The sequence below is a fragment of the Dietzia sp. NPDC055877 genome (assembly GCF_053615975.1).
Genome location: NZ_JBSHCV010000007.1, coordinates 57,672 through 113,783 on the forward strand (window position 1 = coordinate 57,672; position 56,112 = coordinate 113,783).

Below are 56,112 nucleotides of genomic sequence, written 5' to 3' on the forward strand. Positions count from 1 at the left end.
CACCACGGCGAAGTTCCACATCAGCAACATCCTGCGCAAGCTCAAGGTCTCACGCCGCGCCGAGGCCGTGTATGTCGCGAGCCGGCAGGGTTTGCTCTGACCAAGGGGGCCGATCGCAGGGCGCGGCGGGGGCCAGGTCGATCACGAGCCATCCGCCGTGGTGCTCGTCGGTACGTGTTCGGATCGCGGCGCCACCCCGGTCGAGCGCGCGGACCCGGTCTCCGAGGTGTTCCAGCGCGGCGAGGTCGAAAGTCCGGACATGTCCGTACTGGGCGACGGCGACCTCCTCGAACGGGACGGCGATGACCAGACGCCTCCGGGCGAGCCGGAGCGACTCGCGGATGACATCCCACCCCGAGGTTTCGTCCAGGTGTTCCAGGACGTGGACCAGGTAGACGGTATCCGCCATCCCGGGTGCGAGCGGCGTGCCGCGGGCGTCCAGGCAGACCGTGGCCGGGGGAGCGTCCCCGTCGGGTGCGCAGGTCCGGAGCAGGCGGAGCACGGAGGGGTCCAGATCGCACGATATGGTCCGCACCCCCTCACGGGCCAACCGCAGGGACAGGAATCCAAAGCAGCACCCGATCTCCAGGGCACTGTCCCCGGCCTGCTCGCCGACCGCCCGGTCGTGGACGGGGGAGAACGGGCACGCCCCGCGGGCCAGTGCCGCGATCGAGGAGCGGTAGTAGGCGGACCAGCACTCCTGCCACGACCCGCTCCGGGAGGTGACGAGCGCGGTCACGGCCCGGTGGAACTCCTCGACGGTGCGCAGGACGCCCGTGTGGAGCAGGTCGCGCGCCATCGTGGGGATCACCGCCTCGCTGAGCTCGTCGTTGTCGAAGTCGTGCCCCAGGCACACCCGGTCGGCGTCCGCGTGGACGAGGAACGCGCCGAGTCGCCGGGCGGCGACGCCCGGGCCGCCCCGCGCCACGGAGATCTCCCTGGGGGCCCGGGGCGTCAGCATGGTGTCCATGCCCGCGGACGCTAGGTCGGCGCGGGCCGCACGGCGGGTCGAATCGACTGTGTTCCGGCAGGTCGACCGGGTACGGACCTGGCCGTTCGGACGGTCCGGCACGGCGGTCCGCGGCGTCGGCGTCAGATGCAACGTGCGTGCAACGTCCGGGGGAATAGTGTCGTGGCTCACAGTCGCCGACCGCAGGGGTCGGCGTCCCGAAGAACGCGAGAGGTGTCGACATGCCCGTCTTCTCCCAGCCCGGTTCCGCCGACGCGGTGATGTCCTACGAGAGCCGCTACGACCACTACATCGGCGGCGAGTGGGTCGCGCCGGTCAAGGGCGAGTACTTCGAGAACGTCGCCCCGCAGACCGGGCAGGTCTTCTGCGAGGTCGGCCGCGGTACCGCGGAGGACATCGAGGCCGCGCTGGACGCGGCCTGGGCCGCTGCGCCGGCGTGGGGCGCGAGCTCCGCCACGGAGCGGTCGCTGGTCCTGCTCCGGATCGCCGATCGCATGGAGGAGAACCTCGAGAAGATCGCGCTCGCCGAGTCGTGGGACAACGGCAAGGCGATCCGCGAGTGCCTGGCGGCCGACATCCCGCTGGCGATCGACCACTTCCGCTACTTCGCCGGCGCGATCCGCGCCCAGGAGGGCGGCATCTCCGAGATCAACGGGGACACCGTCGCCTATCACTTCCAGGAGCCGCTCGGCGTGGTCGGCCAGATCATCCCGTGGAACTTCCCGATCCTCATGGCGGTCTGGAAGCTGGCCCCGGCCCTGGCCGCCGGCAACTGCGTGGTGCTCAAGCCGGCGGAGCAGACCCCGGCATCGATCCTGTTCCTGATGTCGGTCATCGGCGACCTGCTGCCGCCGGGCGTGATCAACGTGGTCAACGGCTTCGGCACCGAGGCCGGCAAGCCGCTCGCGTCCAACCCGCGCATCCGCAAGGTGGCCTTCACCGGCGAGACCACCACGGGCCGGCTGATCATGCAGTACGCGTCCGAGAACCTCATCCCGGTGACCCTCGAGCTCGGCGGCAAGAGCCCCAACATCTTCTTCGAGGACGTCATGGACGCCGACGACGACTTCCGTCAGTCCGCGCTCGAGGGCTTCGCGATGTTCGGCCTCAACCAGGGCGAGGTGTGTACGTGTCCCTCGCGCGCGCTGGTGCAGAAGTCGATCATCGATGACTTCACCGACCTCGCGATCGAGCGGGTCAGGCAGATCAAGACCGGAAATCCGCTCGACACCGAGACGATGATGGGCGCCCAGGCCTCGACCGACCAGCTCGAGAAGATCCTGTCCTACATCGACATCGGCAAGCAGGAGGGCGCCGACGTGCTCACCGGCGGCGGCCGCGCCGAGCTCGAGGGCGATCTCGCCGGCGGCTTCTACGTGGAGCCGACGGTCTTCCGCGGCCACAACAAGATGCGCCTGTTCCAGGAGGAGATCTTCGGCCCGGTGCTCTCCCTGAGCTCGTTCACCGACTTCGACGACGCCATGATGATCGCCAACGACACCCTCTACGGTCTCGGCGCCGGCGTGTGGTCGCGCAACGGCACCACCGCCTACCGGGCCGGCCGCACCATCCAGGCCGGCCGGGTGTGGACCAACACCTATCACCAGTACCCGGCCCACGCGGCGTTCGGCGGCTACAAGCAGTCCGGCATCGGGCGCGAGAACCACCGGATGATGCTCGACCACTACCAGCAGACCAAGTGCCTGCTCGTGGGCTACTCGGGCAAGCCCCAGGGCTTCTTCTGATCCAGCGCTTCTTCTGAGAGGAGACCGGTCATGGACGACGTCTGCGGATTGCCCTCGGGAGGGAGCGTGTCGATCGCGGCGCGGGCCCTCCCGCCCGAGGGGGCGCCGGCCGCGCTGCCGGCGCGCGTCGTGGTCACCGAGCCGGCCGCGCAGCTGATCCGCGAGCTGGTCGAGCGCCACGGGCCGGTGATGTTCCACCAGTCCGGCGGGTGCTGCGACGGTTCGGCGCCCATGTGCTACCCGGACGGGGAGTTCCGCGTGGGGCAGCGGGATGTCCTCGTGGGGGAGGTGGACCTGGCGCAGGGCGCCCGGGACGTACCGGCGGACGACGACGACGAGGCGCGCCTGAACTCGTCGTCGTCGTCGACCCGGGTGCGCGTCTGGATCTCGGGCCCACAGTTCGACACCTGGAAGCACACGCAACTGGTGTTGGACGCGGTCCCGGGCAGGGGCTCGGGGTTCAGTCTCGAGAACCCGACCGGCAAGCGGTTCCTGTCGCGGGCGCGCACGTTCGATGAGCGGGAGCTGGCACTGCTGGAGGAGTTCCCGCCGAAGCTGGGCGGCGAGCTGGAGGACTGAGAGCGCCGTGCCGTGGCCGCCGGGAGCGCACCGGCCCGGGCCGATCCGCCCAGGCCGGTCGGCTTCCGGCGGTAGAGTCCATTCATGGATACCGACCGAGTGAACGCTGCCGACCCGCTCGACGTCGATGTCGAGTTCCTCACCGCCGACCTGCGCTCCGACCTGCTGCGACGCTGGAACGACCCGCAGCGGCGCTACCACAACGAGACGCACCTGCGTGCTGTGCTCCGGGCGATCGACGCCCTCGAGGCGGACGGTGAATCCTTCGACGGGACCGCGGTCCGCCTGGCCGCGTGGTGCCACACCGCGGAGTTCGATCCCACGGAGTCGGAGAACAACGAGAAGTCGGCGGTGTGGGTCGAGCGGAAGCTCGATCCGGCCGCGCCCGTCGAGGAGGTCGCGCGGCTCGTCCGACTGATGGGCGGGCACCGCGTGGAGGCCGGGGATCCCAACGGCTCGGTCCTGTCGGATGCCGACCTGGTGGTGCTGGGGTCGGACCCGGAGACCTACGACGCCTACACCCACGACGTGCGGCACGAGTACGCGCACGTGCCGGGGGACCGGTTCGTCGCGGGGCGGATCGCCGCGCTGGAGGGCCTGCTCGAACGTAGGTCGGTGTACCTGACCCGGGCGGGACGCGACGCGTGGGAGCGCCAGGCGCACGCCAACCTCAATCGCGAGCTCGGGCTGCTGCGGGCGGGTCTCGGCGAGGACTGATCCCAGCCCGCGCATGGCTGCCGTCGAGAAGAGGGTTTCGTACACTCGCTTCTCGGGAAACGCGTGCGAAAGACTCTTCGAGACGAATGGCTGCCGGATCCCGGCCGCCGGTCAGACCCCGGGCGGCCGGGCTGCGTCGGTGTATTCGGCCACGCCGTTGGCGACCATGATCTCGGTGATGGCCTCCACGTCGGCCTCGCCGGGCAGGCCCCAGCCCGCCTCGTAGCCGTAGATCTCGGCCAGCGAGGTCGAATCGCGGGTGCCGCGGGCCAGTTCCACATCGGTCGGGCCGATCAGTGCCGGGTGCGGGACACCGACCGCGCCGGAGACCTTGATCAGCTCACGGCGCAGGGAACGGATGTAGTTGGCGCAGCGCTCGGCCATCGAGGTGGGATCGACGCCCCGGATGAGCCACGGGTTCTGGGTGGCCACGCCGGTCGGACAGCCGCCGGTGTGACACTGCTGGGCCTGGATGCACCCCACCGAGAGCATCGGCTCCCGGGCCACGTTGATCATGTCGACGCCGAGCGCGAACGCGACCACGGCATTCTCGGGAATGCCGAGCTTGCCCGAGCCCATGAACACCACGTCGTCGGTGAGCCCGGCCTCGGCGAAGATCGAGTAGACGCGGGGGAAGCCGAGCCGGAACGGCAGTGACACGGCGTCGGAGAACACGAGCGGGCCGGCACCGGTCCCGCCCTCGCCGCCGTCGATCGTGATGAAGTCGACGCCACGCTCGCGAGGGATCATCGCATCGGCCAGATCCTCCCAGAACCCTGTGTCGCCCACGGCGGACTTGATGCCCACCGGCAGCCCGGTGCGGTCGGCGATGTCCTCCACCAGATCGAGGAGTGAGTCCACGTCGTGGAAGGCGGTGTGGCGGGACGGGCTGGCGCAGTCCTCGCCCATGGGGATCCCGCGCAGCTGCGAGACTTCCTCGGTGATCTTCGCCGCCGGCAGCAGCCCGCCGAGACCCGGCTTGGCGCCCTGGCTGAGCTTGATCTCGATCGCCCGGATGGGATTCTTCTCGGTGACCGCGACGAGCTTGTCGATGTCGAAGCGCCCGTCGGCGTCCCGGCAGCCGAAGTAGGCGGTGCCGATCTGATAGATGAGGTCGGCGCCGTTCTGGTGGTACGGGCTCAGCCCGCCCTCCCCGGTGTTGTGCAGGGCTCCGGCGAGGGCTGCTCCGCGGTTGAGCGCCTCCACCGCGGGCGCGGAGAGGGCGCCGTAGCTCATGCCGGAGATGGTCACGAAGGAGTCGGGACGGAAGGCGCGGGCGCGGCCGCGGGCCCCGCCGAGGATCTTGGCGGGCGGGGTGGGCAGGAACTCGCCGGAGTGGATATGGGCGGACAGCGAGACGTCGCTGAAGGTCCGCTGCTTGACCAGGGGGTATCCCTCGAGGAACTCGACGTCGTTGTCCGTGCCGAATCCGAACGTGGTGGCCCGGCCCTCGGCGGACTCGTAGACCCAGTCCCGCTGGTTGCGGGTGAACGGGCGCTCCTCGTCGTTGCCCGCGACGATGTACTGCCGCAACTCCGGTCCGATCGAGGTCAGCGCCATGCGGGCGTGGCCCAGGATCGGGAAGGTCCGCAGGATCGGATACCGCGTCTGCCGCAGGTCTGCGGCCGCGACCGCGGCCAGCGCGGCCAGCGGTGCGCCGAGGAGCCACTTGCGCAAGGGAGCCTCCTGGAGGGGGTCCGGGAACGACGAGTCCTCATTCTGGCCCACTCGGAGGGGCCCTGTCCGGCGGCGCGCGGGACCGGCTCGCCGAGCGTCAGGGTAGGACGCGGGAGACGACCTCGGCGGAGACGGCATCGAGCAGCGGACCGGCGTTGGCTATGGAGCGCTTGATGTCCGGCTCCTTCTCGGTGAGCGCGGCGGCGGTGACGAACCCGGCGGCGGCCACACGGTCCGCCTCCAGGTCCAGGCGGCCACACACGGCCACCACGGGGACGCCGTGAGTGCGGCAGAGCGAGGCCACGCCCAGCGGGGTCTTGCCGTGCATGGTCTGGTCATCCAGTCGTCCCTCGCCGGTGACCACCAGGTCCGCGGCTGAGACCACGTCCTCCAACCCGGTCAGGGTGCCGAGTACCTCGAATCCGGGGTCGAGTGATGCCCCGAGCAGCTCGCGGGCGATGAACCCCACCCCGCCTGCGGCGCCGGAGCCGGGGGCGTCCGGGTCGACGTCCAGGCCCTGGTTCCGCAGGACCTCGACCAGCCGGGCGAGCCCGGCCTCCAGGCTGTCGACCTCCTCTGGGGAGGCGCCCTTCTGTGGCGCGTAGACGCGGGCGGCGCCCAGTGGGCCGAGCAGGGGATTGTCGACGTCGCAGGCCACGAGGACGCGGGCGGCCCGCACCGCGGGGTCGAGGCCGTCCAGGTCGACGGTCGCAAGCCGCCGGAGCGCGCCGCCGCCGTCGGGGAGCTCGTTTCCGTCTGAGTCGAGGAACCGCACGCCGAGGGCGGACAGCATGCCGGTGCCGCCGTCGGTGGAGGCGCTGCCACCGATGCCCAGGTGGATGTTGCCACGGCCGGAGCGCAGGGCCTCCAGCATGACCTCTCCGACGCCGCGGCTGGACGCCTCGAGTGGCCGGGGGACGCCTCCGGGCAGTCGGAGCAGCCCGCATGCGTCGGCCATCTCCACGAACGCGGTATCCGGGTCGATGGCGGCGAACGAGGTCTCGACCGGTTCGCCGGTGGGGCCGGAGGCGGTGACCGGCACCGGGCGTGCCCCACCGGCGACCATCACCTCGAGGCTCCCCCCGCCGCCGTCGGCGACCGGGCGTTCGACCACGTCCGTGTCGGGGTGCGCACGGCGGGCGCCCTCGGCCGCGTGATGGCAGGCCTCGATAGCGGTGAGTGAGCCCTTGAAGGCCCCGCAGGCCACGACGATCGTCACCCCTGCATCATCCCCCATGAGTGTCGGCGAACACACGACGGCCCGGGATCGTGACCGAAAGCGGTGGTCGCGATCCCGGGCCGTGCTGCACCGGGGGAGGTGCGGGTATGAGGTCGGCCGAACCGGCCGGTGGTCGTCTTAGACCGCGACCTCGTCGGCGCCGGAGCTCAGGCCGGCGAGCGAGCCGGTGTCGATCGAACCGGTCTCCTCCGCCTCGTCGTCGGTGGCCGTGGTGTCGTCCTCGGAGGACGCGGCGGAGCCGGTGTCCGTGTCGGTCTCGGCCGCGGCGGCCACGTCCTCATTCTCCTCGCTGCTGCCCGGCAGCGAGCCGGTGTCGAGCGAGCCGGTCTCCTCGGCGTCGTCGGTGGCGTCCTCGTCCGCGGAGCCCGAGCCGGTGCCACCGTCGACCAGGTCACTGCCGGTGTTCGGGGAGACGCCGAGGCTGCCGAGCTCGACCGAACCCGGGTTCGGGGTCTCGGCGTCGAGATTGACATTGAGGGCCAGGCTGCCCGCGTCGAGCGCCAGGTCCGTGCCGAGGGCGCCCTCGAGGCTGCCGTCCTCACCCGTGAGGTCGGACAGGCTGCCCTCCTCGCCGGCGAGGTTCTCGAGGCTGGCGGTGGGGCCCTCGGGCGTGGTGGCGTCCTGCGCGGCGGCGAGGCCCGGGAATGCGATGGCGGCACCGATGCCGAACGCGCCGACGGCGGCGATCTTCGCGGTGGTCCGGTTGGTGGTCTTGCGGTGGGTGTTCGTCACTGCTGAACGTCTCCGATCTGCATTGACCACGATGTGTCTCATCGCGGGCATCCCGGCCGTGTGGCTGGGGTGCGTCGGCGACACTACAAGTGACATCCGGGCATGTCAGCCCCCGATTTGTTCAGTGGCGCTTCAGGTAACAGTTCGGTGATGTGGTGCACCGCAGCGTGTGCCCGGACCGGCGGCGGGAGGCGTCGCGCCTGCCTAGGGTGGGTCCATGGACACCTCCGATCGTCCGGACCGCCAGTCGTGGGGGCCTCCCGTCGTGGTGGAGACCCACGGGGCGCTCATCTTGCTCTGTGGTGACAAGGCTCACAAAGTACGCAAACCGATCGATCTGGGCTTCCTCGACAACCGCACCGTGCGGGCGCGCGCGGAGCAGAGCCGACGGGAGGTGGAACTGGGCCGTCGGCTCGCCCCGGACGTGTATCTCGGTGTGTTGCAGGTGCGCCGGCCCCGCTCGCCCGATGGGCAGGACGACGACAACGACGACGAGATCATCGACCACGTCGTGGAGATGCGCCGACTCCCGGAGCGGGAGAGCCTCGCCTGGCTGGTGCGGGAGCGGGAGGCCGGCGCGTCCCGGGTCGGCGATACGGACATCGTGGGTGGCCTGGGCGAGGTGGCCCGGCAGGTCGCGCGTCTGCACGCGGACAGCCACCGCACGCCGGAGATCGACGCGGCGGGCGACCCGGGCGTGGTGGGTGGTCTCTGGACGGAGTCGCTCGAGCACCTGCGCGGACTGAGCGTGGGCGAGGACGCGCCGGGGATCGTTGACGACATCGCGGACCTCGCCGGCGCCTACCTGCGTGGCCGCGGTCCGCTGCTGCGAGCACGGATCGAGGAGGGCCGGGTCGTGGACGGCCACGGGGATCTACTGGCCGCGGACGTCTACCTGACCGGCGACGGGCCGCGGATCATCGACTGCCTCGAGTTCGACGACCGCCTCCGGTTCGGGGACGCCGTGTTGGACATCGGGTTCCTGGCCATGGATCTCGACCGGTCGGGGGCGACCGACCTCGCCGTCGTCGTCCTCGAGGCCTATCGCGAGGCCTCCGGCGACGACGCGCCGGCGTCACTCGTGCACCACTACATGGCGTATCGCGCGCTCGTGCGCGCCAAGGTCGCCGCGATCCGCGCCGCGCAGACGGACTCCGGCGGCGCTGACGCCCGCCTCGCGGTGGAGTTGGCCGCCTGGGCCGTCGACGGCCTGCTGCGGGCGCGCGTGCGGCTGGTGCTGGTGGGCGGGGTCTCCGGCTCCGGTAAGTCGACGGTCGCCGCGCCCCTGGCGGCCGCGCTGGGCGCCGAGCTGGTGCGCTCGGACCCGATGCGATCGGACGTGGCGCGGCGCGAGGGCGGGGAGGGCCGCTATTCGCCGGAGGCGATCGCGGCCGTCTACGCCGAGATGCTCGACCGCGCGGCCGGCCACCTCGCGCTGGGACGCAGCGTGGTGCTGGATGCCACGTGGCTCGAGCCGCGGCGGCGGGCCGAGGCCGAGACGGTGGCCGCCGACGCCCATGCCGAGCTCGTGGAGATCTCGTGCACCGCACCCCGCGACGAGCTGGCGCGGCGGGTCACCGACCGGGCCCGGGCGGGAACGGACCCGTCCGAGGCGACGGTCGAGGTGCTCGACGCCCAGCTGGCGGACAGGGCGCCGTGGCCCGAGGCGGTCGAGCTGGACACCACCGCGCTGGACGGCCGCGACGGCGACGCGGTCCGGCGGTGGGCCGAGCGCGAGTTGGGCCCGCTGCCCTGGGTATGACCCGCCGGGTCAGATGATCTGCCGCCGATGTCGTCAGGGGGCCGGCGCGTGGCCGGGCGGGCGGGGGATGGATGTCACGAACTGCATGGACCGGTACGGCCAGCCGGCCGGCCCGGCCGCCGAATCGTGGGTGTTCCACTGGCTCACCATGACGTACCACTGCTCCGGCGTGGAGCCCGGGATCGGGCAGCCGCAGTACAACTGGGCCACGCGGGCGGGGCCGGAGGCCGGGTCGGTGCCGTCGGACTCGTCGCCCCACGCGCTGCCCGGCAGCAGCGTGGCGTGGGCCGTCACCGAGCGGTCCAGCAGGTCCGACCCGATCTGCGAGAACGTCAGGCAGTCGATCCGGTAGTGCTCCGCGTTGAAGTACGTGAGGGTCCAGAAGTCCTCGCAGCGCCGCAGATACATCTCGCCGATGCGGCCCGGCAGCACGATGGTCGTGGGGTTGCCCCAGTCCCAACGGCCGTCCTTGAAACCGTAGGTCTGCCAGTGCCCGGTGCTCGGGTCGTCGAGGTGCACCTCGCGCACGCGCATCAGGATGGCGCCCTTGTCGCGCTGGAAGCCGGTCGACATGACGTACACCCAGCCGTCGCCGCCTCGCTCCCACGTCCACAACTGGCGGTGGCCGCCCTCGAGCCGGGGCGAGAACTCGGCGCCCGTCGGCTCCCACGTGCGGCCGTCATCGGTGGAGCGGTGGATCTGCGTGCGGGTGACCGTGCCGAGCCCCTCGTTGACCATGACGTGCAGGTACATGGTGTCGCCGATGGTCAGCACGTCGCTCGGCAGGACGGTCGAACAGCCGCGGCCGTGCACGTAGCCGAGGAGCTGCGACGCGTAGTCGCGCGGACCCGGGCCGGCGGCGTCCGCCCACTCGATGCCGGCGGCCGGATCGGCGGTGTCGGAGAACAGCCCGACGGGGGAGCGCCAGTCCGGGTTGCCGGGCCCGGGCCGGTCGTCGGTCGTGGGCACGCACTGCGCGATCCCCGGATGCGGTTTGCCGACGTGCGGGGCGCCCATCCCCGCACCGGCGAAGGTGTCCCCGAACACGGCGAGCAGTCGCCCGGAGGGGGTCCGGGCGACGATTCCCAGGTCTGTGCCCTCCATGCCGAACCGGGTGGTGATCCCGGGACCGCTCAGATCACGGACCTTGCGGGTCGCGGTCGAGGGCGCGGCGGGGGCCTGCGGCGTCTCCGTCATAAAGCAGACGCTACCGCGGTAGCGCGTGACGGGGACCGACTCCGGCCGAGGTTCGGCGGGGGTGGTCGGCGGGGCTGCAGGTGTGGAGCGGAGACCTCCGAGGCCGGAGGCGGGCGGTCGTTGTCGGGTCACAGAAATTTTCAGTGCAGTCCACACATGTCGATTGCGGAGGCGTATGGTCTTGCTCGTGACCCACCCATTCGCGCGGGCCGGGAGGGAACTCGTCCCCGGCCACTGGTTCGGCTCCGCCGCCGTGCTGGCCCTCGGGTGCGCGCTCGCCCTGACCGTCGTGGGGTTCGGGCACGGCGTCCCGCTGGCGATCGCGGTCTTCGCGGCCATCGCCGCGGTGGCGCTGTGGAATTCCCCGCTCCGGGTGGCCGGGCACGTGCCGCTGGATTCGGTCCGTAGCCGGGCCGACTCCGACTCCGAGAAGGCCGTGGTGGTTCTCTGGCGTCCGGGCTGCGCCTACTCGTCGGCGCTGCGCCGCCGGGCCGCCCGTGAGGGCCTCGAGGTCCACTGGGTGAACATCTGGCGCGACGAGGACGCCTACGAGCTGTGTCGCAGCATCAACCGTGGCTCCGAGGAGACGCCCACGGCCATGGTGCTCGACCCCCGGGTCGGCGGCCCCGTCGTCATCCCGGCCTCGGTCCCCGGGATCCGCGAGGCCACCGCAGCCCGCTCCCTGCCGTCCCGGCGGGCGCCCCGTCTGGGCTGAAAAGCCTTGTGTCCCTTCGCTTTCTGAGCGAGGGTGTCGGTATGACCACCTTGCTTCCTCGTCCCATGACCGCTGCGGCCTGTACCGCCTCCCTCGGCCTCGCCCTGGCGCTCGGTGCCCCCGTCGCCGCCGCGCAGGACGGCGGTGCGCCGACCGACTCGGGCTCCCTGAGTATCGGTTCCGTCGGCGGCACCTCCGTCGGTGTCGCGGAGAAGGTGGGCCTCGGTGCGGCCGCCGGTTCCCTGCCCGGTCAGTGCTCCGCGATGGGCTCTGTCGGGTTCGCCGATCACAACCAGACCCGGGCCGTTCCGGGCGAGAACCCGGGCGAGACCGCCTTCCTGGTCGACACCAACAAGTCGTCCGAGGGCAGCACCACCACCGAGAACGTCGAGGTCCACTGGGTCAACACCGACACCGGCGCGGGCGGGACCCTGGTCGAGGGGCACGGTGAGGACGACATCCACTGGGTCGAGTTCAACGGCGACGACGTGTGGGGTGCCATCGTCGACACCGGCCCCGGCACCATCGAATGGACGATGTCGGCCACGGAGGACGGGTTGTTCCTGCCCACCTTCTCGCTCGACCTGCTGATCCCGACCGGCTCGGGCAGCAACCCGTACGGCGGCTGCGGCGGCGTGGTCACCGTGCCCTGATCGGCGCAGCCGGCCGGGCTGTCCCGCGGGCGTTCGGAGACCCCCTCAGGCGCCCAGCCCGGCGGCCTCGTGACGCAGCTCGGCCCCGTCGGCGACGAGGGCCGCGGTCCTGCGGTGGGCCTTGATGACCGAGGTCCCGTCGCGCAGCGGCAGCGGGATCACCTCCTCGGCCTCGACGCCGGCGAGCAGCAGGCGCGCGCGGATGAGCTCGGAATCGATCTCGGCACCCAACAGCAGCGCGTTGTTCGAGATCCAGATCAGGAACAGGAAGATGATGGCGCCGGCCAGCGAGCCGTAGGTGGCGTTGTAGTTGCTGAAGTGGGATGCGTAGAAGGTGAAGCCCCAGCCGCCGGCGATGGTCACGACCAGGGCGACGATCGTGCCGGGGGACAGGTAGCGGAATCGCGGCCGGCGGACGTTCGGGGTGAGTTGGTAGAGGATCCCGATCACCAGCACCACGATGGCCACCAGCGCCGGCCACTTGAGGAATGACCACACCGTGAGCGCGAGATCACCCAGCCCGACGAATCTGAAGACGCTCTCGGCCAGCCCGCCGGTGAGGGTGAGGATGAGGGCCGCGCACGCCAGCAGCGCCACGAGAAACGCGGTGAGCAGCACGAACGCCGGTCGTCGCCACCAGAACGGGCGCCCTTCCCCGACGCCGTAGATGCGGTTGAGGGCGCGGCCGAACGCGCCGACGTAACTCGAGGCGGTCCAGAGCGCGCCGAGCAGGCCGACCACCAGCGCTAAGCCGGCGGCCCTCGTGCGCACGAGGCTTTCCACGGGGCCGCGGAGAAACTCGACGGTCGCCTGCGGAACCGAATCGTTGAGCAGTTGCATCACCGCCTGGACCGTCTCGTCGCCGCGGCCGAACACGCCGAGCAGGGAGACCAGCACGATCATCGTCGGCAGCAGCGACAGCACCGCGTGGTAGGTCAGCCCGGAGGCCATGTCCATGCAGTTGTCCGAGTTGAATTTCGGCAGGGCGCGTCTGAGCGCGTACACGGCGCCGCGGCGCGCAAGCGTGCCCGGGACCTCGGACGCCCCCTCCCTCTCCCGCAGATACCCGATGCCGCGGCGATGCAGTGTCTCGTCGCCTGCGATGAGTTCGGCCGCCCTGGCGTCGGTCACCGTCGTCCCGCCTCCCCGGTGCCGGGGCACCGCCTGCTGATCGTGGGGATCGGGCTCCGCGCCGCGGTGGGTGGCGGCCCCGATCCTCCCCACTCTGGCAGGACGACGACGACGGCGATGCCCGGTTGACGTGCACCGGCCCCGGTCGGCGGCGAACAGGTCTGGAACTGTGATCTGGATAACAGTAGGCTGAGAGGGTGAAGTCCTCCGTTCCTTTTCGCCGCCTCGCCGTGGGCCGGGTCCGTGGGGGTCCCGGGCGGGACCGCCGCGGCATTCTTCGCTGACCCGGGTCGCCGGGGACGGTCGTCGGGCCCCGGAGTACGTGCCAGCCCTGAGAGAAATCTCACAAGGTGGAATCGTTTCCCACGTCAAGGACAGTGGTTTGACTTGCACGACTTGTGTGGGTAGCCCCCTCTGCCCATATTATTTTCCAGCCGGAGAGCCTCGGTTCTCTGTGTGCGGGTGCTCCGACAGTCACGGGGTCGACCCGTCGACAAGCGAAGGCGAAGTGATGAAGACGAATCCCGGCCCACAAGGCCTGTACCGCCCGGAGTACGAGCACGATGCCTGTGGTGTCGCGTTCGTGGTGGACATGTACGGACGTCAGTCCCGGGACATCGTCGAGAAGGCGATCGCCGCGCTGGTGAACCTCGAGCACCGCGGCGCCGTGGGCGCCGAGGTGAACACCGGCGACGGCACGGGCTTGTTGATCCAGATACCTGACAGGTTCCTCCGCGAGGTGTTGCGTGAGGAGCAGAACAGAGAACTACCCGAGGCCGGTGCGTATGCAACCGGCCTTTGTTTTCTCCCGCAGTCCCGGATGCTGGCCATGGACGCCATGCGGATGGTCGAGCGGATAGGCGCCGAACAGGGCGTCAGCGTGATCGGTTGGCGCGAGGTCCCGGTCGACGACTCCTCGGTCGGCGCGATCGCCCGCGACGCGCAGCCCACGATCCACCAGATCTTCGTCAAGGCGGCCGGCCCGGACGGACGGCTGCTCACCGGGCTCGAACTCGAGCGCAAATGTTTCGTCGTCCGGAAGCGGTGCGAGCACGAACTGGGCAGCAAGGGTCCCGGCCGCGGAGACATCGGCTCCGAGACGGTCTACTTCCCCTCACTGAGCCCGCGGACCATGGTCTACAAGGGCATGCTCACCGAGAAGCAGCTCCCGGACTTCTACGTCGACCTCCGGGACGAGCGCGTCGAGTCGGCGCTGGGCATCGTGCACTCCCGGTTCTCCACCAACACGTTCCCGGCGTGGCCGCTGGCCCACCCGTTCCGCTACGTCGCGCACAACGGCGAGATCAACACCGCGCGCGGCAACGAGAACTGGATGCGGGCCCGCGAGTCGCTCATGTCGAGCGAGCACATCGAGGACCTGTCGGCGGCGCTGCCGATCTGCACCCCCGGCGGATCGGACACCGCCCGCTTCGACGAGGCGCTCGAGTTGCTGACCCTGGCCGGTCGGCCGCTGCCGCACGCCGTGCTCATGATGGTCCCCGAGGCCTGGGAGCGGCACGCGACCATGGACCCCGCCAAGCGGGCGTTCTACGAGTACCACGCCTCGCTCATGGAGGCCTGGGACGGGCCGGCCTCGATCACCTTCACCGACGGCACCGTGATCGGCGCCGTGCTCGACCGCAACGGTCTGCGCCCCTCGCGCATCTGGGTGACCGACGACGGCCTCGTCGTGATGGCCTCCGAGGTGGGCGTGCTCGACATCCCGCAGGACAAGGTCGTCACCAAGACCCGCCTGCGGCCGGGCCGGATGTTCCTGGTCGACACCGAGCAGGGCCGGATCATCGACGACGAGGAGATCAAGACCTCCCTCGCCGCCGAGCACCCGTACCGCACCTGGCTCGACGAGGGCATCACCCGCCTCGAGGACCTGCCCGAGGTCCGACACGAGATCATGAGCCACGAGCGCGTGGTGCTGCGCCAGCGGGTCTTCGGCTACACCGAGGAGGAGCTGCGGATACTCGTCTCTCCGATGGCCGCCACGGGTGCCGAGGCGATCGGATCCATGGGTACCGACACCCCGCTGCCGGTGCTGTCCCAGCGGTCGCGGATGCTGTTCGACTTCTTCGCCCAGCGATTCGCCCAGGTCACCAACCCGCCGCTCGACGCCATCCGGGAGGAGTTGGTCACCAGCTACGGCGTGACCCTGGGCCCGGAGGGCGACCTCATCAACCCGGGGCCGGACTCGTGCCGGCAGGTCCGACTGGACAACCCGATCCTCAGCAACACCGACCTCACCACGCTCATGGCGGCCGGTCGGGTCCGTCCCGGCCTGCAGTCGGTCGTCGTCCGGGGCCTGTACAACGTCGCCCACGGCGGTCGCGGCCTGCGCATCGCGCTCGGCCGGATCCGCCGCGAGGTCTCCCGCGCCATCGAAGACGGCGCGTCGATCATCGTGCTGTCGGATCGCGAGTCGGACGAGCGCAACGCGCCGATCCCGTCGCTGCTGCTGACCTCGGCCGTCCACCACCACCTGGTGCGGGAGAAGACCCGGACCCGCGTCGGCCTGGTGATCGAGTCCGGCGATGCCCGCGAGGTCCACCACATGGCCGTGCTCTTCGGTTACGGCGCCGAGGCGATCAACCCGTACATGGCGTTCGAGTCGATCGACGAGCTCGTCAAGACCGGCGACCTGACCGGCGTCGAGACCGAGGTGGCCTACGCCAACTACCGCAAGGCGGCCGCCAAGGGCGTGCTCAAGGTGATGTCCAAGATGGGCATCTCCACCCTGGCCTCGTACACCGGCGCCCAACTGTTCGACGTCACCGGTCTGTCGCAGGAACTGTGCGACGAGTACTTCACCGGCTCGATCAGCCCCATCGACGGCATCGACCTGGACGAGATCGCCGAGGACGTGGCCCGCCGTCACCGCTTCGCCTTCCTGCCGCGGCCCGAGGAGGCCGCGCACAGGGAGCTCGAGATCGGTGGCGAGTACCAGTGGCGCCGCGAGGGCGAGTACCACCTGTTCAACCCGGACACGGTGTTCAAGCTCCAGCACTCCACGCGGTCCGGCCGCTACGAGATCTTCAAGGAGTACACCCGTCTGGTCGACGACCAGTCCGAGCGACTGGCCACCCTGCGCGGCCTGTTCGAACTCAGCAGTGACCGCCCGCCCATACCGATCGACCGGGTCGAGCCGGTCTCGGAGATCGTCAAGCGGTTCTCGACCGGTGCGATGAGCTACGGCTCGATCTCCGCCGAGGCGCACGAGACCCTCGCGATCGCCATGAACCGGCTCCACGCGCGGTCCAATTCCGGCGAGGGCGGCGAGTCGACCGACCGCTTCACCCCGGACGCGAACGGCGACTGGCGACGCTCGGCCATCAAACAGGTCGCCTCCGGCCGGTTCGGCGTGACCAGCCACTACCTCGCCAACTGCACCGACATCCAGATCAAGATGGCCCAGGGCGCCAAGCCCGGCGAGGGCGGTCAGCTCCCGCCGAACAAGGTGTACCCGTGGGTCGCCGAGGTCCGCGGCTCGACGCCGGGCGTCGGGCTCATCTCCCCGCCGCCGCACCACGACATCTACTCGATCGAGGACCTGGCGCAGCTCATCTACGACCTGAAGAACGCGAACCCGCAGGCGCGGGTCCACGTGAAGCTGGTCGCCGAGCAGGGCGTCGGCACCGTGGCCACGGGCGTGTCCAAGACACACGCCGACGTGGTGCTCATCTCCGGTCACGACGGCGGCACCGGGGCCTCCCCACTGACCTCCCTGAAGCACGCCGGTGGGCCGTGGGAGCTCGGCCTGGCCGAGACCCAGCAGACCCTGCTGGTCAACGGCCTGCGTGATCGCATCGTCGTGCAGGTCGACGGGCAGCTCAAGACCGGGCGCGACGTGATCATCGCGGCCCTGCTCGGCGGGGAGGAGTTCGGCTTCGCCACCGCCCCGCTCGTGGTGGCCGGCTGCGTCATGATGCGCGTCTGCCATCTCGACACGTGCCCCGTCGGCGTGGCCACTCAGAACCCGGTGCTGCGCGAGCGGTTCAACGGCAAGGCCGAGTACGTCGTGAACTTCATGGAGTTCATCGCCGAGGAGGTCCGCGAGTACCTCGCCGAGCTGGGCTTCCGCTCCCTCGACGAGGCGATCGGCCACTCGGAGTGCCTCGACAAGTCCCGGGCGTTCGCCCACAACAAGCGCATCGCGGGACTCGATCTGGAACCGATCTTCGCCCAGGCCGATTCGCCGTTCATGCACCAGGACCTGCGCTGCACGAAGAAGCAGGACCACAAGCTGGGGAAGGTGCTCGACCGGACGCTGATCGACGACTGCCGCGACGTCGTCGTCGACCCCTCGCGCGGGCCCGTCACCGGCGCCTACCCGATCGCCAACGTCAACCGCTCGGTGGGCACGATGCTCAGCCACGAGATCTCCAGGGCGCACGGCGCCGCCGGGCTCCCCGACGGCTCTGTCGACCTCACCTTCACCGGCTCGGCCGGCAACTCGCTGGGAGCGTTCCTGGCCTCCGGCGTCACGCTCCGGGTCCTCGGCGACGCCAACGACTACGTCGGCAAGGGCCTGTCCGGCGGCCGGATCGTGGTCCGCCCGGCGCACGACGCCGCCCCCGACTTCGTGGCCGAGAACAACATCATCGCCGGCAACGTGATCTGCTACGGCGCCACCGCCGGCGAGGTGTTCCTGCGCGGGATCGTGGGCGAGCGGTTCTGCGTGCGCAACTCCGGCGTCACCGCGGTCGTCGAGGGCGTGGGCGACCACGCCTGCGAGTACATGACCGGCGGAAAGGTCGTCGTGCTCGGCTCCACCGGCCGCAACGTCGCCGCCGGCATGTCGGGCGGCGTGGCCTACTTCTACGACCCCGACGGCGCACTGGCCGAGAACCTCAACGGTGAGCTCGTCGACATCGAGGAGCTCGACGCCGACGACGTGCAGTTCCTCCACGACATCGTGGAGCGGCACGTCGCCGAGACCGACTCGGCCCGGGGCCGGGACATCCTGGGCGGCTGGGCCCAGAACGTGAATCACTTCGCCAAGGTCATGCCGCGCGACTACAAGCGCGTGCTGCTGGCCATCGAGCAGGCGGAGAAGGACGGACGCAACGTGGACGAGGCGATCATGGAGGCCGCAAATGGCTGACCCGAAGGGCTTTCTCAAGCACACCGAGCGCGAGCTGCCGAAGCGCCGGCCGGTCGACCTCCGGATCATGGACTGGAAGGAGGTCTACGAGTCCACGACCCTGCCCGAGGACCACCTGAGGACGCAGGCCTCCCGGTGTATGAGTTGCGGCATCCCGTTCTGCCACCAGGGCTGCCCGCTGGGCAACATCATCCCGGAGTGGAACGACCTGGTGCACCGCGGACGCTGGGACGCGGCGGTGGACAGGCTCCACGCGACCAACAACTTCCCCGAGTTCACCGGGCGCCTGTGCCCGGCGCCGTGCGAGGGGTCGTGTGTCCTGGGCATCAACCAGGAGCCGGTCACCATCAAGCAGATCGAGGTCGAGATCGCCGAGGCCGCGTGGTCCGAGGGCGGCATGGACCCGGTCGTGCCGTCGTTCCGTACCGGGCAGACCGTCGCCGTGGTGGGCTCCGGCCCGGCCGGGCTGGCCGCCGCCCAGCAGCTCACCCGTGCCGGGCACGCCGTCACGGTCTTCGAGCGGGACGACCGCATCGGCGGGCTCATGCGGTACGGGATCCCGGAGTTCAAGATGGAGAAGGCGGTCCTCGACCGCCGCCTGGCGCAGATGGAGGCGGAGGGCACGGTCTTCCGCCCCGGCGTCAACGTCGGCAAGGACATCACCGCCACCCAGTTGCGCGCGCAGTTCGACGCGATCGTGCTGTGCGGCGGCGCCACCCTGCGCCGCGACCTGCCGGTGCCCGGCCGTGAGCTCGACGGGATCCACCAGGCGATGGACTTCCTGCCGCTGGCCAACAAGGCCGCCGCGGGGGATCCCGTGGTGGACGCGGACGGGCTGCCGGAGGTCCACGCGCGTGACAAGCACGTGATCATCATCGGCGGCGGCGACACCGGCGCGGACTGCCTCGGCACCGCGACCCGGCAGGGCGCGAGGTCGGTGAAGAGTTTCGAGATCATGCCCCGCCCGCCGGCCACCCGCGCGGCCTCGACGCCGTGGCCGGTGTACCCGCTGATGTTCCGCACCGCCTCCGCGCACGAGGAGAACGGTGAGCGGGTGTACAGCGTGTCGACCGCCGAGTTCGTGGGCTCCGGCGGGCATGTGACCGCGCTCAAGGGCTCCGAGGTGAAGATGGTCGACGGCCGGTTCGAGCCCGTGCCCGGCTCCGACTTCGAGTACCCCGCCGACCTGGTGCTGCTCGCGATGGGCTTCACCGGCGCGCAACGCTCCGGCCTGTGCTCGGATCTGGGTGTCGACTTCACCGACCGCGGCAACGTGGACCGGGACGGCACCTGGGCGACCAACGTCGACGGGGTCTTCGTGGCCGGCGACATGGGCCGCGGCCAGTCGCTCATCGTGTGGGCCATCGCGGAGGGCCGCTCGGCCGCGGCCGCGGTGGACCGGTACCTGATGGGCGAGACGGCGCTGCCGGCTCCCGTCCGCCCGACGGACGTCGCGCAGCGCTGACGGCGGCACGGCGCCCCGGAGCACTACGACTCGAGGGGCGCCGTGGCGTAATACCTGAGGCGAACCTAAGATTGGGCGCATCCCAATTCCAGGCCGCCCGGCCGCCGTCACGGAAGGCAGGTTATGGTCCGCCGTCGCCCTCTCGCCGTGATCGGTGCGCTCTGCGCAGTGATCGCGCTGCAGGGCGCCCCGGCGGCGACGGCGCAGGTCCTCGAGCCGGGCCCGCGGGTGGTGATCACCGACCTGCCGGCGCTCAGCCAGTTGCCCCCGCTGCCCGCCGGGGGGGAGGACGCCGCGGAGGAGAAGGCTCCCGACGAGGGGACCTTCGGCATGTCCGCGGTGCAGATGGTGGCACTCGTGCTGGCCGTTGGGGCTCTCGTCGCCGGTGGGACCGGCCTGGCGCTGGTCACGCGACGCGGTCGGGGGACACCGCCGGAGGAGGCGCCGCGGCGCGCTCCGACCCCGCCGCCGGTCGCCCGATAAGCTCAGCGGCATGAGCCGCCACATCGCAGGACGAGGACGAGCCGGCCGGGCCGCACCCGCGCCGGCCGGTCCGCCGGTCGACGACGTCGAGTGCGACCTGAGCCGCAAACTGACGCTGGGCCAGTTCCTCAAGCTGTCTTCGTTGCTGGACTCCGGCGCCGACGCCAAGGACGCCGTCGCCGCCGGCGAGGTCAGTGTCAACGGTGAGGTCGACCTGCGGCGCGGCCGCGGCATGGTCGACGGGGACGTGGTGGCCACCGGTGGCCGCGCGGCCCGCGTGGTGGCCCGGTCCGAGGCGGAGGGGAACCGATGAGCGAGGGGGTACAGGGGTCGGTACAGGCCCCGGTGATCTTGCATGACGACGACGCCGGCGCCCGTCGGTATGCCGAGTGGTTGGCGGAGGACTTCGAGACGCGGACCACCCGTTATGACGAGGCAGACCCCGGCGAGATGGTGGTCGCCGGCACGGTCGTGCTGTTCACCGGCATGCAGCCCGGTGGTGGCCTCGGCGGCTCGACGTTCATCACCGACAACTGGGAGGCGCTGGTCGAGGCCGGCCGCCGGGTCGCGGTCGTCATGGTGGGGCCCACCCCGGTCACGGACGACGCACGGATCGAGCTGATGTCGACCGAGTTCTCCGCCGACCAGCTCGGCAAGCTCAAGCTGTTCCAGTTGCGCGGGGTGGTGACCCCGGACCAGCTCGGCTTTCGCCAACGTCTGGGGATCAAGACGGCGCTGGCCGCGCTTCGCCGCAAGTCGGACCGCACCCCGGAGGAGGACGCGATGCTCGAGCTGGGCGGACTCGACCTCACCGACCGCGTCTCGCTCGGCCCGCTGCTGCGCTGGATCCGCCGGGAGGCGTGAGCTGCTGCTCGCCGCGGGCGGGCCGTCCCGGTTCGTTCGGTCGGCCGGGGTGCAGCACACGCACCGGATGAAAGAGAGTTAACATACGCTCCGTAGTCCCGCCGTGGCGCGGGCCAGCGATTCCGGAGGATGCCCCATGCGCAAGACCGCCCTCGTCTCGGCCGCGTCGGCTCTGGCCGCGGCCACGATCTTCGCCGCCAGCGGGGTCGCTCATGCCGAGGACGGCGAGCCGGCTCCGACTGTCGACCTGGACACCCCGGCAGGGTGCGTGTTCATCCCCACCTACACCGGCGTGGTGTGGTGCATGACCCTCGACGCGGCGACCGCCGCCGTAGCGGCCGGGAGTTTCGGTTACGGCTCGTTGGGCACAGGCTCCCTGGCGGACCTGATCAGCGGGCTCATCAACACCGGATCCGTGGTGCTGTCGGTGGGCGTGCCCAACTCCACCGGGTCCTACGCGCCCGGATCGACCGGGAGCTACGGGCCGGAGGCGTCGGTCGGGCAGCTCCTCACGGCGCCGCTCGCGAGCCTCGGCGGGGCGGTCTAGCGCACCACGATGCCGTCGGTGTCGGCGTAGAGCATGTCACCGGGCACGAAGTCGACCCCACCGAAGCTCACCGTGACATCGCGCTCGCCGGCGCCAGTCTTGGTGGACTTGCGTGGGTTGGTGCCCAGGGCCTTGCAGCCGAAGTCCATGCCGCCGACGACCGCCGAGTCGCGGATCGCGCCGTTGACCACCACGCCGGCCCACCCGTTGGAGCGGCCCAGCTCGGCGATGAGGTCGCCCACCAGGGCGGTGTGGACGCTCGCGCCACCGTCGATTACCAGCACCCGGCCCCCGCCGGCCTCGCCGAGCACGCTCTTGAGCAAGGCGTTGTCCTGGAAGCACCGGACGGTGGAGACGGGGCCGAAGAATTCGGTGCGTCCGCCCAGGTCGCGGAACTGGGTGTCGCAGCTGCGGACGTCCTCGCCGATCTCATCGACGAGGTCCGCCGTGGGGACGAATCCGGTGGGGCTGTCGGTCATGCGTGTCCTCCTGAACGATGCGGTCAACACCCCTCACGCTATCCGGCCAGCCGACCACGGGTCGGCCCACCCGTGGGGGACAATGGCCGGAGAACAGCGCCGCCCGATGTCCGCACTACGGGGAGGAACCTGCCGTGGCCCAGTACGAACTCCTGATTCACGCCCGCCGGGCCGTGGTCGACGACCGCATCCAGCAGGCGGCGGTGACCGTGGACGGGGGCGTGATCTCGTCGGTGCGCACGGGGTCCGATGCGCGGGACATCGGTCTGGCCGGCGATCACACGATCGATCTGGGCGACGACGTGGTGCTCATGCCGGGACTGGTCGACCCGCACGTCAGCACCGAGGACGTGGCCGTGGGGACCCGCTCGGCCGCGCAGGGTGGCATCACCTCGGTGATCGACTACGGCACGGACGGCGAGCCGTCCGCCACCACTCCGGCGGAGGTCGGCACCTGGCGGGACGAGGTCACCGGCGAGTCGGCCGTCGACGTGGGCCTGTGGGGCGCGGCGGTGCCGGGCAACGTGGGCCGGCTGGGCGAATTGCTGGACCGGGGAGTGTTCGGGGTGTCGGCCGTCGCGGAGGGCAAGGGCGTGGCGGGCGCGCCGACGCTCGACCGGGCCCGGCTGGTCGCGGCCGCCGAGGAGGTCATGGGCCGCGGTGCCCTGTTCGCGGTGGACGCCGGCGTGGAGGTGCTGCCCGACCTGCTCGATGTGGTGCGCCGGACCGGCGGCCGGATGCATGTCCGCTCCGTGGCGGACCACGAAGAGCTGCCGATGCTGCGGGCGGCGTCGCGGGACGGCCTGGCCGTGACCGCCTCGACGAACCCCCACATGCTGGCGTTGGTCTCGGAGATCACCCGGGGTGCGGCCGCCGCGGCGACCCTCGACCCGCCGGTCCGGGATGCCGCGAACCGGGAGTTGCTGTGGGAGGCGCTGCGTGACGGCACGATCGACGCCGTCGCCTCGGCCCGGCTGGGTCTGTCCGTGGTGTGGACGGAGGCACGGCGACGCGGCTTCGATCTGGCTGATGTGGCGCGGTGGATGTCCGGCCGGCCCGCCGAGATCGTGGGCCTGGGCGACCGCGGGGGGATCCGGCAGGGTCTGCGGGCCGACTTCGCCGTCGTCGCGGACGACGAGGCGTTCATCGTCCTGCCCGGCGCCCGCGAGCTCGGTCGGGCGGATTCGGTCTACACCCAGCGGGCACTCGCCGGTGTGGTGCGGTGGACCATGCGTCGCGGCAAGGTGATCGACCCACGCACGCTGCCCGTGGGCGAGGTGCTGAGCAAGGCGGACGGGTGAACACAGGAACCCAGGAACTCGCGCTCCTGCACATGCCCGAGGGCCTCACCTCGGCCATCCTCATCACCGAATACGCGATCAAGATCCTCGCTCTGGGCATGGTCCCGGAGAACCGCCAGCCGGGGTCGTCGCAGGCCTGGCTGCTGGCCATCCTGTTCATCCCGGTGGTCGGGGTGCCGCTGTTCCTGCTGTTCGGCAACCCGTACATCACGGGACGAAGGCACGTCATCCAGGCCCAGGCCAACCAGCTGTACGAGGGCGCGCTGAAGAACCGCCCCACGGTCCCGGTGGGGGTCCGGGTCGCGCCGGGGGTGCACACGATCCTCGAGATGAACCGGAAACTCACCGAGATCCCGTGCATGTCGGGTGAGTTCGTGGCGCTGTACTCGGACTACAAGCTGTCGCTCGCGGCCATGACCGACGCCGTCCGCGCGGCGACGGATCGGGTCCACATCGAGTTCTACGCCCAGTCCTGGGACGACGAGACCGACGAGTTCTTCACCGCCGCCGTGGAGGCCGCCGAGCGCGGGGTGACGGTCCGCGTCCTGGCCGATCATCTCGGTTCCGGGAAGTACAAGGGGTTCAAGGTGCTGCGGCGCCGCCTGCGGAACACGCCGGTCGAGTTCCACCTCATGCTTCCGATCAACCCGTTCGTCGGCCGTTTTCGTCGCCCGGACCTGCGCAACCACCGCAAGATGCTCATGGTGGACGGTAACCACGGGTTCGTGGGTTCACAGAACCTCATCGAACGGCACTACGGCAGCGCCCGCAACGCCAAGCTCGGGCGGGAGTGGGTGGACCTGATGATGGAGGTCCGCGGCGAGATCGTCCACTCCATGGACGCCGTCTTCGCCGTGGACTGGTACTCCGAGTGCGGGGAGATCATCGAGACCGTCGGCGAACTCGCCAAGGGACTGCCGGTCACCGCGGGGTCGATGGGCGGAGACCCCACGGCCGGTGATCCGGTGAGCGCTTTCCAGCTCGTGCCGTCGGGGCCGGGGTACCGCACGCAGCCCAATCTCCGGATGTTCACCCAGCTCATCTCGCAGGCACGCGAGCGACTGCGGATCGTCAGCCCCTATTTCGTTCCTGACGAGGCGCTGCTGCACGCATTGACCTCGGCGGCGTACCGGGGCGTGGAGGTGGAGCTGTTCGTGCCCGACAAGGCCGACCAGTTCATGGTCCACCACGCGCAGCGGTCCTACTTCCGGGCGCTGCTCGAGGCGGGCGTGATCATCCACAGATTCCGGTCACCGGCCGTCCTGCACACCAAGATGATGCTGGTGGACGACTACGGCGGCATCGTCGGCTCGAGCAACATGGACCTGCGCTCGTTCAACCTGAACTTCGAGGTCAGCATGCTCGTCCTGGGCGGCGCGGCGGTGGCCGACCTCAACGACGTGGTGGAGAGGTATCTCCTGGAGAGCACTACTCTGGATCTCGATACCTGGATGAATCGACCGTGGCCGGGACGTTACGTGGACAACGTTGCCCGGCTCACCTCCGCGCTGCAGTAGTACCCTGCTGGAATGCACGGACCATCGGAGTCCGAGGTGTAACGAGAGGTCTTTCACGATGTCCCTGAACCGTGTCTTCGGATCCCGAGTCACGCGCCTCGGCGTGGCGTTCGCGGCCATGACGCTGACGATCGTCGGCGTTCCGGCCATCGCCCATGCCGACACCGAGGCGGGCGCGCTGTCGGTCGAGCAGATCGGCCAGGGCTCGGGCGAGGGCAGCGTCGACAAGCTGATAGAGCAGGTTCCCGACGAGATAGTCGTGGGTGGCCCGGCCCTCGGCTCCGCGGGGCTGGAGGCGGCCGGTAGCGGCGAGCTCGTCGGCACGGCGCTGTCCGTCGGCCAGACGCTGGGCTCGGTGGCCCCGCTCGAGGCGGTCGGTTCCGCGGGCGGGTCCGCGGTGGCCTCGGTGGCCTCCTCGGGCCTCGTTCCGGGATCGACCTATGTCAACGCGGTCGGCTCGCTCGGTTCGGGCACCATCGGGCTCGGTTCGGTGGTCATCCCCGAGTACGTCTTCCCGGTGCTCAGTGTGCAGGTCGCCGGCATCGTCACCGCGGAGATGGGCGCGCGCCAGGAGCGAGGGGAGCTGAACGAGGGCGAGCTGAACTTCTGGCACGGGGTCGTCGAGGGCTCCGCCCAGGGCGGCACCATGATCGAGGACGCGGCCAACGCCGCCGGGGCGGAATTGCCCGGTCCGCTGACCGGGAGCATCGATGCGGTGCAGATCGCCGCCGAGTCGGATCCCCACGCGGACAACGAGCGCCGCCGCGTGGAGGCCGAGGCAGCCGCGGCCGCCGCCGAGGCGAACGGCGCCGCCGAGGGGTGACCCGCGCGGGGTCGCCCGTCGGCGACGCCGGGCGAGGGCCGCGGCGTGGAGTCCCGTCAGGCCTGTGTGGTCATCTCCTCGCAGCGGTTCCACAGTGCGGCGGCCACGGCCTCGTCGCGGGACGCGCGCGTGGAGCCGACGATCTTCGGATAACCGGTGAGCTCGCCCGGCCCGTCGGGGCCGATGTAGGCGCCGCCCGCCACGTCGCGAACGGTCGCGGCGTAGAGCTCGGGGAGGGCGCCCCGCTCGGCCGGTTGGACCAGGAACGGGATCTTCTCGGCCGCCCGCATGAACAGGTCCTGGATACCGCTGCCGCTGTGGTACTGCAGGTTCGTGGCCGAATAGCCGGGATGAGCGGCCACCGCCTTGAGGTGTGACCCCTGTGCGTCGAGCCGGCGCTGCTGCTCGTAGGCGAGCATCACGCACGCGAGCTTGGAGGCGGCGTACGCGGACATCGGGATGTAGCGGCGGCGGGTCCAGTCCAGGTCGTCAAGATCGATCGAACCGAAGCGGTGCATGGCCGAGCCCAGCCATACCACCCGGTCAGACAGGGCCGGGGCCAGCTTCCGGGTGAGCGCGAAGTGCCCGAGCACGTTGACGCCGAACTGCATCTCGTGGCCCTGTGGGGTGCGGGCCAGCGGGATGTTCATGACGCCGGCGTTGTTGATCAGGACGTCGGGCTCGCGCGCGGCCAGCAACTCACCGGCGGCGCGGACCGAGTCGAGGTCGGCCAGATCGAGCTGGGTGACCTCGGCTCGGTCCGGCTGCGCGAGCCCGGCGCGGGCCGACTCGGCGCGGGCGGTGTCCCGGCAGGCCATGATGACCCGGGCGCCAGCGGCGGTGAGCGCCTCCGTGGCCTGCAGGCCCAGGCCCGAGTTGGCGCCGGTGATGACGACCGTGCGCCCGGTCTGGTCGGGGATGTCGGCAGTGGTCCATCTGCTCATGGGGGGCAGCTTACGGGCGGCTGGGCTCGAATGGCGGGCGCGTTTCCGGATTCCCGGCACCCGTCCGTCAAGACGTCAGGCGAACTCCCTGGCGACACGTCGGACGGGCGTCAGCCGATCGCGGCGAGGAGGTCGGCGCAGGCCTTCTCGCATCGCCGGCCCGCTTCACCGCAGACCTTGCAGTGTTCGCGCAGGCGGCAGCGCACATCTCAGGCACGTCAGGTCGTCATCTCCGGTTGACATCAGAGACGTCGCGGACCATCCGTCGTGTTCGACGGAGGGCGCGCCGGACAGGTGCTTTCATGTCGTTTCCTGTCGGTGTGGGGCCGAGTCGGTGACCGTGTCCGGCCGCAGGTCCAGCCGGCGCAACAGCTGGGCGTTCGCCGCGACGACGACCGTGGAGAGGGACATCAGGATCGCACCGACGGACATCGGCATCACCACGCCGATCGGCGCGAGCACACCGGCCGCCAACGGAACCGCGATCAGGTTGTAGCCACCCGCCCACCACAGGTTCTGGACCATTTTGCGGTAGGCGGCCTCCGAGATCGCCCGCACGGAGACCACGGCGCGGGGGTCGTCGGAGGCCAGTACCACGCCGGCCGAGGCGATCGCCACGTCGGTCCCGGCGCCGATTGCCAGGCCCACGTCGGCCTGGGCCAGCGCCGGGGCGTCGTTCACGCCGTCGCCGACCATGGCGACGCGGCGACCCTCCTCCTGGAGCCGCGAGACGGTGGCGGCCTTGTCCTGGGGGCGGACCCCGGCGAAGTAGCGGTCGATCCCCAGTTCCTCAGAGACCGAGGCGGCCACCGCGTCGGCGTCACCGGTGATCATCACGACCTCCAGGCCACGGTCGTGGAGCGAGTCGACCGCCTTCCTCGACTCGGGACGGACCTCGTCGACCAGTCGCAGTGCGCCGACCACGTCGCCGTCGACCAGTACGTGCAGGATGATCGCGCCCTCGGCACGCCACCGGTCAGCGATTCCGAGTTCGCGGCCACCCTCCTGCTCGAGCAGGTACGGTCCACCCACCTGGATGGTGTGTGCCTCGACCGTGGCCTGAACGCCCACGGCCGGCGAGGAACTGAAGCCGGTCGCGGCCGGGATCTCCAGCTCGCGCTGAGCGGCCGCCGAGACGATGGCCTTGGCCAGCGGGTGCTCGGAATCGGACTCGGCCGCAGCCGCCAGGGCCAGCACCCGGTCGGACGTCATACGGCCGCCGGGTTCGACGGCGGTGACGGCGGGTGTGCCCTTGGTCAGGGTGCCGGTCTTGTCGAACAGGACCACGTCGACGGTTCGCATGCTCTCCAGAGCCAAACGGTCCTTGATCAGGACGCCGCCGCGTGCCGCGCGTTCGGTGGCGATGGACACCACCAGCGGGATCGCCAGGCCGAGGGCGTGGGGACAGGCGATGACCAGCACGGTGATCACGCGGATCACGGCCTCGTCGGGGGTGCCGACGCTCGTCCACACGACGGCGGTGATCATCGCGGCCCCGAGTGCGAACCAGAACAGCCAGGCGGCGGCCCGGTCGGCGAGGCGTTGTGCCCGGGAGGAGGAATTCTGGGCGTCGGCGACGAGCTTGCGGATGCCGGCGAGTGCGGTGTCCTCTCCCACGGCACCGACCCGGACGCGGATGCCGGAATCCGTTGCGACGGTGCCCGCCACGACGGGGTCGCCCTCCGCGCGGCGGACCGTGCGGAATTCACCGGTGATCATCGACTCGTCCATGCTCGCGGCACCCTGGACCACCACGCCGTCGGCGGGGACACTGCCTCCGGGGCGGATCACCACCACGTCGTCGACTCGCAGCTCGCCGGGCGCGACGGCGACGACGGCATCGCCCTCGACCCGCTCGGCCTCGTCCGGCAGGAGAACCGCCAGGGAGTCCAGGGCGGAGCTGGTCTGCGCGAGAGAGCGCATCTCGACCCAGTGTCCGAGCAGCATGATGACGATGAGCAGCGCCAGCTCCCACCAGAACTCCAGGTCGTGGCCGAGCACGCCCACGGTGGAGCCCCACGAGGCGACGAAGGCGACCGTGATGCCGAGGCTGATGAGCAGCATCATCCCCGGTTGCTTGGCCCTCACCTCGTCATAACCGCCGGAGAGGAAGGGCTGACCGCCCCAGACGTACATCACCGTGCCGAGGGCCGGGGCCACCCACAGTCCCCAGCCACTCACCTCGTAGCCGAGGAGGGAGCCGAACATCGGCGAGAACGCCACCGTCGGGATGCCGAGCAGGAGCATGATCCAGAACAGGCGGCGGAACACCTGCACGTGGTCTCCATGGTCATGATCGGCGCCGTGGCCCTGGTGGCCGTGGCCGGTGTGGCTGCTGTGATCGTGGCCATCGGCCTCGCTGTGGTGACCGTGATGCTCGTGGTGGCCGCGGGCTCCGTGCTGTGCCCGTGCTGTGCGGACCTCGTCGTCGGCCATAACGGTCGCTGCCTCCTCGGTTCCGGGTATGGGTGCCTACTCGTCGCCAACCATACCCCAGGGGGGTATGTTCCCGCCGGGCTCGGCCGCCGGGCTGGCTTCACCCTCTCCCTGCCGACGAGATGACGCCTTACTCCCAGGTCGCGGTTTCCGGGTCAACTCCGTGCGCGCGGGCATTGGCCTCGACCGCGGCGACGAGCCACTGCGTCAGGCCCGGCTCGAGCGCATCGTACGTCTCGGCGAAACGCTGGTCCTGCGTGTACATCCGGGCCAGGCAGACCTGCATCGAGTAGGTGCAGTCGTAGAACTGCGCGATCGAGGCGCGGTGCCGCTCGGCCAGCTCGGCGGCCTCCGGAGAGGCCGGATCGACGCCGGCACGCGTGGCCGCCGCGAGGTCGGCGTTGAGCGCGTCCATACCGGCCTTGACCTGCTTCCACTCCGCCTTGGACATGCGGGCCGTGCGCTCCTGCGACTGCGCCCACTGCGGGCTGTCGCCCCAGCGTTGCTCTGCCTCGATCTGGTACTCCTCCTTCCAGTCGGTACCGAAGATCTCGACGCGGTCCTCCGGTGTCAGCGGGGCATTCATGCTGATCGCCTCCTTCAGGCGGTCTACTGCGGAGACCATCTCCTGCAGGTGGGAGATCCGTTCGAGGAGCAACTCGCGTTGGCGCACCAGATGGGCGTGCTCGTCCGCGGCGGGGTCGTCGAGCAGGGAGCCGATCTCGGCCAACGGGAATCCGAGCTCCCGGTAGACGAGTACGCGGTGGATACGGGCGACGTCGTCGTCGTCATACACCCGGTAGTCCGACCACGTCCGCCCGCTCGCCGGCGCCAACCCGATCCGGTCCCAGTGGTGCAGGGTCCGGACGCTCACACCCACGAGCTCGGCGACCGCGCCCACGGTGAGGCCCTCGCCAGTCGTCATTCCTCCAGCATCTCTCACATCACTGAGGTTCGGGCCTGACGCGACGTCAGGGTCAAGGCCGTAAGCGGCGCGCCCACGTGACCTCGGACACGCATCCGTTGCTACTCGCCGGTAGCCTCGTGCGCATGAGCCGACCCACCACCCGCGTGTACGACCGTCTTCTCGACCTTGTCGCCATCCCCGAATTCCGCACCGACCCCACGAGCCGCCCCGTCGCGGCAATCAACGAGGTCTTCACCGGCGACCCGCTCGCCGAGATCCCCGCCGGCACGGCCGACGACGTGGTGGCCGCCGTCGAGCGGGCCCGCGCCGCGCAGGTGGCGTGGGCAGAACGCGACCCCAAGGACCGCGTCGCCGTCCTCGAGCGGTTCGCCAAGCTGGTCATGCGGAACCGCGACGAGCTGATGAACATCATCCAGGCCGAGACCGGAAAGAGCCGCGCCTCCGCACAGGAGGAGGTGCTCGACTGCCTCATCACCGCGCGTCACTACGCCAAGGCCGCGCCCGGCCTGCTCGCGCCCAAGCGCGTCCAGGGCATGCTGCCGGGCCTGACCAAGGCCGTCGTGCACCGCCAGCCCAAGGGCGTCGTGGGCGTGATCGCGCCGTGGAACTACCCGCTCAACCTCGCCGCCACCGACGCCCTGGCCGCGCTGGCCGCCGGCAACGCCGTGGTGATCAAGCCCGCGTCCATCACCCCGTTCTGCGCGCTCGCCGCGGCCGACATGTTCTACCGGGCCGGCCTGCCCCGGGACCTGTTCCAGGTCGTGCCCGGATCGGGCGGGACCGTCGGCGGCGCGATCGTCGAGAACGTGGACTACCTGATGTTCACCGGCTCGACCGCGACCGGTCGGGTGCTCGGGCGTCAGTGCGGCGAGCGGCTGATCGGATACTCCGCCGAGCTCGGCGGCAAGAACGCCATGATCGTCACCGCCGGCGCGGACCTCGACGAGGTGGCCGAGGTCGCCACCCGGGCGTTCTACTCGAACTCCGGGCAGCTGTGCATCTCGGTCGAGCGCGTGTACGTGGAGAAGTCGATCGCGCCGCAGCTCATCGAGACGCTGACCGCGCGGGTGCGCGCGATGAGCGTCGGGCCCGGCTACGACTTCGAGGCCGAGATGGGCAGTCTCATCTCCCGTGACCAGCTGGATGTGGTGACCACGCACGTCGACGACGCCGTGGCCAAGGGCGCCCGCCTGCTGGCCGGTGGTCGTCCCCGCCCGGATCTGGGGCCGCTGTTCTACGAGCCGACCCTGCTCACCGATGTCCCCGAGGACGCCACCTGCTACGAGGAGGAGACCTTCGGGCCGGTCGTGTCGATCTACCCGGTCGACTCGGTCGAGGAGGCGATCGCCAAGGCCAACGACACCGAGTACGGGCTCAACTCGTCGGTGTTCGCCGGCTCGGACGCCGAGGGCGAGCAGATCGCCGCCCGGCTGCGGACCGGCACCGTCAACGTCGGCGAGGGGTACGTCGCCGGCTGGGGCTCGGTCGCGGGCCCGATGGGCGGCATGGGTGTCTCGGGCGTCGGCCGCCGCCACGGCGACGAGGGCCTGCTCAAGTACACCGAGGCGCAGACCATCGCCACCCAGCGTCTGATCAACATGAGCGGGCCGGGCTTCGTGCCGCGCAAGCGCTGGCAGCAGATGCTCGCGCCGGCCACCAACGCGATGCGGTTCCTGCCGACCCGGTGACCTGAGGGCTTCCTGCCTGCAGCCGGCCAGCGCATCCGGCACTGACCGCGAGCAGCCAGCCAGCCAGCGCATCCGGCGCCGGATGCGCTGGCTGGCTGACTTGCGCTGGGAGAATGCACGCTTGTGCAGGGGTTACGCGCCCGAAATGGACCATTGAGGCAGCGCAAGTCAGAGGGGCAGCGTAACCATCGCCGGTTACGCTGCCCCTCTGCTCTATTCAGGTTCTGCAGCCGCAGCCACGCAGCCGCGGCGTTGGCCGCGCGCCCTCAGTCGCCGCGGCGCAAGAGGAAGAACGCTCCGCCGATCAGCACGACCGCCAGGCCGGCGACCACCCAGATCACCGGGTTGACGCCCTCGTCGGACGCCGACTCCTCGGCCGCGTCGACCTCGGCCTCCCCGGCCTCGGTCTCGACGCTCTGGTCGCCGCCGCTCCCGGGCTGCGCCTCGCTCCCGGCGGCACCCGTGGAGTCGGCACCCTCGCCGGCGCCCGAGTCGATCACGCTGAACACCGAGGACCCGCTCACGACGTGCCCGTCGGCCGACGTCACGCGGTAGCCGACGGTGTAGTTTCCCGGCGCCAGGTCCTCGACCTGCGCGGTCACGGTCTCGCCCGCGACGGTCGGCTCGCCGGACACCCGATTGGTGGAGTCCTCCGCGGACGTCACGGCGACGGTCACGAAGTTCTGGTTGATCTCCTCGTTGAAGGTCAACACGATCTGCTCGGGTGAGTCGGCGACCTCGCTGCCGTCCTCCGGATCGACGGAGATCAGCACCGAGTGAGCCGCCGCCACCGGCGCCATCATCACGGCCGGGACGCTCGCCCCTCCGAGCAGGGCCGTGGCCGCCGCGACGGCCCCGAGCCTCCTACGGAATCCGCTCACGGCTTCACCCCGAGACGCGCGAACACGTCCTTGTTGATCCGGTCGAGCTCCCCGGAGATCGAGGAGTGCACCTCGCGACGCTGCGCGGTGGGCGTGGTCTCGGCGGCCTCGACGGCGGCACGCAGATCCTGGAGCCGGGTGCGGGTGGACGCGACGAAGTCGGTGACCTCCCGCTCGCCGCCGCGGTTGACCTCGAGCTGGTCGAGGGTCTGCTCGAGCCGCACGATGCGCACACCGAGCGCCGCACCGGGGCCGGTGGCGTTGATGCCGGCCGACTTGAGGTCCACGGCGCCGGCGGCCGAGCCCGAGTCGGAGGACTGCGCGTTGGAGACGAGCTTGTAGATCATCGGCAGCAGGACCGGGGTGGCGATCTTGGCCAGGCCCAGCCAACGCTGCAGGTCCTCCTTGCCGATCTTGGTGCCGTCGAGCTTCTTCAGCTCCATCTCGGCGAGCTGGTACTCGTGCTTGCGGCCGGCGGCGTCGATCTTCTCCGCCAGCTTGCGGTCCTTGGCCAGCACCTTCCCCTCGCGCTTGAGGGTGGCGCGCTCCTGCTTGGCCAGCGCCTTCTCGCCCTTACGGTCCCGCTTGGAGGACTTCTGGGACAGCTTGTCTATCTTCTTGGCGCGCTTCTCCTCGCGCCGGGCCTTGCGGTCCGCGTTGCGACGGGCGAGCTTGGCCCGCTCCTTGGTCTCGGCCAGGTCGACGCGGTGGGCCTCCCGGGCCTTCTCGCGGGTCTCCTTGGCGGCGAGCTTCGCCTCGGTCATCGCGGTGGACTTCAGGGCCCGGGCGTGGGCCTTCAGCTCGGCACGCTTGTCGCGGTAGGTCGTCAGCTTGCCCATGGGCGTCGATCCTTCTCTCGTCGCGAACATCAGGCCACCAGCCTAGGCGAACTGCCGGTGCCGCAGGACCGGACGGTCGCCCGGAAGCGGGAGTTCGGCTCTGTCTGGTCCATGATGGACCGTGATGGAGGATGCCGCGAACGCCACGCCAGGGTCCCCCGACGATGCGGTGGTGGGGCCGGCGTCCGGGGCCCGCTGTCTGCACCGCGTGGCCCGGGAGCGGGACGCGGGCCCGGGTTGGTGGCGGTGGGCGCCGGTGGACGAGGGCGTGCGACTGCGTGCGATGGCGGCCGCGGATCGCCGCGCGGGCCTGCGAGAGCGCGCGCTGCGCGGAGCGAGTCCGGGCGACCAGGCCTCGGACGCGTATGTGGTGGATGTGGTGGGGGACCACTGGACGGATCTGCCGGGGGATCAGCCCGACGACGACGTCGCCGCGACCCTGCACGCGCTCACCGACGGGGCGACATTGGTGTGGGGCGCCGCCCTACCCGCTGATCCGGTCACCGGTCGGGAGGGCATGCGCTGCGCGTTGGCTGCGGTGCCCGGGGGCGGGTACGCCCCGGTGCTGGTGGTCAATCACAAGGTGGTCGACCCGCGACGCGGCGGGAGCTCCTCGCGGGCGCTGGTCACCCGGCTCCTGGACTGGCACCCGGCGCCGGATCCGACCCTGCGGGTGCGGCGGCACCCCGGGGACCTGGACCGGCTGGTCCACGCGTGGCACCTGCTGGAGGCGGTCGGCCACGCCGCGGCGGAGCCGGTGGGGGCGGTGCTCGGACTGGGGTCGTCTCGCTCGGTGGTGCACGACCTACGGCCGGTCCTCGAGTCGGCGGGACGCGCCCATGACACGCGGTTGGCGGTCGTGCGCGGCGAGCTGGACACCGTCCCGAGCCGGATCGGCGAATGCCGCACCTGCCCCTGGTGGGAGGGATGGGGGGGCCGGGACGGGCCGGTGACGGGCTGCCGCGACCGGCTGGTCGTGGCGGATGACGTCAGCCTCGTCGTCGGGGGCGGACAGGTGGGCCCCCTCCACGCGGTGGGGATCCGCACCGTGGCCGAGCTCGCGGACGCCGGTCCCGACCGGCCGGCCGACTGGAACGGCGAGCCGTTCGCGGACGCCGTGTTGCGCGCGCGGGCGCACCGGGACGGCGAGGTCGTGGTGCCCAAGGTCGCCCGGCCGTCCATCCCGCGGGCCGACATCGAGGTCGACGTGGATCTCGAGAGCCACCTCGACGACGGCGCCTACCTGTGGGGCACGCTGCTGACGCTGCGCGACGGGCGGCCACTCGAGGAGGAGGGGTACCGCCCGTTCGCCACGTGGGCCCGCCTGCCCGATCCGGACGAGGGCCGGTCGTTCGCCGAGTTCTGGCGCTGGCTCACCGCGATCCGGGACCGGGCGGCCGGCCAGGGGCGCACGTTCCGGGCCTACTGCTACTCCAAGTCGGCGGAGAACGGCTGGATGTTGTCGACGGCGTCGAGGTTCGGGCCGGAGGGCACGCGGGCCGTCGTCAAAGGGGTGCCGTCGGTTGCCGAGGTACGGCGGTTCCTGTCCTCCCCGCAGTGGGTCGACGTGCACGAGGCGGTGACCGGCCAGTTCGTCTCCACCTCGGGGCTCGGCCTCAAGGTCGTGGCGCCGGTCGCCGGGTTCACGTGGCGCGATCCCGAGGCCGGCGGCGAAGCCTCTATCGGCTGGTACCGCGACGCGCAGGCCGCACGGGGTGTCGAGCGAGACTCGGGCCGGGCCCGGATCCTGGCCTACAACGAGGACGACGTGCGGGCCACGCGGGCGGTGCGGGAGTGGATTTCGCGGAGGGCCTGACCTGCGGGTTCGGGTGCGGTCCGCTGTCGCTGCCAGCTGTCGCTTGGCCCGCCGCGTCAGCTACCGCCCGGACCGCCCGCGTGGGTTGCACGACATCGCCCTCGGGCTGCAAGACAGAATGCGCGAGATCCCGGCTGGAATTCGCGCATTCTGTCGTGCAACTGCGGTGACGCGTCGTGCAACCCGAGGCGGCGGCGCGTCACGCGGCCGCGGGGGGCCTGCGAGCGCTGCTCAGCGCGGGGCCATGCGCAGGGCGCCGTCCATGCGGAAGCTCTCGCCGTTGAGGTAGTCGTGCTCGACGATCGCGTTGGCCAGCTGCGCGTAGTCCGACGGACGGCCCAGGCGCGAGGGGAACGGAATCGCGGCCTCGAGGGACTTCTGGAACTCCTCGGTCAGGCCCTTGAGCATCGGGGTCTCGATGGTGCCCGGGGCGATGGTGTTGACGCGGATGCCGAACTGGGCGAGGTCACGCGCGGCACAGATGCCCATCGAGTAGACGCCACCCTTCGAGGCGGCGTAGGCGATCTGGCCGACCTGGCCCTCGTAGGCGGCGACGGAGGCGGTGTTGATGATGACGCCGCGCTGGCCGTCCTCGTCCACGGTGTCCTGGGTGGACATGGCCTCGGCGGCCAGACGCATGACGTTGAAGGTGCCCACGAGGTTCACCGAGATGCAGGTCTGGAACAGGTCGAGGGCGTGCACGCCGCGCTTGGAGACGATGCGGGCGGCCGGCGCGATGCCGGCGCAGTTGACCACGACGCGCAGCGGGGCGGCCTCGGTGGCGCGGGCGATCGCGGCCTGGACGTCGGACTCGCTGGTGACGTCGGCGGCGATGAGGGTGATGCCCTCGTCGATGCCCTGCTCGACGGCCTTGTCGATGGACTGCTGCAGGTCCAGACCGAAGACGGTGGCGCCCTTCTCGGCGAACGACCGCGCGGTGGCGTTGCCCAGACCGGAGGCGGCGCCGGTGACGATGACGGATGCACCCTTGATGTCCACGGGCGATGTCCTTTCCTTGGGGGTCAAGCACTGGAGAAGTGCAATTACTAGGCAGTGCAAGTGTTACGCCCACCAGTGTCCCAGAACCGCCGTCAGCGGACGTGGAAGGCCTGGCTCTGCCCCCGCACGGGGAAGAGTCGGCCGTCGATTCCCCGGCCGGAGGCGGTGTAGACGATCCGGTACTCGCCGCTCGGGGTGCCGTTCGGGATATCCCAGGTGATCAGGGCGTTCGTGACGGTGAGCAGGCCCTCGAACACGATCATCGTGGACCAGTCGCCGTCGTCGTGGGCCCGCACCCAGCGGCCGCCGTCGTTGCGCTCGACAGCGAGGTAGGTGTCGCCGCGGCGCAGGTCGGAATTGGGGTGGGTGCCGCTGAACCGGACCGTCACCCGCTGGCCGATCCGGTACTCGGTCTGCGGCGGGTCGAGCACGTCGCCGAAGTTCCGCAGCGGGGCCGGGGTGTCCACGAGCGGGTTGCCGAGCGGCGAGGTGGGGACCCGGCCGGTGAGGTCACGCTCCGGGGAGCCGGGGTCGAGCGGCGTGCCCGCGCGCATGGAGCGGGCCAGGTCGGCGGCGACCTGCTGGATCGCCGGGAGAGTCCACGGGCCGAAGATGGTCGCGCCGCCCTCGTAGTTCTGTGCGGCGTACTCCTCGGGAGTGGTGACGTAGTGACCGTAGGCGTTGGAGTAGCCCTGCACGGTGACGTGATCCTCGGGCACGCCCAGTTCCGCGGCGAGTGTCCTCCGCAGCCGCAGTCCGGCCACGATGGTCGGCTCGAACCCGAGGGCGAACAGGTGGTGCCCGCCGAGCCGCACCAGGTGGAACGGGAAGACGCGCTGGATGGCGTTCGGGACCAGCCCCATGGGGAGCAGGACGTCCTTGGGGGCGTGCGCCTCGCGGAGCCAGGCCGGGATCACCACGTCGGTGATGGACTTGGTCGCGGGGTTGCCGCCGCGATCACCCTCGGCGAAGGGCAGTTCGTCGCCACCGCCGCCGTCCTCCTGGCTGCCGGAGGCGAACGATGCGCCCAGCGCCGCGACGGCGGTCCGATGGGTGCGGCCGTCACCGGTGAACTCGGGTCGCACCTCCACCGCCGACATGTCGACCCACGTGTGCCGCACGTCGATGCCGCCGCCGAGTCCGCGCACGCCGCGGCCGATCTGGTCCCGCGCCGCGGCGTACTGCCGCTCGCCGTTGATACGGGTGTTGAGCCACTCGTCGGCGGTCGGCCCCTGCCCGGGCTCGAGGTCGAGGTTGGGGCTGATGTCGCCGGGGTTGGTCTGGGCGAACGCGGTGATCAAGCCGGGGGTGCCGCCGGCGAGGTAGTCCTGCCCGGCGACCTCCCGCTCCCAGTGCCAGGCGGCGTAGCCCTTGTTGTCGGAGGACGCGAGCAGCGAGTGCGAGGTCATGGAGGTGGCGTGGGTGGCGAACCAGTTGAGCACGCCGACGAGCCGGCCGCCGCGGGTGATCTGGAGAGACTGGGAGCGCGGGTCGATGCCCTCGGGGAAGTGCGCCCGCTCCTCGGGGGTGTCGCGGTCGAACGAGCCACGCGAGCGGTTGACGCCGGCGTCGCGCAGGGCGCCGGTGGTCACCCCGACGGTCGAGGGGGCGAGGTCGTGGTGCGCCATGCGGACCGCGTCGACGATGCCGGCGCAGTTGGCCTCGAAGGTGACCGGGCGGAAGCCCAACATCGACAGGTCGACCATCGGGTGGCCGGAGGTGCCGCCGGGTGCGACGTGGGTGTGCGTGGCGGTGATGACCACGTTGCCCTCGTGGTAGGTGCTGCCGAACTCGGCCGCCAGGCGGCGCAGGACCTCCTGTTGGATGGACTGGAAGACGAGCCCGATCTCCGCCGTGACGTGGAGGAACCGGGGTGACGACGACGAGTCCGCGAAGATGAATGCCCGCGCGCGCTGCCGCAGGTGCAGGCCGACCGAGATCTGCTCGGTGTCCGCGTACCCGTTGAATCCGGCACCCAGCGGCTCTCCGGTCATGTCGCCGATACCGCGGCCGACGTACATGGCGGTGGGCTGAGCGGTCGCCAGGGGTGGCAGAACGGATTGCAGGGCCGCGACCCCGCCGAGCGCTGCTGCCCCGCCGAGTACCGTGCGGCGGCTGACCGTGGCCGGGCGTGCGGGTTTCGGGTCGGCGGTGCTCGGGCTGCCGTGGGTCTGGTCGGCGGTCATCGGGGCTCCCCGGGTGTGTGGGCGTCAGGTGACCCGGGTCCGGTGATCGAGGTCACGTCGTTCAGGGCGACGGTACCCAATCGGACGCTCGTCCGGCGGTTCTCTCTGCGGGCCGGCCGGCCCGCGGCACACCCGGACTTGCCTTCCACACGGCCGGAGGCCGGGGTAGGAGCGTGTCCTACCCCGGCCTCCGGGGTGCTCGATCGTGCGCGGGGCGTCGCCGCCCGGGTCGGACGAGCGGTGTCAGCCCTTGGCAGCGGCGTAGCGCTGGGCGACGTCCTCCCAGTTGATGACGTTCCACCAGGCCTTGACGTAGTCCGGCTTGACGTTCTTGTACTGGAGGTAGAAGGCGTGCTCCCACATGTCCAGCATGAGCAGCGGGGTGATGTTGATGGAGATGTTGCCCTGCTGGTCGGTGAGCTGCTGGATGACCAGCCGCTGCCCGATGTGGTCCCAGCCCAGGACGGACCAGCCCGAACCCTGCAGCGTGGTGGCCACGGCGTTGAAGTGGGTCTGGAACTTGTCGAACGAGCCGAACTCGGCGTCGATCGCAGCGGCGAGCTCACCCTCGGGCTGGCCGCCGCCGTTCGGCGACATGTTCTTCCAGAACACCGAGTGGTTGGTGTGGCCGCCCAGGTGGAAGGCCAGGTTCTTGCTCAGCAGCGGGGCCTTGGCGGCGATGGTGCCGTCCTCGCGGGCCTCGGCGAGCTGCTCGAGGGCGTCGTTGGCGCCCTTGACGTAGGTGGCGTGGTGCTTGGAGTGGTGGAGCTCCATGATCTCGCCCGAGATGTGGGGCTCGAGAGCGCCGTAGTCGTAGTCGAGATCGGGAAGAACGTACTCGGCCATAGTGGAGTGTCCTTTCAATTGGGTGACGCGCTGCGCTCGGGTCTCGCCCGTGTCGCCCGTCACGACGTCCGCTTCCCACCATAGTGATCCGGCAGCCGTCGCGTCGGCCCCGTCCCCGCGGCTTCCGGCTCCCTCCGCCGCGCGGCGCCCCGGTCCGTCGGTGTGTGGGCCCGGAGACGTGGGGTGAACTGCCATGATCGGGGGCGTGGATCACTCGGATAGGCCAGCCGGCCGTGTCATCTCCGTGTCAGCGGTGGTGCTGACCCGACCCGACGGCGCGGTGGTGACGGTGCGCAAAGCGGGCACCGATCGCTTCATGCTCCCCGGCGGGAAGTGGGAGCGCGACGAATCGCCGCTCGAGTGCGCGATCCGCGAGCTCGACGAGGAGCTGGGGGTGAGGCTGTCACCCGGGCAGCTCACGCCGCTCGGCCGGTTCACCACGGCCACCGCCAACGAACCCGGCTTCCGGCTGGTGTCGGAGGTCTTCGCGGCAGGGGTCGACGGACATCAGCGACCCCGGGCCGAGATCGCCGAGGCGCGGTGGGTGACGACCGGGCAGATGGCGGAGATCGCCGCGCGCGACGAGTCGGACTGTGCGCCGTGGGCTCCGCTGCTGGTCCGCGTGGCCCGCGACCACCTCACGTAGCCGCCGTGGTGGCTGCCGGCCGCGGTCAGACGGCGAGGAGCGCGACGAGGAGGACCAGGAGGACGAGGGCGGCCGTCACGGTCATCCGCAGGTTGCGGCGCCGGACGTGGTCGCTGCACCCCGAACCCTCGAACGGCTGATTCTGTTCGCCGTCGAGGATGTCGCGCAGTTGCTGCGCGACGGGTTTGGAACCTGACACGTCGAGACCCCCTCGCTCGTACTTGCGTCAGCCTAACGCGAACTATGGCACTCGTCACATCTCATCCGGGTCACGATCGCGGAACAGGGTTACCCTGGCGGCATGGGCTGGCTACAGGATGCGATCCGACTTTCCGCGATGCGTACGGCGACCGAGGTCATCGACGCCGAATCGGCGTTGCCGGGCCGGCAGGAGCCGGTCCCGGTCGCGTCGGCGAACATCGTCACCGGCAATCCCATGACCCCGCCGTTCCCGGACGGGCACGAATCGATCGTGCTCGGGCTGGGCTGCTTCTGGGGTGCGGAGAAGGTGCTCTGGGAACTCGACGGCGTATGGACCACCTCGGTGGGATACGCCGGCGGCTGGACTCCCAACCCCTCGTATCAGGAGGTCTGCACCGGCGGCACCGGCCACACGGAGGTCGTCCGGGTGGTGTTCGACCCGCAGGTGCTTCCGGTCGAGAAGCTGCTGGCGACGTTCTTCGAATGGCACGACCCCACCCAGGGGATGCGTCAGGGCAACGACATGGGCACGCAGTACCGCTCGGCGGTCCTGACCTCCACCCCGGCACAGCTCGAGGCGGCCCGCCGGATCGCCGACGCCTACGGCGAGAAGCTCGCCGATGCCGGCTTCGGGTCGGTGACCACCGAGCTCGGCATGCTGGACGAGGTCAGGTCGGGGCGGTACTTCTTCGCCGAGGACTACCACCAGCAGTACCTGGTCAAGAACCCCGGCGGTTACGACTGTCACGTGCGCAGCGGGGTCGCCTGCCCGGCCTGATCGCGGCCGGAGGGATGCAGAAGGGCCCCGCCGGGAGAATTCCCGGGCGGGGCCCTTCTGTCGGATCCTGCGAGTTCAGCTCACCGTGAGGTCACGGGGCCGGATGCTCGGATCAGATGACGGTGATGTTCTCCGCCTGCAGGCCCTTGGCGCCCTGCGCGACGTCGAAGGAGACCTGCTGGTTCTCCTCGAGCGAGCGGTAGCCCGAGCCCTGGATGGCGGAGAAGTGGGCGAAGACGTCGGCCGAGCCGTCGTCGGGGGCGATGAAGCCGAAGCCCTTGTCAGCGTTGAACCACTTCACGGTACCGGTAGCCATAGTGGCGTCCTTTCGAGAGTCGGTGCCCCGCTTGTCGGGACACCAGGTGATGCAGCAGAGAGCGAGCTGTGTTTCCCTGCGGTGCCGCATCATCCCCGAGAGGACGGTGGTCTACAGAAATACAACGTACTGTTTCAACTACTGGCAATGACACTACATACCAAGAGGCGTTACGTCACGTCTTCGTGATGACGCGTACATGAACTAATGGTGTCGGCCTCCGCGGGCGGCCGCCCGCACCACCTCGGCGAGGACCAGAGCGTGGTTGTGCTCGGTGTCTTTCGCGGCGTATGCCAGCACGACCCCGGGATCAGCGGCCAGCCCGGCCAGATGGTCGACGGCCTCCGCGCCCTCGGCGCTGTCGAGCTCGGCCCGGTAGCGCTCGGAGAACTCCTCGAAATCGAGGTCCCCGCCGTGGAACTCCTTGCGCAGCTCCGGACTCGGGGCGGCGTCCTTGCACCACTCGTCGTGGGCGAAGGCGTCCTTGCGCACGCCCCGCGGCCACAGGCGGTCCACGAGCACCACGCTCGCGCCGCCGGGATCGGCCTCGCCCGAGACGAGGTCGTGGACTCGGATGCACGTCACGGCCATGCGTCCATCCTGCGCCTCCGACCCGCCTCGGGGCCAGCGTCGACGGTGCCGGCCCGCGCTGTGCCAGCATGGGGCGCATGACCACACCGCGACGGCAGGGGCAGTGGCGCTGGGTCGCGCACCCGCCGTGGCGCCCCCCGACGCAGGTGGCCCGCCCGCCGGTCCCCCGGCACCGCGCCGGGCCGGCGTGGCGGCAGCGGACGCCCCGCTACCCGGCCACCCCGCGCTGGGGACTCCCGCTGGTCGCGGTCCCCAGGCAGCTCGAGCCGCCGGCCGCCCCGAGGCGGACCCGGTTGGCCGACGCGGCCCCCGGCATCGCGGGCGCGGCCATCGCCTGGTTCGTCGCCACCGCCGTAGCCCACGGCCTGCGCTACCTCGCCCTGGCCTGGTACGCCGACCGGGTGGCGCCCTGGTGGATCGAGGCGGTCACCACCGCCCTGGTCTGGGTGACCGGCACCGTCGCGATCGCGATCGCCGTCAGCGCGGCCGTCACGGCCACGGCCTGGCTCGTCGAGGCACGCCGACGGGCGTACGAGCCCGGCACGGACCCCCGGTCGCGGGTCGGCTTGTGGGCGGGCAGCCTCGTCGTCGTCGTCAACTTCTTCCGCCTCCCCGTCTACCTGGAGGAACTGCGCCGGGCGTCCCCGCGCGCCCCGTCCCGATCCGCACTGCGCCGCTGGTGGGCAGCCTGGGCGGTCAACGTCGGGGCCGTCGCGGTGGCCTACTGGAGGAGCACCGGCGACGGGCCCCAGGCCGCCGCCGACACCGTCCTGCTCACCATGGTCGCGGCACTCACCGCCGCCTGGGCGTTCCGCGAGACACGGGGTGTCATGCGGAGTTTCAACGACCCTTCCCCTCGGTTCACTCGCCGGTTCATCGCGGAGGGGATCGTGGGGTCGGAGTCCGCATCCCGGAAGGAGTGAGACGTGACGGTCCACGAGGCCACCCACCTGCCGTCCCCGGTGCCCACGCGCAGCGGGGTCGTCGCCCACCGTGGCGCCTCCGCCGAGTTCCCCGAACTCACCCTCATCGCCTACCAGCAGGCGCTCGAACAGGGCGCCGAGGCGCTCGAGGTGGACGTCCGACTCACCGCCGACGGCGTTCCCGTGCTGCTGCACGATCCGCGGACCACCCGCGTCGGTGACCGCGACCTGTGGGTGCACTCCAGCACCCTCGAACAGCTCTCCGGTCTCGACGTGGGGTCGTGGCACCCCGTCCACTCCTCGCCCGAGCCCGTGTTGACGCTCCGCAGCTTCCTCGTACTGGCCGAGGCGTACCCGCACGTCAAGCTGTTCCTCGAGACAAAGCACCCGGTGCCCTCAGGCGGGAGGGTCGAGGTCGCGCTGCGCGACGAGCTCGCGTACTTCGGCCTGGACCGGCCAGCCTCCTTCGCCGACTCGCGGGCCGTGATGATGAGCTTCTCCGTGATGGCGGTGCGACGGTTCCGGCAGCTCGCGCCCGCGGTGCCGACGGTGCAGCTGCGCGAGCGGCGCAACGTGCTCAAGTCGTGGCCCGCCGAGGGGTTCGGGGCGCAGCTGATGGGGCCGAGCATCGCGGCGATCCGGGCGCGGCCGTGGTTGGTCGACTACTGGCGCTCGCGTGGGATGGGTACCTACTGCTGGACCGTCGACGACCCGGCCGACCTGCTGCTGTGCCGGGATCTCGGCGTGGAGTGGGTCGGCACCAACGTCCCGTCGCGGGCGCTCGCCGTGCTGGACGGGCCCGGGCGGGCCGGACGGAGAACTCCGAGGTCCGGGAGCGCGGGAAGCGGTGGCGCACCGTATCGTGGTGGCCGTGGGTAGAAGGAATCGCCATAACGAGCCCAAGTCCGGCGGCAACCGCCAGGCCAAGATCGCCGCACGCGCGGCCGAGCGGGAGGAACTGAGCGTCGATCCGCGTCCGTTCGTCGGCTTCGCCGGCGAGTGCGACATGGTCGCCATGCGCGAGTTCGTGCCGTCGGCCACCGGGCGCCTGACCACGGTCGCAGATGGCCGCGATGTCACCATCGCGACGGTCCTGCCCGGCGCCATCGCGGGCCTGGTCCGCGACGAGGAGCTGGGCGGCGAGGCGTTCGTCGGACTGCAGGTGCAGGTCCACGGCCCCGACGTCGCCGCGGACCTCGCGTACGCCGTGGAGTGGGCCACGCGCGCGGGCCATGGCGAGACCCTGAGCGCCGCGCATCCGGACGGCTCCACCCCGGCCCTGGGCGACGTCGTGGTCGCCGACGCCCCGCTGGAGATCGAGGTCCACAACGACTTCTCCTGGTGGGTCGCCGAGGGCGTCGAGGTGCGCCCGGAGATCGAGCAGGCGATCCGCAACGCCAACGAGGTCATGATGCCGTCGGCGCGCGTGTCGGCCGAGGGTATCGAGGCGGCGTGGTGGGTCGACGCCGGCGAGAAGGCCCACATCCGCTGGGTCCGCCCGGAGGACGAGGAGGCGCTGTTCGAGGCCCTCGCCCGCGTGCACTCCGCCGGCGCCCTCGACCTGGGGGAGGGCTCGCGCTTCGCGGGCTCGTTCCGCACCCACGGCCTGCTGGTCCCGGTGTTCGACCTGGATCCGGAGATGCACCACCAGGAGTGGGCCGACGGGCTGAAGGCTCTCGACGCGCGTCTGGGCGAGGCGCTGGCGAACCAGGCCCCGCTGACATCCGAGGAGCGCTCCTCGCGCGACGGCCTCCGGGCTCGTCAGGTCACTCTCCGCTGACATCCCGCCGGCCCCACGGGTCGGCCCCGGGCCGCGTCGACCACCGCGTCGGCGCGGCCCTCTCGTATATGCGGTCCCCGGCGGGGCGCGTCGCCGCTTAGGATCCTCACGGATCACCGCGTCACCGGACGTGGGACGAGTCGGGCGGGGAGGGCGAGGACGTGGCTGGTCGACCAGGTTCGGACGACGACGACACCGCCCCCGTCCTCCCGGAAGTGACCGTTCCGCCGTGGCTTCGTACCGGCCCGGCCGCCGACTCCTCGGTCGCGCCCCCGAAGCCCTCGGCCCGGTCGGCCGCGGGGCCCGCGCAGGCCGATGCCGAGCGAGCCGGCGCGGGGGAGCGGGAGGAGCAGTCGCCGCCGAACCGGATCACGATCGGTGCGCAGGCGCGGGCCGCTACCGGTGACGGCCAGCCGGCCCGGGGCGCGCCGGCGCACGACGGACCGTCGGCGGATCGTCGGGGCGCCGCGGCCGGCGAGGGCGCGGGGGAGCGGGTGGTCGACGACCTGTCGACGCTGCCGTTGCGTGCCCCCGTGCCGACCTCCGGTCGGGCCGCGGCAGGCGCCCCGCGACCGGCCCCCGCGCCGGCCACCCGCAGCGCGGAGGACGTGAAGGTTCCCGCCCCGCCGCCCGCCGATGTGCCCTCCGCCTCCGCGCCGGCGCCTGTCCCCGCGACCGCGGTGCTGGACCGTCGGCCGGTCCGGATCGCCCTGCTCGCCGCCGCCGGGGTCGCGATCCTCGGCGGTTCCGCGGTGCTCGGCTACATGGTGACACGCGGGGCCACGGGCGGCGCGGCGGGGGCGGCGGTGGCCGGGGCGAACCCGGGGTGCGCGGAACTGGTCGAGGACGGGCGCGTGGTGGGCTCGGGCCCCGGCTCGTTGGACAGCCCGACGGGCGCGGTGCTGGCGTTCGACCACGCCTATTACGTCGAGCGGTCCGCCGCGAAGGCGTTCGAGGCGGTCGCCCCGACGAGCCGGATGACCGAGGAGCAGCTGCGCACCGAGGGGATCGACCGCCTCGCGGAGGGGACCACCCACTGCATGGAGCTGCGGGAACTCGCGCCCACGCTCCTGGAGGTGGACCTCACGGAGTTCCCGCCGGAGGCGGACCCGGTCCTCATCCGGCAGCGCGTCCGCGTGGCCGAGACCCCCGGCGGCACATGGGGCATCGTCTCGATCACCCCGGCAGGCTGATCGGCGCGACGGCGCGATCGACCCGGCCGGGCCGGGGAGTCAGGGACCGGTCTCGAGGTACTCCGGGCCGGGCGTGCGGCCGGCGGCCACAGCGTCGAAGAAGCCCGTGGTCGTGGGTCCCCACACCAGGTAGGAGCCGACCGAACCCGAGGCCATGCCGTCGTGGGGGACCGTCACGGTCAGCGGGTCGGCGCTGAGCTTGCGCATGACCGAGGCGAGGTTCCAGATGTGGTCGCCGGTGTCCACGGTGACGGCCTCCGCGCCGGCGTCGAGCAGCGGCAGGGCGGTGAAGGGGTTGAGTACATTGCCGGGTGTCATGACGGTCCGCATCAGCGATCCGAGGAACTGACGCTGGTTCCGCACACGCTGCAGGTCCTGCTCGGCGAACCCGTACCGGGTGCGCACGAACCCGAGCGCCTGCGGCCCGGCCAGGATCTGGCACCCCGCGGCCAGATCGAGTCCGGCGAACGGGTCGTTGATGGGTTCCTCGAGGCAGATCTCCACCCCGCCGACGGCGTCGACGATGTCGGCGAATCCGCCGAACCCGATCTCGGCGTAGTGGTCGATGCGCACCCCGGTCTGCTGCTCGAGGGTCTGGGCGAGCAGCGGCGGACCGCCGAACGTGTAGGCGGCGTTGAGCTTGTTCTCCCCGTAGCCGGGGATGTCGACGAGCATGTCGCGCGGGAGCGAGATGAGCATCGTCCGATCGCCGTCGCGCGGGGTGTAGACCAACATCATCGTGTCGGTGCGCTTGCCGCCGGCGTCGGACTCCGAGCCGGTGGACAGCTGCGCCTGCTGCTCCGGGGTCAGTCCTTCCCGGGAGTCGGTGCCCACGAGGAGCGTGACGGTGCCGGGCGTCTTGCCGCCGCGGCCGGGGTAGTCGCCGAGGGCGTCGATCCGCTGCAGCTTCGAATCCGCCCACAGCACCGTGACCACCCCGAGGGTGAGCACCACGGCGAGCACCAGCCCGACGATTCCCAGCGGGCCGATGCGTCGCTTACGGGGCGTCCGGGCGGGACGCTGCCGGCGCCTCGTCGTCGTCGCCATGGGGGCGCCGGTGCGCGGGTCACGGCCGCCGCGACGGCGACCACGGGGATCGACCGGCTGGCGGTACGGATCGCGCCCCTCGGCACGGCGGTCTGACCGGCGCGGATCGGCGCGGGGGTCCCGGCGCTGCTGCGCGGCGTAGCGCGCGCGTTCCTCCGGCGGGAGCGGCTCCGGGTTCTGGCGGGGCTGGTAGCCGGCGCGGTTCGGGTCGCGGGCGGCGTCCCCGCGCAGGGACCGGGTGCGGGGATCCTGCGGCGCGGCGGCCCGGGGGTCACGCGGAGCCGCGGACCGGGGGTCGCGGGGCTCGCGGGGAGCGCCCGCACGGGGATCGCACGGCGCCGCCCCACGCGGATCGCGCGGCGCCGCCCCACGCGGATCGCGGGGCTCACGGGGTGCGGCGGACCGGGGACCACGCGGACCGGCGGCACGGGGATCCTGCCGCGGCGCGGCGCCCCGTGAACCACCCGGATCGGCGTGCCCGCGGCGCTCGCGCGCGCGACGCCGGAGTTCAGCGGCCTCCTCAGGGGTGAGGTGCCGGCGCCTGGGGTCGTCGGTCATGGGATCGGACTCTACTTGCCCGGGTACACCCCCGGCGTCCCGCGCCGCGCCGCCGAGTCGAGCATCACAGAAGAAATCCCCTCCCGGCGCCGGTCGCCCAGGAACGGGTCAGAGCCACGCCACATGCGGCGCGATCAGCGCGTATCCCAGGAAAGCGAACACATCGAGCAGCGTGTGCGCCAGGATCAGCGGCCACAGTCGGCGCGTGCGCATCCACCACAGCGCGAACACGATCCCCATCGCCAGGTTGCCGACCCCGCCGCCGAAGCCCTGGTACAGGTGGTACGAGCCGCGCAACACCGCGGTACCGATCAGTGCGACCGCGGGCGGCACCCCGATCTGGCGCAACCGCACGAGCAGGTAGCCCACCACGAGGATCTCCTCGGCCGCCCCGTTGCCGGCCGCGGCGAGCACCAGCACGATCGGCCGCCACCACGTCTCCGTCAGCCCCGACGCGGAGACCTGCAGGTTGACACCGGCCGCGACCGCGCCCAGGTACAGCGCCAGGCCCGGGATCCCGATCACCGCCGTCAGCGCGAGCCCCCACCCCACCTGCCGCCAGGGTCGGTCGCGGACGAGCCCCACGGCCCGCGCACCGACCCCGGTGTGCGCCAGCAGCACCAGCGGCAGCAGGGCCCACGCGGTCAACCGCAGCACCCCGAGCGCCTGGTAGGCGAGGTCGAGCCAGGATTGTGTGGAACGGGAGACGTTGAGCGCCGCGGTCTGGTCCGCCAGGTCGGTGGGCGCGAGCATCGCGGAGACGAGGTCGAGCACGGCATAGAGGCCGGACAGTCCGAAGGTGACGAGGAGGACGACGACGACCTCGGCGATCAGTAGCCGCCGGACACGCCGGTCGCTGACGGGGTCGAATCGCGCCGAGTACCGGGCGAACGCCTCGCGGGGGGACAGGGCCCGTCGCAGCCCACCGGGCCGGGGCGCGGGATCCGAGGCTTCGCTGGTGCTGACTTGCACGTTCACGACGGCGCCCCGCTCAGTCCTGGAGTCGCACGTGCTCGACGATGCGCCCCATCCAGCGGGCGCCCGGGGAGGACTGCTGCTCGGTGGTCACGTACGCCACCCACCACCGCTGTTCGGGAACGCCGAACACCGCGGTGTAGACCAGCCCTCCGGCGTCGAGCCTGGCCGGGTCGTCGGGTACCACCACGTATGACACGGAAGCCCCGGATCCCGCCTCGTTCTCCACGGTGGCGGTGCGCCGGTCGTCCCGGACGCCGGTGACGCCCAGGACGTACTGCTGGATGGTCTCGGCGAGAGCGGTGGCGGCGCCTTCGTTGTCGGCGATCGCCGCGGCGGCGATACCCGGCTCGAGGGCGCCGGCGAGGATGCGGGTGTCCGGGGCCCGTCCCGACCCGACCGGCACGAGTTCGAGTGAGCCGAACTCGGCGTCGGCACGGGCCCGCCACCCCACCGGGACCACGATCTCCAGTCCCGATGCCTGGTCGAGGTGATAGTCGCCGTGCAGGGTCGAGTCACGGGGCAGCACCGACTCGGGGGCCGTGGCCACCGCGACCACGATGAGCAGGGCGAGCAGCCCCAACGCGACGTGGATCGTGCGGGGTCCCCGATTCTCCTCCGGGGTGAGGTGCGAGGCGTCCGGGGCGTCATCCGGGGCCGGGGTGTAGTCGGCCGCGAATTCCGGGCCGGTGGAGTCGTCGGAACCCATCGCTGGAGAGCGTAGCAACGCCAGGGGCACCAGGTCGGGCTGTGCGGACGCGGCGGGGGCGCACGGTGTAGACCTTAAGTCCATGACGGTGTCGCTTGAACTGCTCGGCCGTGGTCCCTCCCGGCCCGACCTGCTGGACGATCTCGTGGTGGACGAGGCCTCGATCGTGGAGGTGCTGGGCAGGTGGTCGGTCACGGCGCCGGTGGTGGTGGCGCCGGATCCGGTGACCGGGCAGCCGGCCCTCGACGAGGTCATGGAGGTGTTGGCAGGGGGGACCCCGGCCGTCGTCGACGTGGCTCCGGGGCTTGCCGCGATCGCCGGCACGGCGGCGCCCGCCGACCCGGCCGCACCGACCCCCGGCCCGGATCAGGCCCAGAGTGCCGCGCACCTCGCGGACCTGCTGGCGGTGGCCTCCCACGCCGGCGTGGGGTTCGGCTCGGGCCTCGTGCCCCGCTGCGCCGACGCCTCGCAGGTGTGGGCGCTGCTGTCCGGCGCGGTCGCCGCGATGACCGGAGCAGACATCCGGGCCGCGATCGCCGAGCCTGACCCGGCCCGGATCGTGGGCCTGTCCCGATCGGCACGGGAGGCGATCCGGGATGTCGTGACGTGCGTGCTCGTGCCGCATGATCAGCTCGCGACCATCGAGTCCGCCCTCAGCCCGGTGGACGACGACTGACGCTGGCTAGGCTTGTCGTCGTGGTCACCGTCGCCTACCTCGGCCCCCCCGGCACGTTCACCGATGCCGCCCTGCACCGATTCCGCGCCGACGCCCGGATAGCGGCCCTCCTCGCCGACGCCCGGGCCGTACCGGCCGGCACCCCGGACGAGGCGCTGGACCTGGTCCGCGCCGGCGACGCCGACTACGCGTGCGTCCCGTTCGAGAACTCGGTCGACGGCACCGTCAACCCCACCAGCGACGCCCTCGCGGTGGGGGGCCGGCTCCAGATCTTCGCGGAGACCCAGATCGACGTGGTCTTCTCCATCCTCGTCCGCCCCGGCACCACCGCGGAGGACGTGGCGGTCCTGCGCACCCACCCCGTGGCCGCCGCGCAGGTCCGACGCTGGGTCGGGGAGAACCTGCCGAAAGCGCGTATCGAGACCACCTCCTCCACCGCTGCCGGCGCCGAGGAGGTCGCCGCCGGGAGTGCCGACGCGACTGCCGCGCCCGCCCGCGCCGGGGAGATCAACGGGCTCGTCCCGCTCGCGGAGAACATCGCCGACGTCGGCGGGGCCCGCACCCGGTTCGTCCTGGTCGGCCGGCCCGCGCCGCCCACCCCGCGCACCGGCCACGACCGGACCTGCGTGATCTTCGGACTGCCCCATCAGCCAAACTCGCTGGTGCAGGCGCTGACCGAGTTGTCGATCCGCGACATCGATCTCACCCGCATCGGCTCGCGGCCCACACGCGTCGAGCGGTTCACCTACCTGTTCCACGTGGACCTCGTGGGCCACATCGACGACCCGATGGTCGCCGAGGCGCTCGTCGCCCTGCGGCACCGGACCGAGAGCCTGCGTTACCTGGGCTCGTGGCCCGTCGCCGATCTCGCGGAGGCCGGTTCGCCGCCGCCGGACCGCGCCGACGAGACGGCCTGGCTCGAGGGGCTCCGCCGCGGCGAGGGCGTCGGATGAGCGCCCGCCTGCACCTCGTCCGTCACGGGCAGACACCGTCCAACGTCGCCGGGGCGCTCGACACCGCGCTGCCGGGGGCGCCGCTGACCGAGCTCGGTCGCGAGCAGGCGGCGCTGGTGGGGCAGGAGCTGGCCGGCTCCGGGATCTCCCCGACCGTCGTGATGAGTTCCGAGGCGGCCCGGGCCCGCGAGACCGCCGGGCTCGTCGCCACCGAGATGGGCCTGCCGACGCAGGCCGTGCCCGGCGTCTACGAGGTGCAGGCCGGTCGCTACGAGATGCAGACCGGTGTCGAGGCGATGCTCGCCTACAACCGGCTCATGCGCGACTGGCTCGAGGCAGGCGACCTGACCGCGAGCCTGCCCGACGGGGAGAGCGCCCTCGACGTGCAGGACCGGACGATGCCGCTGGTCGCCGAACTGCGCGAGTCGTACCTCGACAACGGGATCGACGTGGTCCTGGTGGTGCACGGTGCGGTCATGCGGATGATGGCCGTGTTCGCCGGCGCCGCGCCCTCGCAGTGGGCCCTGGACAACCACATCGCCAACTGCGGGGTCATCGAGCTCGCCCCGGACGGTGGCGGCTGGTCGTGCGAGCGGTGGGGCGACCACCTGGGGCGGCCCGCGTTCTGACCCGGGACGGGGCCTCCGGGCCGGTGAGCGCGGCCGCGCTCAGCCCCAGCCGAGCTCGTGCAGGGTCTCCTCGCCGATGCCGAAGTGGTGGGCGATCTCGTGGATCACCGTCACCGCGACCTCGTGGACCAGTTGCTCCTCGGTCGAGCAGAAGTCGCACAGCGCGTCCCGGTAGATCGTGATGGTGTCCGGCAGGAATCCCGAATAGGTGGTGTCGCGCTCGGTCAGCGCCACGCCCTCGTAGAGGCCCAGCAGGCCCGGCTCGTCAGGGTTGCGGTCGGCGATGAGCACCACGACGTTGTCCATGGCCCGGAACAACGCGTCCGGCACCGAGTCCAGCGCGTCGTCGACCAGGTGCTCGAAGCGGGCTTCGTCGACCCTGATGCTCACGAGGCCCCGTCCGCGTCTGGCGTCACGGGTTTCCGCCGGGGACGGGCACCGAGATCGTGCTCTGGTCGCCGCCTGTCGTCGCCCCGGCCTCACCGCCCGGCTGCTGGCCCGGCGGCGGGATGATCGTGGTGGTGGGCGCGACCGGCGTCTGGCCGTCGACCAGCACGCCCTGCGTCGCCGAGCCCCGCAGTACCGCGAACGGCCCCGGATCCGCCGACCTCATCAGCCCGCAGTTGACCGTGCGGCTACCGGTGAGCCAGGACACCTCGGAGATCGGGTTGACCAGCGTCGAGATGAGGGTGCTGCGGCGAAGCGCCTCGCCGTCCCCGAAGTAGGCGATGCCGGCGTCCAGGCATGCCTGCGCGGTGAGTTCGGACTGCACCGACGGCTCCGGCGGGGTGGGGCCCTCCGGGAAGATCCCGGAGACGTCGAGGTCGTACACGATCTCGATCGAATGGTCCTCTGCACAGGGGATCGGCGCGCCGGGCAGCCCCTCGGCGGTGAACCCCAGGCACGTGCCGGGCTCCCACCGGCGGTGCTGATCCGCCTCGGCGAACAGTCCGGTCGACAGCGCCGAACGCCCGTCGAGCTCGGACGCGGCGACGCCGCACAGCACGCTGTGATCGCCCTTGTCCCACCCCTCCTGCGACGGCGGGACGACCAGACCGGTGAAGCGGCCCTCCGGATCGACCTCGCGGCCGCCCGCGTACTCGGTGACGAGGGGCAGGCAGCGGTCCGTCCCGACGGGGGCCAGGTCGGCGGAGTCCGGCAGCGGCTGGTCGTCGCCGAACCCGGGGACCTCGGAAAGGTCGATGCGGGCCGCGACCTCGAACCGGTGCGGCTGCGCGCAGTCGACCGTGTCGAACGATGACACCTGGTCGGCGGCGTCCACGGACCAGGTCAGACAGGTGCCCGCCGTGGCACCCGCATAGGCGGGGCCGGACAGCGTGCGCGGGTCGACCTGCGGCACCACGGCGGCGATTCGACCGGCGCGGTCGGAGCTCGGGTCGTTGATGGCCGAGACCATGAGCGCGCCCGTGACCGCCGCGCCGGAGAGGATCGCGACGAGTGAGGCCATGACCGCGCCCCGCGAACGGAGCAGGGACCGACCTTGATCAGAGGATCGGGAGGTGGGGGTCATCGCTCCTATGATGCCGTAATCCCGCCGTGGCGATAGGATCCCGGACATGAGCGGACACGACCACGAGCAGCAGGACGGGACCGACAGCGGTGCGCGTTCGCCGCGCGAAGGCGTGGACCCGGAGGTCCTCGAGTTCGCCCAGATGCTGTTCCAGCTGGCCAGAGACGGTGAGACCGAGCGGCTCGCCGCCTACGTCGACGCGGGCGTGACCCCGGATCTGACCAACGAGCGTGGTGACGCGCTTCTCATGCTGGCGGCCTACAACGGGCACCCGGAGACCGTCCGGGCGCTCGTCGAGCGCGGCGCGGAGGTGGACCGGGCCAATGATCGCGGTCAGACCCCGTTGGCCGGCGCCGTGTTCAAGGGCTACGGCGAGGTCGTCCGCATCCTCTTCGAGGCCGGCGCCGACCCGAACGGTGGCGTCCCCACCGCCATCGACACGGCGCGCATGTTCGAGAAGGACGCCTTCCTCGAGCTCTTCGGCGTCTGAGCCACCGGTCTCGAGTCGCTCCGCGCGGGGTGGAATGTGAGGTGGAGCCCGGATCGTCGGGTGGGACGGGGCCGCTAGGCTGGGGCCCGTGATCGATCTCAAGCTGCTCCGCGAGAACCCCGACCTCGTCCGCGACTCCCAGCGGACCCGTGGCGAGGACCCGACGCTGGTCGACCAGCTGCTGTCCGCCGACGAGTCCCGCCGGACGTCCATCGCGGCCGCCGACACCGCGCGTGGTGAGCAGAAGGCCCACGGCAAGAAGGTCGGCCAGGCCTCGCCCGAGGAGCGCCCGGCGCTGCTGGAGGCCGCCGGCGCGCTGAAGCAGGCCGTCAAGGACGCGGAGGAGTCGGAGAAGGCCGCCGCCGCCGAGGTCGACCGGATCCAGCGGCTGCTGTCCAACGTCGTCGAGGAGGGCACGCCCGCCGGCGGCGAGGACGATTTCGTGGAGATCGAGCGGATCGGCGAGATCCCGACCTTCGACTTCGAGCCCAGGGACCACCTCGAGCTGGGCGAGAGGCTGGGTCTGCTCGACATGGAGCGCGGCGCCAAGGTCTCCGGCGCCCGCTTCTACTTCCTCACCGGCTACGGCGCGCTCCTGCAGCTGGGCATGCTGCAGCTCGCCGCGCAGAAGGCCACCGCCAACGGGTTCACCCTGATGATCCCGCCGGTGCTCGTGCGCCCGGAGATCATGCAGGGCACCGGCTTCCTGGGCGCCCACGCCGACGAGGTCTACAAGCTCGAGGCCGACGACCTGTACCTGGTCGGCACCTCAGAGGTCGCGCTGGCCGGCTACCACCAGGGCGAGATCCTCGACCTGTCGGAGGGCCCCAAGCGCTACTGCGGTTGGTCCTCCTGCTTCCGTCGCGAGGCCGGCAGCCACGGCAAGGACACCCGCGGCATCATCCGTGTCCACCAGTTCGACAAGGTCGAGATGTTCTCCTGGTGCAAGCCGGAGGACGCCCACGCCGAGCACCAGCGCCTGCTGGGTTTCGAGAAGGAGATGCTGCAGGCCATGGGCCTGCCGTTCCGGGTGATCGACATCGCCGGCGGCGACCTGGGCTCCTCGGCCGCGCGCAAGTTCGATTGCGAGGCCTGGGTCCCCACGCAGGACGCCTACCGCGAGCTCACGTCCACCTCGAACTGCACCACCTTCCAGGCCCGCCGCCTCGGGGTGCGCTACCGCGACTCCACCGGTAAGCCGCAGACCGCGGCCACCCTCAACGGGACGCTCGCGACCACGCGCTGGCTCGTGGCGATCCTCGAGAACCACCAGCAGGCCGACGGCTCGGTCGTGGTCCCCGAGGCGCTGCGCCCGTTCGTCGGCAAGGACGTACTCGAGCCCCTCCGCTGACACCCGGCATCCGCTCCGGCGCCTGCTCGTCCGGACCGGATCCGCTCCCCGGGTGCGCTCCCGCGTGCGCACCGGCGGGAGCGGGGGTTCATCCCCGGGGAGCGTCTCTGCCCGGGGCCGGGGCCGAGGCCGGGGTCCGCGCGGACCCCGGTCAGGGGCGGAACAGCATCATCACGCCGCTCGCGCTGGCGCACGTGCGGCCGTCGGTGTCGGTGACCTTGGCCTGCACCACGCACGTCGACCGGCCCACGTGCTCGACCTCGGCGCTGATCGTCGCGGGCGTGCGCTCGAGGCGCAGGGCACGGATGTAGCGGACGGTGAGGTCGAGGGTGTTGTAGCCGACGCCCGGCTCGACGACGGTGGCCGTGGCATAGCCGAGCGCGGAGTCGACCCAGCCCGAGACGATCCCGCCGTGGACGGTGCCGCCGTTGTTGAGCGCCCACTCGGCGGGCGTGGCGGTCATGGTCACCGAGCCCTCCGCGGCGGCGGTGAGGCGTACCCCGAGGGTGTGTGCGCCGGGGGAGAGGTGGCGCTCGCCGCGGATGATCTCCTCGAGCGCCGCCAGGCCGGCGTGCACGCGCTCCGACGGGTCGGCGGGCGTGGCGGCCCAGGAGTATCGGCGGCTATGCGACTCGGGATCGACCGAGTCGAAGGGGGCGTGGTCCACGCCGCCGAACCTACACGGCCACGGACACGGCGGGCCGAGCGCGGCGTGGGCCGCTACGCTGTGGGGCGTGGAGCTGCTCTATACGGGGATCATCGGGTTCGCCCGCACGATGTTCAAGGTCCAGGGTCTGGACATCACCATGCGCGGGGAGCATCACTTCCCCGAAAAGGGCGGCGCGGTGGTGGTGATCAACCACACCGGGTACTTCGACTTCGTCTACGCCGGCATCCCGGCGCGTGAGCACAAGCGGTTCATCCGCTACATGGCCAAGGCCGAGGTGTTCGACCATTCGGTCGCGGGTCCGATCATGCGCGAGCTGCGGCACATCCCCGTCGACCGGGCGGCCGGCAAGCACTCGTTCGACGAGGCGGTCAGGCGGCTGCGCGCCGGCGAGCTGGTGGGCGTGTTCCCCGAGGCCACCATCAGCCGCAGTTTCGAGATCAAGGACTTCAAGTCCGGCGCGGTGCGAATGGCACTCGAGGCCGGCGTGCCGATCCTCGCGGTGACCATCTGGGGCTCACAGCGCGTGTGGACCAAGGGCCTGCCCAAGAAGCTGCTGCGGCCCCGGGTGCCCGTCATGATGGAGGTCAGCGAGCCGATCGAGGCCTACGAGCCCGCCGCCGAGTGCACCGCGCAGGTCCGCGCGCAGATGCAGGCCACCCTCGAGCGGCTGCAGGACGAGTACGCCGAGCGGTACGGCCCCTACCCGGCGGGGGCGAGCTGGGTCCCGGCGCGCCTCGGGGGATCGGCGCCGACACTCGAGGAGGCGTCGGTGCAGGACGAGGCCGAGCATGCCGAGCGACTGCGGCGCCATGCGGAGAAGGA

Annotated in this window: 54 protein-coding genes (2 of these 54 running past the window's edge); 30 read left to right on the forward strand and 24 right to left on the reverse strand. The window is 71.4% G+C overall.

Features of this window, described 5'->3' with window-relative positions:
* Positions 1-100, forward strand: the 3' portion of a protein-coding gene (locus ACWGLC_RS09975; protein ID WP_452099763.1) for a MadR family response regulator transcription factor. Its footprint begins 545 nt before the window's first position; only the last 100 of its 645 coding nucleotides appear in the window; its start codon lies beyond the left edge, outside the window; the stop codon is at positions 98-100.
* On the opposite strand, the gene mftM is transcribed toward ACWGLC_RS09975, so the two are convergent.
* Complete coding sequence (gene mftM, locus ACWGLC_RS09980) at positions 50-970, reverse strand: mycofactocin oligosaccharide methyltransferase MftM (RefSeq protein WP_452099764.1); 921 nt, start codon at positions 968-970, stop codon at positions 50-52. The genes ACWGLC_RS09975 and mftM overlap by 51 nt on opposite strands.
* A gap of 221 nt (positions 971-1,191) precedes the next feature.
* Here mftM and exaC point away from each other — a divergent pair, with 221 nt between their 5' ends.
* From exaC to ACWGLC_RS09995, 3 genes are all read left to right on the forward strand, one after another.
* A complete protein-coding gene (gene exaC, locus ACWGLC_RS09985; RefSeq protein ID WP_452099765.1) occupies positions 1,192-2,715 on the forward strand; it encodes an acetaldehyde dehydrogenase ExaC in 1,524 nt (507 codons plus the stop codon).
* Between the two features lie 30 nt (positions 2,716-2,745).
* The gene (locus ACWGLC_RS09990) at positions 2,746-3,294 is read left to right on the forward strand and encodes a DUF779 domain-containing protein (RefSeq protein WP_452099766.1); all 549 of its coding nucleotides are present in this window, start codon (positions 2,746-2,748) and stop codon (positions 3,292-3,294) included.
* 84 nt (positions 3,295-3,378) lie between these two features.
* Positions 3,379-4,011 (forward strand): HD domain-containing protein, encoded by a 633-nt coding sequence (locus ACWGLC_RS09995; protein WP_452099767.1) that lies wholly within the window; start codon positions 3,379-3,381, stop codon positions 4,009-4,011.
* 111 nt (positions 4,012-4,122) lie between these two features.
* On the opposite strand, the gene ACWGLC_RS10000 is transcribed toward ACWGLC_RS09995, so the two are convergent.
* The 3 genes from ACWGLC_RS10000 to ACWGLC_RS10010 form a co-directional block, all read right to left on the reverse strand.
* Positions 4,123-5,688 carry a glutamate synthase-related protein gene (locus ACWGLC_RS10000; protein WP_452099768.1) on the reverse strand — a complete coding sequence of 522 codons (1,566 nt, stop codon included), beginning with the start codon at positions 5,686-5,688 and terminating at the stop codon, positions 4,123-4,125.
* Between the two features lie 97 nt (positions 5,689-5,785).
* Entirely contained in the window at positions 5,786-6,907 is a 1,122-nt protein-coding gene (locus ACWGLC_RS10005; protein WP_452099769.1) for a glycerate kinase, read from the reverse strand.
* Between the two features lie 138 nt (positions 6,908-7,045).
* The gene (locus tag ACWGLC_RS10010) at positions 7,046-7,660 is read right to left on the reverse strand and encodes a hypothetical protein (protein ID WP_452099770.1); all 615 of its coding nucleotides are present in this window, start codon (positions 7,658-7,660) and stop codon (positions 7,046-7,048) included.
* Between the two features lie 217 nt (positions 7,661-7,877).
* Between ACWGLC_RS10010 and ACWGLC_RS10015 the strand changes: the two genes are divergently transcribed.
* On the forward strand, positions 7,878-9,422 hold the full coding sequence (locus tag ACWGLC_RS10015) for an AAA family ATPase (RefSeq protein WP_452099771.1): 1,545 nt from the start codon (positions 7,878-7,880) through the stop codon (positions 9,420-9,422).
* Between the two features lie 33 nt (positions 9,423-9,455).
* Here ACWGLC_RS10015 and ACWGLC_RS10020 read toward each other — a convergent pair whose 3' ends face one another.
* Positions 9,456-10,619 carry a DUF4185 domain-containing protein gene (locus tag ACWGLC_RS10020; RefSeq protein WP_452099772.1) on the reverse strand — a complete coding sequence of 388 codons (1,164 nt, stop codon included), beginning with the start codon at positions 10,617-10,619 and terminating at the stop codon, positions 9,456-9,458.
* Positions 10,620-10,806: 187 nt separating this feature from the next.
* Between ACWGLC_RS10020 and ACWGLC_RS10025 the strand changes: the two genes are divergently transcribed.
* The gene (locus ACWGLC_RS10025) at positions 10,807-11,334 is read left to right on the forward strand and encodes a hypothetical protein (protein WP_452099773.1); all 528 of its coding nucleotides are present in this window, start codon (positions 10,807-10,809) and stop codon (positions 11,332-11,334) included.
* Positions 11,335-11,375: 41 nt separating this feature from the next.
* Positions 11,376-11,987 (forward strand): hypothetical protein, encoded by a 612-nt coding sequence (locus tag ACWGLC_RS10030; RefSeq protein ID WP_452099774.1) that lies wholly within the window; start codon positions 11,376-11,378, stop codon positions 11,985-11,987.
* A 45-nt stretch (positions 11,988-12,032) separates the two neighbouring features.
* Here ACWGLC_RS10030 and ACWGLC_RS10035 read toward each other — a convergent pair whose 3' ends face one another.
* Complete coding sequence (locus ACWGLC_RS10035; RefSeq protein WP_452099775.1) at positions 12,033-13,118, reverse strand: YihY/virulence factor BrkB family protein; 1,086 nt, start codon at positions 13,116-13,118, stop codon at positions 12,033-12,035.
* A 511-nt stretch (positions 13,119-13,629) separates the two neighbouring features.
* Between ACWGLC_RS10035 and gltB the strand changes: the two genes are divergently transcribed.
* The 6 genes from gltB (at position 13,630) to ACWGLC_RS10065 (ending at position 21,590) form a co-directional block, all read left to right on the forward strand.
* Positions 13,630-18,231 carry a glutamate synthase large subunit gene (gene gltB, locus ACWGLC_RS10040; RefSeq protein WP_452099776.1) on the forward strand — a complete coding sequence of 1,534 codons (4,602 nt, stop codon included), beginning with the start codon at positions 13,630-13,632 and terminating at the stop codon, positions 18,229-18,231.
* Positions 18,224-19,696: a glutamate synthase subunit beta gene (locus ACWGLC_RS10045; RefSeq protein WP_452099777.1), complete on the forward strand. Its 1,473-nt coding sequence runs from the start codon at positions 18,224-18,226 to the stop codon at positions 19,694-19,696. The genes gltB and ACWGLC_RS10045 overlap by 8 nt, the downstream gene beginning before the upstream one ends.
* A 123-nt stretch (positions 19,697-19,819) precedes the next feature.
* Positions 19,820-20,179, forward strand: a complete 360-nt coding sequence (locus ACWGLC_RS10050; protein ID WP_452099778.1) for a hypothetical protein — start codon at positions 19,820-19,822, stop codon at positions 20,177-20,179.
* Positions 20,180-20,189: 10 nt separating this feature from the next.
* Positions 20,190-20,492, forward strand: coding sequence for an RNA-binding S4 domain-containing protein (locus tag ACWGLC_RS10055; protein WP_452099779.1), 303 nt, complete (start codon positions 20,190-20,192; stop codon positions 20,490-20,492).
* Complete coding sequence (locus ACWGLC_RS10060; RefSeq protein WP_452099780.1) at positions 20,489-21,043, forward strand: hypothetical protein; 555 nt, start codon at positions 20,489-20,491, stop codon at positions 21,041-21,043. The genes ACWGLC_RS10055 and ACWGLC_RS10060 overlap by 4 nt, the downstream gene beginning before the upstream one ends.
* Before the next feature lie 136 nt (positions 21,044-21,179).
* On the forward strand, positions 21,180-21,590 hold the full coding sequence (locus tag ACWGLC_RS10065; protein WP_452099781.1) for a hypothetical protein: 411 nt from the start codon (positions 21,180-21,182) through the stop codon (positions 21,588-21,590).
* On the opposite strand, the gene rraA is transcribed toward ACWGLC_RS10065, so the two are convergent.
* Positions 21,587-22,069 carry a ribonuclease E activity regulator RraA gene (gene rraA, locus ACWGLC_RS10070; protein ID WP_344992601.1) on the reverse strand — a complete coding sequence of 161 codons (483 nt, stop codon included), beginning with the start codon at positions 22,067-22,069 and terminating at the stop codon, positions 21,587-21,589. The genes ACWGLC_RS10065 and rraA overlap by 4 nt on opposite strands.
* Before the next feature lie 134 nt (positions 22,070-22,203).
* On the opposite strand from rraA, the gene ACWGLC_RS10075 reads away from it, so the two are divergent.
* Genes ACWGLC_RS10075 through ACWGLC_RS10085 form a run of 3 tightly spaced genes read left to right on the forward strand, consistent with a single transcriptional unit; the run spans position 22,204 to position 25,710 of the window.
* Positions 22,204-23,370, forward strand: coding sequence for an amidohydrolase family protein (locus tag ACWGLC_RS10075; protein WP_452099782.1), 1,167 nt, complete (start codon positions 22,204-22,206; stop codon positions 23,368-23,370).
* Between the two features lie 32 nt (positions 23,371-23,402).
* A complete protein-coding gene (gene cls, locus ACWGLC_RS10080; protein ID WP_452099826.1) occupies positions 23,403-24,887 on the forward strand; it encodes a cardiolipin synthase in 1,485 nt (494 codons plus the stop codon).
* A 58-nt stretch (positions 24,888-24,945) separates the two neighbouring features.
* Complete coding sequence (locus ACWGLC_RS10085; RefSeq protein WP_452099783.1) at positions 24,946-25,710, forward strand: hypothetical protein; 765 nt, start codon at positions 24,946-24,948, stop codon at positions 25,708-25,710.
* 56 nt (positions 25,711-25,766) lie between these two features.
* Here the strand turns inward: ACWGLC_RS10085 and ACWGLC_RS10090 are convergent, their stop codons facing one another.
* From ACWGLC_RS10090 to ACWGLC_RS10100, 3 genes are all read right to left on the reverse strand, one after another.
* Positions 25,767-26,654 (reverse strand): oxidoreductase, encoded by an 888-nt coding sequence (locus ACWGLC_RS10090; RefSeq protein ID WP_452099784.1) that lies wholly within the window; start codon positions 26,652-26,654, stop codon positions 25,767-25,769.
* A gap of 300 nt (positions 26,655-26,954) precedes the next feature.
* Positions 26,955-29,090, reverse strand: a complete 2,136-nt coding sequence (locus ACWGLC_RS10095) for a heavy metal translocating P-type ATPase (RefSeq protein ID WP_452099785.1) — start codon at positions 29,088-29,090, stop codon at positions 26,955-26,957.
* 130 nt (positions 29,091-29,220) lie between these two features.
* Positions 29,221-30,015 (reverse strand): MerR family transcriptional regulator, encoded by a 795-nt coding sequence (locus tag ACWGLC_RS10100; RefSeq protein WP_452099786.1) that lies wholly within the window; start codon positions 30,013-30,015, stop codon positions 29,221-29,223.
* Between the two features lie 125 nt (positions 30,016-30,140).
* On the opposite strand from ACWGLC_RS10100, the gene ACWGLC_RS10105 reads away from it, so the two are divergent.
* Complete coding sequence (locus tag ACWGLC_RS10105; RefSeq protein ID WP_452099787.1) at positions 30,141-31,706, forward strand: succinic semialdehyde dehydrogenase; 1,566 nt, start codon at positions 30,141-30,143, stop codon at positions 31,704-31,706.
* Positions 31,707-31,972: 266 nt separating this feature from the next.
* Here the strand turns inward: ACWGLC_RS10105 and ACWGLC_RS10110 are convergent, their stop codons facing one another.
* Positions 31,973-32,587: a copper resistance CopC family protein gene (locus tag ACWGLC_RS10110; protein ID WP_452099788.1), complete on the reverse strand. Its 615-nt coding sequence runs from the start codon at positions 32,585-32,587 to the stop codon at positions 31,973-31,975.
* On the reverse strand, positions 32,584-33,426 hold the full coding sequence (locus ACWGLC_RS10115) for a DUF6474 family protein (protein WP_452099789.1): 843 nt from the start codon (positions 33,424-33,426) through the stop codon (positions 32,584-32,586). The genes ACWGLC_RS10110 and ACWGLC_RS10115 overlap by 4 nt, the downstream gene beginning before the upstream one ends.
* A 124-nt stretch (positions 33,427-33,550) precedes the next feature.
* Between ACWGLC_RS10115 and ACWGLC_RS10120 the strand changes: the two genes are divergently transcribed.
* On the forward strand, positions 33,551-35,242 hold the full coding sequence (locus ACWGLC_RS10120) for a TM0106 family RecB-like putative nuclease (protein ID WP_452099790.1): 1,692 nt from the start codon (positions 33,551-33,553) through the stop codon (positions 35,240-35,242).
* 231 nt (positions 35,243-35,473) lie between these two features.
* Here the strand turns inward: ACWGLC_RS10120 and ACWGLC_RS10125 are convergent, their stop codons facing one another.
* The 3 genes from ACWGLC_RS10125 to ACWGLC_RS10135 form a co-directional block, all read right to left on the reverse strand.
* Positions 35,474-36,241 (reverse strand): SDR family NAD(P)-dependent oxidoreductase, encoded by a 768-nt coding sequence (locus ACWGLC_RS10125; RefSeq protein WP_230930865.1) that lies wholly within the window; start codon positions 36,239-36,241, stop codon positions 35,474-35,476.
* A gap of 92 nt (positions 36,242-36,333) precedes the next feature.
* Positions 36,334-38,427: a neutral/alkaline non-lysosomal ceramidase N-terminal domain-containing protein gene (locus ACWGLC_RS10130; RefSeq protein WP_452099791.1), complete on the reverse strand. Its 2,094-nt coding sequence runs from the start codon at positions 38,425-38,427 to the stop codon at positions 36,334-36,336.
* Between the two features lie 243 nt (positions 38,428-38,670).
* Positions 38,671-39,273: a superoxide dismutase gene (locus ACWGLC_RS10135; RefSeq protein WP_452099792.1), complete on the reverse strand. Its 603-nt coding sequence runs from the start codon at positions 39,271-39,273 to the stop codon at positions 38,671-38,673.
* A 205-nt stretch (positions 39,274-39,478) separates the two neighbouring features.
* On the opposite strand from ACWGLC_RS10135, the gene ACWGLC_RS10140 reads away from it, so the two are divergent.
* On the forward strand, positions 39,479-39,919 hold the full coding sequence (locus ACWGLC_RS10140; protein ID WP_452099793.1) for an NUDIX hydrolase: 441 nt from the start codon (positions 39,479-39,481) through the stop codon (positions 39,917-39,919).
* Between the two features lie 25 nt (positions 39,920-39,944).
* Here ACWGLC_RS10140 and ACWGLC_RS10145 read toward each other — a convergent pair whose 3' ends face one another.
* Positions 39,945-40,118 carry a hypothetical protein gene (locus ACWGLC_RS10145; protein ID WP_230930861.1) on the reverse strand — a complete coding sequence of 58 codons (174 nt, stop codon included), beginning with the start codon at positions 40,116-40,118 and terminating at the stop codon, positions 39,945-39,947.
* 102 nt (positions 40,119-40,220) lie between these two features.
* Here ACWGLC_RS10145 and msrA point away from each other — a divergent pair, with 102 nt between their 5' ends.
* Positions 40,221-40,898 carry a peptide-methionine (S)-S-oxide reductase MsrA gene (gene msrA, locus ACWGLC_RS10150; protein WP_452099794.1) on the forward strand — a complete coding sequence of 226 codons (678 nt, stop codon included), beginning with the start codon at positions 40,221-40,223 and terminating at the stop codon, positions 40,896-40,898.
* Between the two features lie 112 nt (positions 40,899-41,010).
* On the opposite strand, the gene ACWGLC_RS10155 is transcribed toward msrA, so the two are convergent.
* Together ACWGLC_RS10155 and ACWGLC_RS10160 are read right to left on the reverse strand one after the other, a co-directional pair.
* A complete protein-coding gene (locus ACWGLC_RS10155; RefSeq protein WP_230930860.1) occupies positions 41,011-41,214 on the reverse strand; it encodes a cold-shock protein in 204 nt (67 codons plus the stop codon).
* Between the two features lie 204 nt (positions 41,215-41,418).
* A complete protein-coding gene (locus tag ACWGLC_RS10160; protein ID WP_452099795.1) occupies positions 41,419-41,805 on the reverse strand; it encodes a DUF488 domain-containing protein in 387 nt (128 codons plus the stop codon).
* 77 nt (positions 41,806-41,882) lie between these two features.
* Between ACWGLC_RS10160 and ACWGLC_RS10165 the strand changes: the two genes are divergently transcribed.
* From ACWGLC_RS10165 to ACWGLC_RS10180, 4 genes are all read left to right on the forward strand, one after another.
* On the forward strand, positions 41,883-42,728 hold the full coding sequence (locus tag ACWGLC_RS10165) for a DUF4328 domain-containing protein (RefSeq protein WP_452099796.1): 846 nt from the start codon (positions 41,883-41,885) through the stop codon (positions 42,726-42,728).
* A 3-nt stretch (positions 42,729-42,731) separates the two neighbouring features.
* A complete protein-coding gene (locus ACWGLC_RS10170; protein WP_452099797.1) occupies positions 42,732-43,607 on the forward strand; it encodes a glycerophosphodiester phosphodiesterase family protein in 876 nt (291 codons plus the stop codon).
* Complete coding sequence (locus tag ACWGLC_RS10175) at positions 43,600-44,508, forward strand: DUF5926 family protein (RefSeq protein ID WP_452099798.1); 909 nt, start codon at positions 43,600-43,602, stop codon at positions 44,506-44,508. The genes ACWGLC_RS10170 and ACWGLC_RS10175 overlap by 8 nt, the downstream gene beginning before the upstream one ends.
* A 161-nt stretch (positions 44,509-44,669) precedes the next feature.
* Positions 44,670-45,701 (forward strand): hypothetical protein, encoded by a 1,032-nt coding sequence (locus ACWGLC_RS10180; protein WP_452099799.1) that lies wholly within the window; start codon positions 44,670-44,672, stop codon positions 45,699-45,701.
* Positions 45,702-45,740: 39 nt separating this feature from the next.
* On the opposite strand, the gene ACWGLC_RS10185 is transcribed toward ACWGLC_RS10180, so the two are convergent.
* The 3 genes from ACWGLC_RS10185 to ACWGLC_RS10195 form a co-directional block, all read right to left on the reverse strand.
* Positions 45,741-47,306 (reverse strand): LCP family glycopolymer transferase, encoded by a 1,566-nt coding sequence (locus ACWGLC_RS10185; protein ID WP_452099800.1) that lies wholly within the window; start codon positions 47,304-47,306, stop codon positions 45,741-45,743.
* Between the two features lie 108 nt (positions 47,307-47,414).
* Positions 47,415-48,215, reverse strand: coding sequence for a CPBP family intramembrane glutamic endopeptidase (locus tag ACWGLC_RS10190; RefSeq protein ID WP_452099827.1), 801 nt, complete (start codon positions 48,213-48,215; stop codon positions 47,415-47,417).
* Positions 48,216-48,297: 82 nt separating this feature from the next.
* A complete protein-coding gene (locus ACWGLC_RS10195; RefSeq protein WP_452099801.1) occupies positions 48,298-48,990 on the reverse strand; it encodes an APA family fibronectin-binding glycoprotein in 693 nt (230 codons plus the stop codon).
* A gap of 82 nt (positions 48,991-49,072) precedes the next feature.
* On the opposite strand from ACWGLC_RS10195, the gene ACWGLC_RS10200 reads away from it, so the two are divergent.
* From ACWGLC_RS10200 to ACWGLC_RS10210, 3 genes are read left to right on the forward strand one after another with little or no spacing between them, the layout of a single operon-like run.
* Positions 49,073-49,666: a hypothetical protein gene (locus ACWGLC_RS10200; protein WP_452099802.1), complete on the forward strand. Its 594-nt coding sequence runs from the start codon at positions 49,073-49,075 to the stop codon at positions 49,664-49,666.
* Positions 49,667-49,686: 20 nt separating this feature from the next.
* Positions 49,687-50,619 carry a prephenate dehydratase gene (gene pheA / locus ACWGLC_RS10205; RefSeq protein WP_452099803.1) on the forward strand — a complete coding sequence of 311 codons (933 nt, stop codon included), beginning with the start codon at positions 49,687-49,689 and terminating at the stop codon, positions 50,617-50,619.
* Positions 50,616-51,248 carry a histidine phosphatase family protein gene (locus tag ACWGLC_RS10210; RefSeq protein ID WP_230931146.1) on the forward strand — a complete coding sequence of 211 codons (633 nt, stop codon included), beginning with the start codon at positions 50,616-50,618 and terminating at the stop codon, positions 51,246-51,248. The genes pheA and ACWGLC_RS10210 overlap by 4 nt, the downstream gene beginning before the upstream one ends.
* A 39-nt stretch (positions 51,249-51,287) precedes the next feature.
* On the opposite strand, the gene ACWGLC_RS10215 is transcribed toward ACWGLC_RS10210, so the two are convergent.
* Entirely contained in the window at positions 51,288-51,638 is a 351-nt protein-coding gene (locus ACWGLC_RS10215) for a metallopeptidase family protein (RefSeq protein ID WP_295650728.1), read from the reverse strand.
* A gap of 22 nt (positions 51,639-51,660) precedes the next feature.
* The gene (locus ACWGLC_RS10220; RefSeq protein WP_452099804.1) at positions 51,661-52,779 is read right to left on the reverse strand and encodes a septum formation family protein; all 1,119 of its coding nucleotides are present in this window, start codon (positions 52,777-52,779) and stop codon (positions 51,661-51,663) included.
* Between the two features lie 142 nt (positions 52,780-52,921).
* On the opposite strand from ACWGLC_RS10220, the gene ACWGLC_RS10225 reads away from it, so the two are divergent.
* Both ACWGLC_RS10225 and serS read left to right on the forward strand, forming a co-directional pair.
* A complete protein-coding gene (locus ACWGLC_RS10225) occupies positions 52,922-53,269 on the forward strand; it encodes an ankyrin repeat domain-containing protein (protein WP_230931205.1) in 348 nt (115 codons plus the stop codon).
* 88 nt (positions 53,270-53,357) lie between these two features.
* The gene (gene serS, locus ACWGLC_RS10230) at positions 53,358-54,620 is read left to right on the forward strand and encodes a serine--tRNA ligase (RefSeq protein WP_452099805.1); all 1,263 of its coding nucleotides are present in this window, start codon (positions 53,358-53,360) and stop codon (positions 54,618-54,620) included.
* A gap of 151 nt (positions 54,621-54,771) precedes the next feature.
* Here serS and ACWGLC_RS10235 read toward each other — a convergent pair whose 3' ends face one another.
* Positions 54,772-55,287 (reverse strand): PaaI family thioesterase, encoded by a 516-nt coding sequence (locus ACWGLC_RS10235; RefSeq protein ID WP_452099806.1) that lies wholly within the window; start codon positions 55,285-55,287, stop codon positions 54,772-54,774.
* A gap of 67 nt (positions 55,288-55,354) precedes the next feature.
* Here ACWGLC_RS10235 and ACWGLC_RS10240 point away from each other — a divergent pair, with 67 nt between their 5' ends.
* Positions 55,355-56,112: the 5' portion of a lysophospholipid acyltransferase family protein gene (locus ACWGLC_RS10240; RefSeq protein ID WP_452099807.1), read on the forward strand. Its footprint extends 109 nt past the window's final position; 758 of the gene's 867 nt are visible here — the first part of the coding sequence; it begins with the start codon at positions 55,355-55,357; the stop codon falls past the right edge of the window.

Excerpts from the sequence above, each read along its gene's own strand:
- mftM (WP_452099764.1), bottom strand. The coding sequence starts at position 970 with ATGGACACCATGCTGACGCCCCGGGCCCCCAGGGAGATCTCCGTGGCG.
- exaC (WP_452099765.1), top strand. The coding sequence starts at position 1,192 with ATGCCCGTCTTCTCCCAGCCCGGTTCCGCCGACGCGGTGATGTCCTAC.
- ACWGLC_RS09990 (WP_452099766.1), top strand. The coding sequence starts at position 2,746 with ATGGACGACGTCTGCGGATTGCCCTCGGGAGGGAGCGTGTCGATCGCG.
- ACWGLC_RS09995 (WP_452099767.1), top strand. The coding sequence starts at position 3,379 with ATGGATACCGACCGAGTGAACGCTGCCGACCCGCTCGACGTCGATGTC.
- ACWGLC_RS10015 (WP_452099771.1), top strand. The coding sequence starts at position 7,878 with ATGGACACCTCCGATCGTCCGGACCGCCAGTCGTGGGGGCCTCCCGTC.
- ACWGLC_RS10020 (WP_452099772.1), bottom strand. The coding sequence starts at position 10,619 with ATGACGGAGACGCCGCAGGCCCCCGCCGCGCCCTCGACCGCGACCCGC.
- ACWGLC_RS10030 (WP_452099774.1), top strand. The coding sequence starts at position 11,376 with ATGACCACCTTGCTTCCTCGTCCCATGACCGCTGCGGCCTGTACCGCC.
- gltB (WP_452099776.1), top strand. The coding sequence starts at position 13,630 with ATGAAGACGAATCCCGGCCCACAAGGCCTGTACCGCCCGGAGTACGAG.
- ACWGLC_RS10045 (WP_452099777.1), top strand. The coding sequence starts at position 18,224 with ATGGCTGACCCGAAGGGCTTTCTCAAGCACACCGAGCGCGAGCTGCCG.
- ACWGLC_RS10050 (WP_452099778.1), top strand. The coding sequence starts at position 19,820 with ATGGTCCGCCGTCGCCCTCTCGCCGTGATCGGTGCGCTCTGCGCAGTG.
- ACWGLC_RS10055 (WP_452099779.1), top strand. The coding sequence starts at position 20,190 with ATGAGCCGCCACATCGCAGGACGAGGACGAGCCGGCCGGGCCGCACCC.
- ACWGLC_RS10060 (WP_452099780.1), top strand. The coding sequence starts at position 20,489 with ATGAGCGAGGGGGTACAGGGGTCGGTACAGGCCCCGGTGATCTTGCAT.
- ACWGLC_RS10065 (WP_452099781.1), top strand. The coding sequence starts at position 21,180 with ATGCGCAAGACCGCCCTCGTCTCGGCCGCGTCGGCTCTGGCCGCGGCC.
- rraA (WP_344992601.1), bottom strand. The coding sequence starts at position 22,069 with ATGACCGACAGCCCCACCGGATTCGTCCCCACGGCGGACCTCGTCGAT.
- cls (WP_452099826.1), top strand. The coding sequence starts at position 23,403 with ATGCCCGAGGGCCTCACCTCGGCCATCCTCATCACCGAATACGCGATC.
- ACWGLC_RS10085 (WP_452099783.1), top strand. The coding sequence starts at position 24,946 with ATGTCCCTGAACCGTGTCTTCGGATCCCGAGTCACGCGCCTCGGCGTG.
- ACWGLC_RS10090 (WP_452099784.1), bottom strand. The coding sequence starts at position 26,654 with ATGAGCAGATGGACCACTGCCGACATCCCCGACCAGACCGGGCGCACG.
- ACWGLC_RS10095 (WP_452099785.1), bottom strand. The coding sequence starts at position 29,090 with ATGGCCGACGACGAGGTCCGCACAGCACGGGCACAGCACGGAGCCCGC.
- ACWGLC_RS10100 (WP_452099786.1), bottom strand. The coding sequence starts at position 30,015 with ATGACGACTGGCGAGGGCCTCACCGTGGGCGCGGTCGCCGAGCTCGTG.
- ACWGLC_RS10105 (WP_452099787.1), top strand. The coding sequence starts at position 30,141 with ATGAGCCGACCCACCACCCGCGTGTACGACCGTCTTCTCGACCTTGTC.
- ACWGLC_RS10115 (WP_452099789.1), bottom strand. The coding sequence starts at position 33,426 with ATGGGCAAGCTGACGACCTACCGCGACAAGCGTGCCGAGCTGAAGGCC.
- ACWGLC_RS10120 (WP_452099790.1), top strand. The coding sequence starts at position 33,551 with ATGGAGGATGCCGCGAACGCCACGCCAGGGTCCCCCGACGATGCGGTG.
- ACWGLC_RS10130 (WP_452099791.1), bottom strand. The coding sequence starts at position 38,427 with ATGACCGCCGACCAGACCCACGGCAGCCCGAGCACCGCCGACCCGAAA.
- ACWGLC_RS10135 (WP_452099792.1), bottom strand. The coding sequence starts at position 39,273 with ATGGCCGAGTACGTTCTTCCCGATCTCGACTACGACTACGGCGCTCTC.
- msrA (WP_452099794.1), top strand. The coding sequence starts at position 40,221 with ATGGGCTGGCTACAGGATGCGATCCGACTTTCCGCGATGCGTACGGCG.
- ACWGLC_RS10155 (WP_230930860.1), bottom strand. The coding sequence starts at position 41,214 with ATGGCTACCGGTACCGTGAAGTGGTTCAACGCTGACAAGGGCTTCGGC.
- ACWGLC_RS10160 (WP_452099795.1), bottom strand. The coding sequence starts at position 41,805 with ATGGCCGTGACGTGCATCCGAGTCCACGACCTCGTCTCGGGCGAGGCC.
- ACWGLC_RS10165 (WP_452099796.1), top strand. The coding sequence starts at position 41,883 with ATGACCACACCGCGACGGCAGGGGCAGTGGCGCTGGGTCGCGCACCCG.
- ACWGLC_RS10185 (WP_452099800.1), bottom strand. The coding sequence starts at position 47,306 with ATGACCGACGACCCCAGGCGCCGGCACCTCACCCCTGAGGAGGCCGCT.
- ACWGLC_RS10195 (WP_452099801.1), bottom strand. The coding sequence starts at position 48,990 with ATGGGTTCCGACGACTCCACCGGCCCGGAATTCGCGGCCGACTACACC.
- ACWGLC_RS10200 (WP_452099802.1), top strand. The coding sequence starts at position 49,073 with ATGACGGTGTCGCTTGAACTGCTCGGCCGTGGTCCCTCCCGGCCCGAC.
- ACWGLC_RS10210 (WP_230931146.1), top strand. The coding sequence starts at position 50,616 with ATGAGCGCCCGCCTGCACCTCGTCCGTCACGGGCAGACACCGTCCAAC.
- ACWGLC_RS10220 (WP_452099804.1), bottom strand. The coding sequence starts at position 52,779 with ATGACCCCCACCTCCCGATCCTCTGATCAAGGTCGGTCCCTGCTCCGT.
- ACWGLC_RS10225 (WP_230931205.1), top strand. The coding sequence starts at position 52,922 with ATGCTGTTCCAGCTGGCCAGAGACGGTGAGACCGAGCGGCTCGCCGCC.